The following is a 57,671-nucleotide window of genomic DNA, read 5'->3' as shown; positions in this document are numbered from 1 at the left end:
GCGGGAGCGGCCAATCGGCCATTGACTTGCAGAAGCTGACCCAGGTTGCGGTACTCGATCTGGCCTGTGCTGATAGCCCCGATGCGGATCTGATCATCGGTCAGTTCAACGATGTCTGTTGGGGCTTCTTCGTGGGCTTTTTCAGCCGCCGATTTTGCCTCCGCCGTTGTCTCACTTTCTTTTTGGGCGGTATCCCCGCACCCGGTAAGCAGCCACAACAGGCTGATACTATACAAAATTCGTTTCATGATTGGAACGCCGAAGCGGTTATCTTAGGGTAAGCCCAGCAGTTGTTCTAAGCGAATGACAGTTTGATTGTACGCCCCCAGTACGTCGACGTAACTGGCGCGCGTTTGATAAGCCTGCGTGATGGCCTGCGAATACTGGAGGTAGCCAATTTCACCCGCCCGAAAGGCCACACCGGCTTTGTCGGCCAGCAGCCGGGCGGTTGGCAATCCCGTTTGTTCATAGTACGTGAGCGAACTTTGCAGCTTCCGAATTTCCTGGATGGTGGCCCTTAGCTCACCCTGCAAATTGCGTTGGGTCAGAGCCAGTGTGGCTTCGCCGACCTGCTGCCCCAGCCGGGCGGCTTCCACGCGAGCCTGCTGCGGTTTTCGGAAGATTGGAATAGCTACGCCTGCCGTCAACCCTTGGAATCGCCGACCTCCTCCATAGTACACCTCCTGCTGACCAACCAGGTACGTACCGATGAGCGACTGATTGAAATAACCCACCGAGAAGGAGGGAAGCAGCCGGGCCTGCTCGACATCGGTTTGGCGGGCCGCTATGTCGATCTGCTGCCGCAACAAAGTCAGTTCGGGCGTTTGAGCCAGCGTAGCCGAGTCGGTCAGGGCGGGTAACGTCCGGCGCGTGAGCGTTGAGTCGGATAAACTGACAGGGCCGTCAGTGTTGAGCAACGTTTGTAGCCGACTCAGGGCAATTTGTCGGTCGGCTTCGGTTTGCGCCAGTGCATTACGAATCTCGCCCAACTGGTTGGTCGCCGTGGCAACTTCCACCGCCGTGCCTTCACCGGTACGTTGCCGCAGTTCCGTAGCCGACCGAAATGCTACCAGCAGGCTGTCCTGCGCCCGCAGCAACCGCCGTCGTTCGGCCAGGTACAATAAATCGAAGTAGGCCGCTTTCACCTGCGCTCGTAAGCCGTTCTGCGTGAGCCGCGCCTGTGCTTCCGCGCCCGTGACGTTCGCATCGGCGAGTCGGCCTAGTTGGCGCACCAGTTTTGGATTCGGCAGGGTTTGAGTAACGGTAAAGTTGTTGTCGAAGTTGATGCTGTTGTACTGCCCACCGGTCCAGCCGAAACTGGTAGCCCCGATGTCACGGGCCGCCCGGCGACCGGTTTGCTGCTGCGCCACGCCCAGCGTACTGATGCGACTCGTACCGTTGTTGGCGATAGCCTGTTGTAAAGCCGCGTCGAGCGTTAAAGGGCTTGTAGCCAATTGGGGTATCTGCGCTTTCGCCGTATTTATTCCCACCCCAATCAGCGTTCCGATCAACAGCAAACCAACTAGTTTACTCGCCATAGCGGGTGTCCTGCCAACGTTGCGTTTCCCAAAACCAGTTTGCTCCCACCAGTAAAGACACGGCAACACCAGCAAGGTTAGGAGCGTAGCTGACACCAATCCGCCGATAACGACGGTTGCTAAAGGACGTTGCACCTCCGCACCGGCGGTGGTTGCCAAAGCCATCGGCAAAAAGCCGAGTGAGGCCACCAGGGCGGTCATCATCACGGGGCGTAGCCGGGTGGCCGTGCCCTGCAAAATTCGGTCACGCAGGTCCAACTCCGACTCAGCCTTGAGGTGGTTAAACTCACCAATCAGTACGATGCCATTCAACACCGCCACCCCGAAGAGGGCGATAAAGCCTACCCCCGCCGAGATACTAAACGGCATATCGCGGAGCCAGAGCGCGATCACGCCCCCGATAGCCGATAGCGGAATGGCGGAGAAGATGAGCAGGCTTTGCCGCACCGAACCGAACGTAAAGAATAGCAGGAGGAAAATCAGCCCCAACGCCACCGGCACGGCGATACTGAGCCGGTCTTTAGCTTCCTGAAGATTCTGAAACTGCCCCCCGTAAGTGACGTAATACCCGACTGGCAGCTTAATCTGAGCATCCAGTTTGCGTTGCAGTTCGTTGACGACGCTCTCCACGTCGCGGCCCCTGACATTGAAGGCCACAATGATGCGCCGTTTGGCATCTTCGCGTTGAATCTGGTTGACGCTATTCTGAAACGAGACATCCGCAAGTTGCCCCAAAGGGACAGCTTGACCGTCTACCGTCGTCACCAACAGATTCTGTACGTCTTCGAGCCGTTGACGGCTCTGCTGCTGTAGGCGCACCACCAAATCATACCGCCGTTCGCCCTCATACACTAACCCCGCCGACGAACCGGCAAACGCGGCCTGTAGGTAGCGGTTGGCATCCTCAACCGACAAACCAAAACGCGACAGCGCATCGCGGTCGTAATTCACCACGATCTGAGGGAGTCCCGATACCTGCTCCACGTAGAGGTCTTCGGCACCCGGTACCGTACCTGCCACCCGGCCAATGCGGGCCGCGTAATCGGCTAAGACATTGAGGTCTTCGCCATAGAGCTTAATGGCAATGTCCTGCTTCACGCCGGATATCAACTCGCTGAAGCGCATCTGGATCGGTTGCAGAAAACCAAAACTCACGCCCGGAATCTGGTTCAACTTCTCCTGCATCTTCTCCGCCAGTTCCTCCCGGCTGCTCGCTGAGGTCCACTCGCTCCGGTCTTTGAGAATAACCATTACGTCGGCGGCCTCAATGGGCATCGGATCTGTAGGAATCTCGCTGGCCCCAATCTTACTCACGACTTCAATCACCTCCGGGAAGTTGTCTTTCAACACCTTACCGGCTTGCAGTGAAGCATCTGCCGACTGTGAGAGTGACGCGCCCGTCATCACGCGGGTTTCGACGGCAAAATCTCCCTCGTCCAACTGCGGGATGAACTCTCCGCCTAATCGACTGAAGATGAACAGCGCGACGGCAAACAGGCCAACGGATAAACCAACCACCAGCCCTCTATGGCTCAGTGTCCAACGGATGGCCGGGTCATACAATCGGTGGAAAAAGCCCATAATGCGGTCGGAGATGGTACGCGCTCCCTCCTTGACCGGTTTCTTACTCAGTAGCAGGGCCGAGGCCATTGGTACGTAGGTAAGCGAGAGGATGAACGCCCCCAGAATAGCAAACGCTACGGTCTGCGCCATTGGACGAAACATCTTGCCTTCCACACCCACCAAAGCCAGAATCGGCAGGTACACGATCAAAATGATAATCTCGCCAAAAGCTGCCGAGGAACGGATGCGGCTGGCCGATTCGTACACCTCCTCGTCCATCTGAGTTTGCGAAAGGTTATGCCGGAAGTTCTTCAGGGCGATGTGGTGCAGGGTTGCTTCCACGATGATGACGGCTCCATCGACGATCAACCCGAAGTCGATGGCCCCCAGGCTCATCAGGTTGCCCGACACGCCGAACAGATTCATCAGCGATACGGCAAAGAGCATGGCCAGTGGAATCACCGAGGCCACCACCAAGCCCGCCCGCCAGTTACCCAGCAGCAGTACCAACACAAAAATCACGATCAATGCCCCCTCGATGAGGTTCTTTTGCACCGTGCCAATGGCGCGGTTAACAAGTTTTGTGCGGTCGAGGAAAGCGTGAATTTCCACGCCTTCGGGCAACGACTTCTTGATTTGCTCGATGCGCTGCTTGACGTTTCCGATTACCTGAGATGAATTGGCCCCTTTGAGCATCATCACAATAGCCCCAACCACTTCGCCCTCTCCGTTGCGGGTCATCGCTCCATAGCGAACCGCCGACCCCAGCCCTACCTGGGCGACATCGCGCACCAATACCGGTATGCCGTTGGGATTCCGACGCACCATGATTTTACCGATGTCCGCCACGGTATTAATCAGCCCTTCCGAGCGAATAAAATAGGCATTGGGCCGACGGTCGATGTAGGCTCCGCCGGTATTCCGGTTGTTTTTTTGGAGTGCCGTGAACAGATCGTCCATCGTTACCCCGGAGGCCCGTAGCCGTTGAGGATCGACGGCTACTTCATACTGTTTGAGAAAACCGCCGAAGCTGCTCACATCGGCCACGCCCTTGGTGCCGAGTAGTTGCCGCCGAACGATCCAGTCCTGAATCGAGCGCAGCTCCATCGCCGGGTAGCGTTTTTCGTAACCGGGTTTAGCCCGCAAAACGTATTGATATATCTCGCCGAGACCCGTCGTAACCGGGGCTAGTTCGGGATTGCCCGCGTCAGCAGGAATCTGAGAGCGAGCTTGTTGAAGCCGCTCGAAAACCTGCTGACGGGCTAGATAGATGTCAACGTTATCCTGAAGGACGATGGTGACGACCGACAGGCCAAAACGGGATATGGAACGTACCTCGACTAAGTCAGGCAGGGTGGCCATCGTTTGCTCGATGGGAAAGCTAATAAGCCGTTCTACGTCGGGGGCCGACAGGGCCGGGCTTTGGGTGATGACCTGCACCTGATTGTTCGTGATGTCGGGCAGGGCATCGATGGGTAGCCGACTCAGCGAGTAGCCGCCCCAGATCACCAGGGCCAGCGTAAAGAGGCCGATGATGAGCTTGTTCTGAATGGAAAAATGGATGATGCGATCCAGCATGGTCGGGTCTGAACAAATGGACAATATGAAAATGCCGGACGCATACAGACAACAGTGCTATCGCCCGAAAGGACGTAGCACAAGCAGCCAACGCGTACGGCGAGGGTGTTCAGACCCGAAGTTGAGGGGGTTGCCAGATGGCAGAAAGCGGAGACGCCCACTGAACGGGGACGTACTGAAAAATGGCTGTTGCTATCGGTACAAGCTCAACCATTGGCATTACACTGTAACTAAAGTGCGGAGTAATATTGATCGTAGCCGCGCAACAGGCACAAGTGCAGAAGGGTGTGCAGGCATCATGGTGGTCATGCACTGGGGCTGGCACCGGAACTGATGCTGCGATCAAGACAGCCCTCCGCTCTTGCCGATTTGTCGGCAGGGCTTCATCCGCACAAGGCCACATAGAAAGGCCAAGTACGTAGAGGGCTATTATGATCGTCATCCACTTCACGAACACAAAGGTACGGCAAACCTTTATGCAACAGGTAGTCAAAAACAGGTTATGTGTACTGGTGAATAGACCAGCTTGTCATTGGTGAAACCGCCACCCAATCGAAAGCAGCGTATGAAACGGCTGAAGGGTTGATTTGGGCAGCCAGCGTTGCCGAACACTGAATAGGATTGGCGACCACTCCAACTCTAAGCCAACGTCGCCCCCCAACAGGAATCGGGACGTACCTGCACTTGATTGAAGGGTGTCAGAGAGGGTCTTCTGCGGGTTGCCGACTGTTTCGTAGAAAACGGTCGGCTGTACCACTCCTCGGACAAATCGGGTACGGGTTGCATTTCGCCACAGGTTAAACTCATAACCCCAACCAACGCCGAACTGACGCAGCGTTAGGTTACCGCCCGAATCAGCAAGAGCGTGTTGTTTGTGTACGTAGCTTACGGTCAGTTTCCAGGCGTTGTACTGTCGGTTGTACCGACCCGTACTGATTAGGGCGTTGATGCCCAGTTGGTTTTTGGTTAGGCGGAAATCATCCGTCAGGCCCGCTTGTACCTCAACAAACCGTTGCCCTTTTAAATGTACCTGAGCGAGCGCGGGCAATAGCGACGGAAAACTCACTAATAGAAAAAACAAAATACGGCGCATGATTTACAGGGGTTTGGCTAACAGTACTACGTCCGCTTCAATCTGATAGCGCAGGTGCCGCCCGCCGTTTTTCTCGTACAGCTCCACGTCGATGATTTTGTCTTCGGTAATCGTTGTTACCGGCAGTGCGTACACGACGGTACGTTCCGCTTTGGCGCGAAGCAGCGTAAATGATTCGGGATAGTGGGCGTGAGGTTTTAGCTCGACCTCCTGCGCAGCCATACGCTTGAGTACGTCCTTGTCGCGGACGTAAAACTTAACGAAATCGACCTCATAGTCAATCTGACTGTCGTTGCGAATGGTGAACTGCATATACATCACCTTGTCAGCTACATAGATGCCCGTCAGTAGGTTGCTGATTCGCATGGTCGAGGCACCAATGTTGCGAATGAATGCCTTGCGATCCGCGATACGCTGACACTGGTAGAGTAAGTCGCTCACCGGTGGAGTTCCGTTGGTCGCTGTTGCCGAAGCGGTCAGAGTAATGGTAGTGGCCCGGTTGATGCCCAGCGTCCGGCTGGTATATTCGTCCGCCGACAGGTTGTTGGCCATGTTGATGTTCAGCACCTCCGGTTCGTCCTGGTAACGAACCAGAAACGAATAAAAACCACCATCTTCCGTCATCACCGTCATGTTTGTTTCGCGGCCTGAATCAGCCCGGCAAAAAGCGGTTGCCTTCGGATTGGCTTTGATGCGTAGTACGTTCCTTACCGTTTCGGGGATCTGAGCTAATACGTAATCCGTACCAGCATCAAACTCTTGAATTCGGGCCGGAAAGATGATGTGCGTTGTCTTTCGATCCGAAATGCCCAACGGATACGACCCTCTGACCGCAGCCCGATCAATGGGGAGTAGGTACGGTTTAGTACGGATGGACCCCACCAGTGCCGGATTCGCAACGTTGACGGTTGGATTGGCTGGATTAAGCGTTTTCTCATCGCGTTGTTTTGACGATGTCTGAACCACCATTGGCGTAGTCACTGCCGAAGGGATGCTGGGAACGGACGAGGAAATTCCCTTCACGGCCAACGGCTGAATAGCTGCATACAGGGACGTTTTAGCACGTACCGGTTTACCCAAAGATGAGAATGCCCGCGTCGCCTTCGTGGCTTTCACGGACTGGGCGTGGGCCGTCCACGCGCTAAAGGCAAGAAAATAGAGTAGGATAAGGCGTGTCATGTAAGTTGAAAGAAAACTTGTTATTCAGTTGCCATTGAATTGGCCCCTTCGGAGCGGAGGAAAACCCGATAATTGGGCTTGACGGTCACTTTAACCGCATTTAGCTTGGTCTGTAACAGCGAGCGAATTCCCTGGAAGGCCGTATTCGTGACCTGCATAGCCACCTGACTACCCACCTGCTGCCCGAATGAACCCTGTGGCACGAAATAATACGGTGACGATACTGCCTGACCCGCCGAACGGGCCGCGCCCTGCGCGAGTTGGTTCTTTTGAGACAGGTTAGGCACCGACAACCCGGCTCGACCGTCTAAATCGAAGACATTGAAGCTAATCGGATAAATCTCCGACCCTATTCGTAGACTCGTAACGGTGATGTTGAGCCGGTCCTGCCCAATGGAACACGTACCCGTTAAGAGCGTGTGAGCGGGCAGCGTTACCCACTTGCCAGCCACCCGCAGGGGCGTTTCGTTGAGGAGCCGGATCTTGACAGAACTGCCCTGCTGTACCGTTATGGCCTCACCGTCACCGTGGATGACTGCCGGAATGGATTGACCAGAGCCAGCTTTAGGAACGGGATCTATACGGGTTTGGCTACTCAGTCCGTAAAAGCCAACGTTACTTAAATTTATTGCCTTTCGCGCTGGTAAGTCAGCTTCGTCGCTTAGGGAGTTGGCAACAGAAGCATCACGTTCGCCTGTTTTTGCCCCATTTTCGGCTTCAATTTCCCGTTTGAAGTAGGCCCGGTAGGAGGGGGGCAACTCGCCGTTATGCAGTTGCTTCAACTGCTGGTACTCACTCATGTTGAGCGACGTAGCGGGTGAGGCTCCCTGACCTCCTGCTGACGTACCTGCAAACCGCTGATTAGCCGTTTCCATTTGCTTCAGCAGCGCATCGGCGGTCTGCCGGTCGAGGTCACGTTCGCGCCGGGCAACCCGTTCTTCGGCCACTTGTTCTTTTCCTTTAGGCGAACGGTGCATGGTTCGGTAAATAGCCTCCCGCTCGGCTTGCTGATGACCAAATTGCTGCTTCAACTGCCGTTGCCGCAGTGTTTTGCGCTCGGCAGCCGTTTGATACGGTGCCGTTGTTGGACCAGTTTGCCGACTCATTATCTGCAAGTCCGACTCACTCAGCGACTCATTTGATCCGCGCAAGGCCGAAGGGTCTTTCCCCGTGAGCAGTTGGGTGCCTGCTGCGGCCTGCCGGTCCATCGCCCCCGATGTAGTGGGACTAAGCGAGGCTCCGTCAAAGCCATACTTGTCGTACTTTTCGCGGTGGTCAAGGCTGTGCGGGCGGGCTTCGGGCGGAGCCAGCGACGAGGCTCCGGCATCGTTGGGGATACTCGATTCCGTAGGCGAATCGGATTGGATGAACCCACCCATAAAACCGAAAATGGCAACCCCCAGGAGAAACACAAAGCCACCCAACAGCAGGAAAATCTGTTTACGGCCTAGCTTGCCTTTTTGCAGAGTTTCGTTGCCCGGCGCAGGTGTTTGGTCCGACGTTGTATCAAATAAAGGGTGTTGTTCTGACTGATTAAGCTCCATGATTAGGTCAGTAAGGCAATGAAATAGAGTAGAAAAAACAGGCCAATCAGTCCTAAAAGGATATTTCGTAACTGAAAGCTGATCCGGTGCTGCGCCTGATTGAGCCAGTTAGCCAATTGTTGTTCACGAGCCGTTAGCCAACTGCCGAGGAACGTACCCAGCCGGAACGCTGGGTGCTGTTCGTTTGTCAGCTTATCGGTATCGGTAACCGTCGAGATACGGGAGCGAAAGCGAAGCATCTTATTTGCTGTATTCCTGCGTAACGCGGGATGAGAGAATATGAAAATCCCGCATCAACAGTCCATTGGGCGAGTTGTCCGAACGATTCACGTCGACCAGGGTGGTTTCCGTGACTAGGTTGCGGTGGACGATGGCCGTTGCCCGTTCCTGTACTAGCCGGGCGTAGGTGACTGCTTGGTAGGGGTAGTGCCGCAGGTCGGCCACGACTGAGTCGATCTGCACCCGTTGCGTGACGTTACCCTGCACCATGTCGCGGTAGAAATTTTGCTCCGACAGGTTGTTGTACAGCCTCTTGGCCGATTCGTCGCAGAGAAACATCGCCCGCCGAATGTTTTCGTCGATGGATTTTGGGTCGGGCGACACGGTGAAGAATAACTCGTGAAAACGACCGACGTGATGCCGCAGTTCTGCCGGGCGGTTGTCCGTTACATTGCCGCACGTTACCTGAATGGCTTCGCCCCGGTTTACGAGGTAAATACGCTTGCTGAACTCATTGCTGTATTTGAAAGCCAATACCACCGCCGTAAGCGAGATAATCAGGCTGAAGCCAAACGCTGCCACCAGCAGCCAGCGGCCCCGCTGAAAGTCTTTTTCCAGTTGCAAAAGCTGTTTCATCGGGTACGTTGGTAAGGGTTACTCACTACTGATTTGACTAACAGCGGATTACTTCGCTGGTCATAGATAGAAATAGCCGCTCCTTTGTCATGAAAGACGAAGGTGTTTCGCGTAGCCTGCCGATACCGACCAAAGCTCCAGACAATGCAGGTCAGTACGGTCAACGCACAAAAGGTCATACCGCTGACGGTTAGCCACACAAGTTGTTTATGGCTGTTTAACAAGTGGTTATGATGATAATTAATCGAGTTCATGACGTGAAAAGCAATAGATCAGAGTCGTAAAGGCAATAGATTAGAGTTGATTTTTCTTATTGGGAAAAGTCTTTCGGTACGCCCCGCGCGTAGCTCCTTCGGCAGCAGCGACGGCCCCCGCTCCGCTACCAATGACAGCCCCGACAATCCCCCCGGCTACCCCCTTTACGCCCCGGCTTAGGACGTTGCCACCCGACGAGGCCCCGGCCCGTGCACCCCGTGCCGCCCCGCCTGCCACATGAGCAGCCATCGTGAAGGGTGCTTTCGCCACCCCACCGGCTACATTGCCGCCTAATCGGGCTACGTTGGTGATACCTCCGCCAACCCGTGCCGCCACCGAATGCCCAGCGGCTTTGAGTGGTTTGGTAACTGGTGATGCTAACGTACCTGCCCCCGACCGGGCCATGCGCGTGGCTCCCTGTACCATTGCCCCCACACCCCCAACTGTTACGAGCATATTGGTCATCGATGGCACCTGGCAATAGCCAATCAGGCACATGACCAGAATACCGATAAAGGCCAATCCCATGTATTCGGGTGTATGGGCTTCGGCCCCGCCTGCGTTGCCCAGCACAATCGTCTTGGGGTCGTAGTAGCTGAGGTATTTGAGCGTGACCTTGAAGGCGATGGACGAGTACACAGCCGCGACCGCAGGCAGTAGCGTGTAGTTGATGTACTTGCCAAACCACTCGGCAATGTTGCCCGTCATGCCGGGGAACACGGCCAACGCAATGGCAATCGGCGCACCCATCCGCAGTACCAGGCGGTACGTAAACGAGAGCAGAAACAGGATGCACTCGGCCAGTTGCATTAGAGCCAACAGAACGTCCTGCGTGTAGGAGAGCAGTTCGTATTTGAACTTCTCGGAGTATTCGGCAAAGCTTAGTTTGAGGCTGGAGCCGAACGCATCAGGGTCAAAGTTGGGGTCAACCTGCCGGAACAATTCGGGGTGCTCACCAATCTCCTGCCACTTGGCATCGACTGTTTGTTGGAGCAGCTTGGTCTGTTCGGCAATCTTCTCGTACAACGTACCGTTCTGCCGCTCGACCGCCGTGCGGATGCTTTCCCCCAGCTTGTCGATGCCGTTGCAAATGCGGGGTGACAGGCCGATCAACACCATCAGCATGAATGGACGCAGGTACGGGAAAAAGTTAATCGTGCCGTTCTGCATCACGTCGGGAATCAGCCGGGAGAAGATGTACACCAATGCCCCGATGCCGGCAACGGCCCGAACCTTCGACTCGATCAGGGCGGTGATGTCCATCGTGGAGGCCGTCATGTCGGCGTAGAGGCCCAGCAAGGTTTTGTAAGCGTCGAAAAGCATAAGATGTAAGCGGATTGGTACGTATTACGGTTCTGTATCAGACGTTTAGCCTCCACTACTGCTCATCTTCTCCTGGCATTCACGCTGAATAGCTGACCGCTTTTCGGTGGCAATCTGTCGGCCCCGGATGCGGACCAAGATGCCAAACTCTTCGTCCGAAATAATATGGCCGTCGTAGGGGTCCACGTACCCGTTGGGCTTGCCCTTTTTCTCCGGGTCGAAGTAAGGCGGGTAGATGAACTTCATCTCGGCGTATGCCTGTTGCTCCCCCTGCAAATCGGCAATCTGTAGCCGGTCCTGACATTCCTGCATCAGGGCGGTTTTCCGGTCGATTTCGGCCTGCTTTTCCCGTTGTTGCCGGGCAATGGTTTCTTCGTCGAGGGCCGACTTCGTGCGGTCGGTGTAATCATCGTCGTAGCCTTTTTCGCCCAGCATGAATTGCACCTCCTGGTAGCTACCGGTTTTGTTCAGCGTTGGCTCGGCAATGGCGTATAGGCGACTGGTCATCATCCAGTCTTTTTGCGAACGTACCCGGCGCAACGACATAGCCCGCACTTTGTAGTAATAGTTGTTGACCAGCCCCTGAAACTTCTTCGCACTCTCGTAGGCCCGGAAAATCCACTCGATCCGGCCCTGATCGTTTATCTCGAAGAGGTTCTGCGACGTACCCTGCCGCATATCTTTCAGGATGTCGTTGGCGTGAGTGCCCATCGCGCTCAGATCGTCGGCGATGAGCGAATATTCCGCTGGGTAAATGTGGCCGTCTTTGCTGATGACCGTCGAGATACTTTGCAGCGTGCGCGTGGTCTGCTGCACGGTCTGAATCAACTGCTGCCCCCGGTGATAGCTCTGCACAGCTCCCTTCACTTTTTTGAGCTTTTCGACGGCATCGACCATCGTTTTGAATGACGGTTTTTGAATCAACTGCATCAGGTTCGATACCGCCGTGTGGATCGGGTCGGAGACCACAAATTGGGCTTGCAGGGTGGAGGTAACCAGCAACAGGCACAGCAGTAGCCAGACCACCCGGAGTAAACGTATGGTTTTCATAAACGAAATGGATTGTGTGATTGGCGTTACGTTTGGCTACTGCCGTTCAGTGCTTTTGGTGGCTGACCGTTTGGGTGAAGCAGCGGTACGCCCGCTGAGTTGACCGGCAAGTAACCCCCGGCCCGTTCGCCCCGCGCCCAGCCCTTCACTGCCGACTCTAATTCATTGCCGTAGTGCGCTTCTGCCAAGTTGTTGATGGCTTCTACTTCCTGCCGTTCGGTTGTGAACGTACCGTAGGCCGTGCGGCTCACCTCCACGCCATACACCTTGCAATAGTCGCCCAGCAACAATGCGAGGTCATTGTAGGGTGGCCGGTTAGGGTCTTTACCTTTATTGATGCTCAGGATGATGTTGGCCTGCTTTTCCGACAGCGACAGGGTTTGCATGACTTCGGCGAACCGCTTTTCGTAGTTGTGCTGATCGAGCAGAAACTTGATCGGCGAGTTATTGATGATCGCGTCTTTCACAATCGCGTTGCCCACCAGATCGTCCACCTCCTGCGTTACTACGCCCAATGATCCCCAGTGTTTTCGCACCGTTTTGGAACACCATTTCAGAAACTGAGCAAAGTTCTCTTTCGCCAGTGCCTTCCAGGCTTCCTCGATGATGAGCATCTTCAACACGCCCTTTACGCTGAACAGCTTCCGCACGTACGTATTCATAATCATGATCGTCGTGATTGGAAACAGCACCGGGTGGTCCTTGATGTTATCCAATTCGTAGATCACGAACGGCAACTCCATCAAATCGATGTTCCGGCGCGAATTGAGCAGATACCCGTACTGATTGTCAGCATGAAAGGGGCGTAGCACGTACAGGAAGTTATTCAGGTTGAATTCCTTCTCCGATCCCATGTTCCGCTCGAAAATAGCGGGGTACGTATCGCGGGTGAACTCATAGAAGCTGTCGAAACAGGGGAATAACTCGTCTCCGGCCTGACGCGCTCGACGCGTGGCCCCGTAGTACTCGTGCACGATGTTGGCCACCGTCACCTCCTCTGCTTTAGACGTTGGCTCCCCGTCTTTTTTCCAAAGGGCCATCAGCAGGTTTGCCAGAGCATCTTTGGTCTCTTCGTCAGGGTCGAGGTCGGCACTGTAGAACGGGTTGAATTCAATCGGGTTATCCGGCTCGTAAGTAATGTAGCGGCCTCCCATCAGCGAGCACAATCGTTTGTAGGACCCCCCCACGTCGACTAAGCTCACGTGTATACCGTGGCTGAGCAGGTAATAAACCATGTTGTTCATCGTGAACGACTTACCCGACCCCGACGGTCCCACAACCATGAAATTCCGGTTGGCGATAATGCCCCGCTGCATCGGCTCGAAGAAGGGGTCTACCATGCAGGGCCGACCAAAGCGGTCGGTTAGCAGCAGGCCATTTTTACAGAAAAAATCGTCGCGATAATTAGTCTCCGTGTTCCAAAGGGCGGTGGCTTCTTCCAGAAAACAGGTGGCCAGATTGTCGGCCCCAATCTCGGCGATGTTCCCCGGTATGCACGACCAAAACAGCGTTTCGGCATTGTGGCTGGCCAGTTTTGGTTTGAAACCTAGTTTGGAAATAGCCGCTGCTGCTTGCGACCGGTACGTATCGGCCACGTCGGGGTCACGGTGAAAAACCAGTACGTTGTAATGCGCCCGCACCACCCGCCGGTTTCGATCTTTGACTTCTTCCATGAACGCGTCCTTCGAGCGGATGCTGACTTCGTTTTCCTTCGACCAGGCCGCGAACGAGTGATGCCGTTTCACTTCCCGCACCAACTGATTCGTCAGTGCATCGCCGTCGTCGATCAACAACACCTGATTATAAATGTGGTTGAAGGGTAGCAACATCCCCAAGGCGGACCCTGTCGAAATGGGGAAGTGACTGCTGTCGGTGGAGAACTGCTCCAGCCGGGCCGAGTTATAGACCTCGTTCGGAAAATCACCCAGTTCCGAAATGGCATAGGTATAGGTCTGCTGACCGGCCACTTTCAGACCATCGGTTAACTCCACGTCATGCAGCGTCGGATCATCGAGCGAAAGCGAGAAGTACCGTTGATACAGCCCCGTTTGTTCGCCATTGTCGAGTAACTCGTCTGGCCCTAATCGCTGAAGTTTGATCTTCCCCGAATCTTGGTAAATGGCCGCAAATTGATTGACCACATCAACAAACTCCGCCCAGGTACGTGAGTCTAATAACTCTTTGGGCACCAGATGCCGTTTCAGCAGTGACGACTGACTGCTTGTCCGTTTAAGCGGGGGCAATGCCGGGCGCGTTACGTACAGATAGCACCGGTGCCGCAGGTAGGGGCGGTCAGCAAAATGCCGCTCGTTTTCCCACGCTACATAATTTGAGGTTCTCAGAAATTCACTACCGAACGGGGGTGTATATACGTCTTCGATAAAGAGGTCTTGTTTATGCACCATATAGCCCGTCGGCAACACCTTAGTCGCCCGGATCAGGATGTCATGCAACGTATCGTACTCCCCGTCGGACACCGCAAAAATCTCAGGGGCCTGCACCTCGAACGCAGCCGTGATATCGGCGTTTTTAGAGACAACACAATGCGTGGTCTCATCAATGCAGAGAATTGGAAACAGATCAGCCAGCGTTTTAGACTTTTTCATCGAACTTTTCGGGTTGTAATTGTCCGAACGGGTAACAGCCGATTAAACGACTGGTACTGACACACGAACGAGGGTTTTAGCTGACGTACCTGTTGTTTAACGGACCCCCAGCGTCCGTAACGGTCGTTGCGGGTGTAGCACCAGGCCAACGTACCACCAGCACCAATGATTAGTAGCAGGATAGCCAGTAGGATGGGCGCGCCCAGTACGTACCCCAGCAACGTAGCGAAGACCGACGCAATCAGCCCACCGGCTGCGTAGTAGAAGTATTGGCCCCGGAGGCCCCGAAATTCGATTTCGTTGTCGGCTCCCCGGTGGATGGGAAAGGATTTCATAGCATAGCGGAAATGATTGTACTCATCAAAAACAGGAAGGCCAGCGAGCCAAACCACTTGAACAGAAAGTCGTAGAGATCGTCGTCACCCCGGCGGAACTTCTGAAACACCCGAATCAATCCGATAATAGCCATTACGATACCCAGCAGCAGAGCCGCCCGGCTACTCTCGACCGCCATCGACTGCGTGTAGGTTTGGGCGAGGTAATCGCTGCCCCCGAACGAAGAGGAAAAGGCCCCGCTCAGAATGAAGCGATCAACCAGAAACACCATGCCCCCGCAGAACGCAATGCCCGTGAGCCATAGCATAACTGGCCCTTCTACCTCTTCACCCCGGTTCCACTGCTGATAGATGCGGAAACCAGCCACGATAGCCCCGAACGCACACAGCCACAACCCAATTGATTTGACCTGCCCGTAAGCCTGAAATTCGTCGTAGAGCAGAATCATCGGGTCAGTCGGGTGTGTTGACGCAGAGAGTCAGATGCTGTGCGGTAGTAGTTCCGAATTGAATCGACGCGGGCATCCATGCCGGGTCGATACGGCGTAGCGGCCACATCGCCGGGCGACGAGTCAGCGATTTCGGATTCATCTTCACTGCCCCGGTAGATGAGCCTGTCTGATCCAAACCGGGCCGCTGTTACGGCAGGCATTCGGTAGCTCACCCAGCCTTGCAGGAACGAGGCAATGATCGCCAAACCGATGACGGCTGAGGCTAATCGCCAGGTTTCCACGGCAAATTCACCCGTTCCGGCCTGTACGCGGGCATAGATACGTAGCCCGCCGATTAAAGCACTGAGGCCGCACACTGCCCAGACAAACTTTAAAAATGTCGGCAACCGACTCAAGATCGGATTCGTAAACTGACCATCAATGCCGACTGAAGCAGCGGGGTTGCCACTCAGGTCAACGTTCTGCGCGGTTGCTGTTAGCGCGACTAACAGGCAGCCCATAATGAGCAAAGTTTTCACCGGGAACATCAGTGGGAGTTGGTTAAGGTGTCTGGAAAAAGACGGCTTCCAGAATGGCTGCGAAAGCCAGCAGGAAGAGCACCGAACCGCCCCAGTTAACCGCCGATTTCTGCACGTCCTGATCGCCCGCCTGCATTTTAGAGTAGATGCGGAACGCCCCGAAGATGCCGACGATAGCGGCTATGACGTACATCACTGTCGTCATGGGCCGGAAGTAATCCTGTAAATCCTTAGTTGTTTGGGTCAGTACCTGTACCCCAGCTCCTATACCTTTGGTTTGGTCGACATTTTGGGCAACTGCCATACCGTTTGTCAGCGCAAGCAGCAACAGCCCCCGCCCGACGGTGTACATTCGTTTCATGAAAAAGTTGGAATAAAGCGTTACGTCTCCGGCCAGATGACAATGCAAAGATGCCGTAAATGTTTAAAATATTAAATATTAATAGGTAAAAAATTGTTGAAATATTCTGGTTAAGCTAGATATATGCTGATAACCAATGAGTTGGTTTATCAATTCATTGACTACATTTTAGAACGTTAAGGTGAACATATAGGCGTTGCTTTTCTGAGTGATTAGGTACCCATATATTTGCTATACGTTTTATCCTCTTTGTTCGCTATGTTTACTATGGTTCAGAAAATCGTACTCGTCTTTCTTATCGGTGTCATTAGTTTTTATTGTCTAATTGGTTGTTCGGGTAGCCAACAGGAAGTGCCTTTATCCCTTGAGCAACAGAACGAGCAATCGAGCAAATCGTCAGTTCGGCTGAGTGGTACGTACACGTGCATCAAGCTTGCCTTAGCGAATGGCTACACAGAGGAGCGCGGACAGCTAAAAGGACAGGTTTATAAAGTAGAAACGGTGGTGAAGGAAGATTCTGTCCGCTTCGTGCTGTCGGGACAGGGTACGGCGGGTACGTATACCGCTCTCGATTTGGGTACCTACGCCGTTAATTATACCGCGACTGGCACGACGAACGGCGGGTATTTTACCATTAAAAAAGACATCCTTACTGATTACAATGCCGTCACGGTAGTCAACAGGACAATTGCCGGAACCAGTGGTGCGCGCCAGGTGACCTATACCTTTCCCATTACGTTATATCAGTTTGTGAATGGCACTCCGCGTAGTGGTCAGATAACAGTGGTTAAAGCCTCAGACATTTTTTCGACCACGCAACAGATTGTCGGCATCTTCACATTTGAACGTACCGTCTCGCTGACAAACTGAATTATTCGTAGTCGGTGTGTACGGGTAAAGCATGAAAACATCATTGATAATCAGTTGGTTAGTTGAATAGTTTTATAGTTAATTAGTTTATAAATAGTTGACTATTTTTTTAGATAGATAAATTTTGCTACTTGCCTAGGCAAAACCTGTAAGCTGACCGCCGACCATGAAGATTATCACTGTGGCTCACCAGAAAGGGGGTGTCGGTAAAACGACACTCGCGCTGAACCTGGCTTTCTATCTAAAAGACATCAAACGCGTAGGTATCGTTGATACCGACTTGCAGGGCAGTGTGCAGGGCCTTGATACGTTGCTGGACGGTATAACGCTGGTGAGCTACGAAGCCTTGCAGGAGGGAACGTACCCGGAACTGGATATTATCATCATTGATACGCCCCCGTACCTAACCAACCGACTAAACGACTTATTTTCTATCTCGGACTTCGTGCTTGTACCCACTAAAGTAAGCTACCTGGACGCAATGGCCCTGAAAGCGACGATGGCTATGCTTCAGCAGAGTCAGCAGGAACGGGCCGATCTGAAAGCGGGAATTGTATTGAATATGGTGAAACCACGCACGTCGATGAATCGGGAAATCAAAGATATCCTCGATGCGTATCCCATACCGACGCTGACTACACGAATTCACGAACGAGTCAGCTATATCCGATCTGTGGTTGCAGGCGGCATTGTGCAGTTAGAGGATACCAAAGCACACGAAGAGATGGCCGATCTGGCCGAAGAAATCATCGACCAACTGTAAACGAACACCAACATGGCAGAGACCCTTGCAGAACGAAAAGCCAGACTGGCCGATAAATTAAAGAATGAGCCGTCACAGACACCCATTCAGGAAGTGAATCCGGTGGCTGAGGTGGACAAGCCTGCAACCAAATCGGCAATCAACAAAGACGATGAATTAGTCCAGTTGAATGTTAAAGTACCCAGGAACATGTCTAAGGCCATAAAGCAGATCGCCCTTGACGATGAAGTCGACATACGCGAGGTTGTGTGGGAGGCTATCTCACAGTATCTGAAGAAACGGAAGCCATTGTAGCGGATTAATGTCGGAACAGGATCGGGCCGAAGTCCCTCGATCATTGCCTATCGGAGCTTTTAAGCGAAAGGCTGACTTACAGTAACGATCCACCTGTATTTACCACACCATGACTTTTCGGGCTACGTTCATTGGCGTTGATAAGCACGCCAGTTCATTCATAAGTGACCTTGCTGGAGCAACAAGAGATGCTACAGCCATGTATTCGCTCTTTGTCGACTCCATGCCTGCTCTTGAGGCCAAACTGTTGATAAACGAGGAGGCCACCACAGCTAATATTCGTCAGGCACTAAACGAAACATTGGTGGCAGCGGAAATGGACGATGTTGCATTGTTCTATTTCGCTGGACATGGTACGGAAGCTCATCAGTTAGTACCACATGATGCCGATGTTGCAGCCATCGACACGTCAACCATTCCAATGGATGAGTTAGCAACCAATCTAGCTGACTCAAAAGCCCGAGTTGTTATTGTTATTCTGGACTGTTGTTTCAGCGGAGGGGCGACCGCCCGCGTGCTTGCCGATCTGCCAGTTCCTCGGAGCAATTTGACGACAGTCGCTGACCTGCAAGGTAAAGGGCGCGTTATCATAGCTGCATCAAAAGATGATCAGCCGGCTTATGAATGGAAAGGACATGGTTTATTCACTCATGCTCTTCTACAAACGTTTATTAACTCTGCCGAGGGAATTAGTATCGGACAGTTGATGGATGATTCGGCTAAACGGGTACGCGCTATAACAGCTCAATACGGGTGGGAACAGACTCCCATCTATTTTAACCTCATCGAAGGAGGGTTAAACTTCCCTCCCTTAGTGCCAGGCCCAACTTTTCTACGGGCGTTTCCCGAGACAAACAACGTAAAGGTAAGTGCGACGATCAGTCAACTAGCTAACTTTGGCTTGTCTCTGCCCTTGCTTGAGCAATGGACCAATCGGTTTCCGAACGGGTTGAATGAGCTACAGTTAGAAGCGGTCAATGAACTACGCATCTTGGATGGTAAATCAGCCGTAATTGTAGCTCCTACCAGTTCCGGCAAGACGTTTGTTGGCGAAATGGCAGCCGCGAAAGCCATTACTCAAGGGCGTAAAGCCGTGTTCCTTTTACCCTACCGAGCCATCGTCGGTGAGAAATTTGATGACTTTTCCGACTTCTATGGCACCCTACTAAACCAACGAGTCATTCGGTGTACAGGCGATTACACCGATGATACCACTTCGTTCATCAAGGGCAAATATGACATAGCCCTGCTTACGTATGAAATGTTCCTCAATCTCTCCGTCGGCGTCCCAGCGTTGCTTAGTAAGATAGGATTGATTGTGTTAGACGAGGCACAATTTATCACTGATACGAACCGGGGTATCACGGTCGAGTTGATTTTAACGAATCTGCTGACGGCAAGGGAGCAAGGCGTTGATTGCCAAATCGTAACGCTATCCGCAGTAATTGGTAGCATTAATTATTTCAATGAATGGCTCGATTGTCAACTTCTATTTACTAAGAAAAGACCCATCCCATTAATTGAGGGCGTACTTGACCGGTCGGGGGTGTTTCAGTATATAGACCCAACCGGTCAGGAACGGGCCGAGCAATTGCTCCCTGCATACCGAATCGTTCGGCGGAAGGATAAACCGGGGAGTCAGGATGTAATTGTGCCATTAGTCATCGATTTGGTAGCTCGTCAGGAACAGATACTGATCTTTAGAAATCAAAAAGGCTCGACGGTAGGCTGTTCTATTTATCTGGCTAACGCCCTGGGTTTGCCGCCTGCTAACGATGCGTTGTCCAAACTGGTTGACTCGGACCCGTCATCGGCCTCTTCCGACTTAAGAAAGGCTTTGGTGGGGGGCACCGCTTTTCACAACTCGGACCTCAACCGTCAGGAACGTACCGTTGTTGAACAGACATTTAGAGCGATTAACAGTCCGGTTCGAGTGTTAGTCGCAACGACGACGGTAGCTGCTGGTATTAACACGCCGGCATCGACGGTCATAATTGTTGAGAACTTCTTTTACGGAGAGACGCGGCAATCTTTTACCGTCGCTGAATATAAGAACATGGCTGGTCGGGCTGGTCGGTTGGGATTGTCCGAGCAGGGTCGCAGCATTATGTTGGCCGAAACTCCTGACGAACGGCAACGCCTATTTAATCGCTATGTCAGAGGACAACCCGAACCAATTCGTTCGTCGTTCGAACCTGAGCAGACCGACACTTGGATACTGCGTCTGCTGTCACAAGTGAAAGAAATTCCTAAGGATCAAATTATTCGGCTTTTGTCGAGGACATACGGTGGTTATCTGGCTGGTCGGCAACGATTGAATTGGCAGGACGAGATACAAACTCGCCTGTCGATTGTGCTATATCAAATGGAAGCCTACGGGTTCATTGAGGAAGAGCTGGGTATGCTTCGATTGAGCTTGTTAGGCAAAGCTTGCGGTCGATCTAACCTTGCCTTTTCAACTGCTTTAAAGTTGGTAATGCTTCTAAAACGTATTTCGGGGGGCCTCACAGCCGAGACGTTGATGGCACATCTACAAGTGCTGGAAGAGGTTGGGGGCTATACGCCTATCGCGAAGAAAGCAACAAAGGAAGGAACTTGGGCTGTCGAAGTTGATAGGCGTTACGGTCGTCCAGTAGTACAAGCCCTTCAGTGGGGTGCCAAAGATGCCCCCGATTATAATGGACGTTGTAAACGAGCGGCCATCTTGTGGGTTTGGATAAACGGGCACCCTATAGCGCAAATAGAAAGCCATTACTCGGTTACACCATATGCCGGCAACATTGGAGCTGGAGACGTTCGGGGTATTGCGGACCGGACACGGCTCTACCTTCGGGCAGCTTACGAGATCGCCAGTATTATGCTGATTCCGATGCCTGATGAGATGGCGCAGGATGTTGACATCTTGCTTAAACAACTGGAAACGGGACTACCCAAAGCTGCTCTTGGTTTATTGTCACTGCCTATCCGTCTTAACCGGGGTGATTACTTACGGCTTTATGAAGCAAATTTGCTTTCAACTGAGGCTGTATTGAAGGCTTCGAGAGAGGCTTTAATACAGTATCTCCGTCCTGACCAAGTGGATCGACTTATCGAACTCACTTCAGAAGAGGTATAAAAATTAAAGCAGATGCTACAAAGGCAGTTAACAACTCTTTCCAACTATCGGGCTTCACAACAATCAGCGATAAACAGCCAGTGCAAATTGATAACACCGCTCTGGCCTGACTGATTTTATCGCCAGCAATAAACTGCTCGTATACCGAGGCTGGTAGTTGCCAAACAACGGTAACCAAACCGAGAAACAACAAGGCAAACAGGCAAAGTTGAAAATATGGAACGTCTTTTTTATTATGAATTTCCTGTTCTGCTTTGGCTTCTTCTTCCGAAACGATGTTACTCAACAATGAAATAATCTCCCCTTTCCCTTCTTGCCAGTATTTATTGTGATTTACATTGAACGTATTCATCACAAACCCTTTATTTTCCGAAGTGAATCCTATTTTGTGAATCTATCTAAAGCATTCATTATCAATGCCGTAGACAGCTTTTATAAAGCTGCGTGTTTCAAGCATTAACTCTTGAACCTCGTATAACAAGCTTACACGTTTTCGCTCATATTGCCCTTCGGCCAACTGTCAATCCACCACTTTACTGTGTGAGAAATCCTCGTCATCAATAATTCGATTGGGCAAGTTTATGGCCCTTTGTAGCAGCTTTTTACTTTTCAATACATTAAATTTCATTGACATAATTTTATTCTTCCTCAATGTCACCTGACCGCTTCTTCGTTGCGGTAAAAAATTCAGAGATTAAACTGTTTTTGAATAACAAACCGATCAGAAGGCTGATTATTGGAGCCAATTTGTCAAATACTCCAAATTGAGTGGAGCCGAGTAAAGCGGCAATCAGAAAAATGAGCATTAGCCCTTTATAAATTTTATCTCTGAAATCGAGCCGCTCAACCGTTTCTAGTTCTTTGTGCTGATACTCCGCCTGTTTCTCAGCAAGGAAACGCTCAGTATTAGCTTAATTTTTGAGGTACGTGTCTAACAGTTCGGACCCCATTTTAAGCAGCTTTTCCTGGCTATCGTTCTGCTGAACGGTAACCTGCTGATTAGCATCATGAAGTTTTTGCATCAATGCCGCATTCTGTCTTTTAAGCTCCTCATTGGTGGCATGGTTCGGTGGATTCTCGTTCATAAGTTTTGAATGATACAGTTGCAAAACTATCAAATTTACCGTCTTCGCACTATTGCCGACAACAGATACCGCACCCCTTCCGAGGGCTTATCGAACTGTAGCGTTCAACCAGATTCTGGTTGCCTGACCGTAACACACATCAATCGAATAAGATATCTACACCACTCAGACAGCAGAAAATTTCGGTTTTCAACAATTCGTACAAAGTATAATTTGTACAACGTTGAAAAATTTTGAAAATGCATTCAAGGCCGCTGTTGCATATTGCCGGGGCGTGATATGACGATTGAGCCAACAACACGATTTAGGCGGCTAACACCACGTTTGAAAACATCATGTTCGGTATCCCGACGTGAGTCATCCCACACGAATGCTAACAGATGTTGATAGCGGTTTACGTACTCGCTATTAGATGCAAAGTACAAACTATTATCAGCCGCAATCTCCTCTATCATATCCGCAAACCTAACTGTACTTCTTAAGAACTTTACTTCAATAATTAGTGATAAGGAAGGAATGCCCAGATCGGCACGAGCATTCTTTTGTCCAATAGGTTCTAAATAAAACTCATCCTCTAAATCTCTAAAAACTGGTGATAGTAATAAATAAAGGAGATTCTGAACGTGATATTCGTTTTGGATGTCCCAATTTTGAATTGTACAAGTAGAGGTCCTCGGTTTTTCTTCCCATGTCCAGCGTCTGAAAGCAGCAGGAATACGCTCGAGAAAATGTATTAAATCGGCGACAGACGGTTTATTTAGTGAAATAGTTGGAGAGGAATCTAAAATATAATATAGAGCTCTGTATCGTAACGCTGCCAAACAAGGATCTTGCTCCGTTTCTTCAATAACATCTTTGAGTAAGTTATTATAGACAGTTTGATCATCTATTTCCTCAAAAATCTGCCCCATCCCAATTTGATTTAAGGCAATACCAACCACTGAGTTATCTCCAATTGGAACTATTGAACATACATGGTTTGGTGAAAGCATCTGAATAGTTGCACATGCTATACAACGTTTCCAGCTAACTAAGTCTTTGCAAGTATCTTGAATAAAACTGATAAGCCATTCCGTCATACTAGCCAGAACACTACCACCAATTACTTTCGCACCAGTAGCTAAACCAATTAAAGCTATAACGTCCGTAGCGAACGGAGCGCGAGAACCACCCATTACTATCGAGGTACGTCCTAACATTCTTGTGAGGCCACCTGCTAAATCATTGTACCGATCTGACAAGATATCGGGGTACATTTGAGCCATAAACCCAAGCTGTGCCACATGATGGTAATCCAAGGACGACCAATCAGCAGGTAATTGAGCGTTTACTGTGTTTCTTAACGTTGGACATACCCAAGCGATAAAAGTGGCCTCTAGACAACTATTATCTACTTTAGTTATTTCAGTAAGCAACGTTCGACGTATGTCGTTTAGGAAAGGGTTATTATTCGGGCTCATAAAAACCAGCGAGTTGTACCGATTCGATTCAATATAGCATCAGGGTTCCACTGCGGAACACTCGAAAGCTGTCCAAGCATTTGAGCTACTAATTGAGAATAGAAAACAGTTACTGGCATTGGAGCTGGTTGAAAACTTCGCCACGAATGAGCCGCAAAATTTACCACTTGTTTGGCCAAATAAGTTAGGTCTTTAAAAGTAGAATCTTTGTGTAAAATAAGTTGAACAGGAGTTGGTAAACCATCAGTTGGTTGCTTGAGTTCAGCCCCTCCAGTAAGCATAACAAGCATGATTCTTCTTGTGAGTTGAACATACTGACCGCGTTCCGGCGACAATCTACCTTTTTTATAGTAGCCAATTCCATCTTTTTTTGATTTATCAAAAAGTAAGAATGGGTGGTCTTGAGCTACATGTACGAAGGCAAATTCAACGTTATAATCACCTAATTCACTCATCACCTGCTTAACAGCTTCAGCCTCCGCATTCTTAAATACTTTAAAAGCATGGAATATTAGCCGGACGGTATCTCGTGGTTGCCAGTTTAAGTCATGTTTAACGTTCTGCATAGTTGTGCGTAAACTATCAAGAAGCGTTTCAAAGTAATCTTCTTCAGGTACAGCAGATGAGACGTTTGAGACAAAATAATTGCCGTCGCCGGTGAAAACAGTTGTTACACCAATCATCCTCTCTCCACCACCGTATCGACCCTCCTTTATTGTAGCAGAACCAATGCCGAAAACAACCTCGTGAGCAATAGGGCGATCAGCTTTCAAAAGCCAAGGAACGCCGTTCAGTTTGGCATAAGTAGCTAAACTCATATTGTTTAAGGTCCAAACTACTCGCTTGTCTGGCAATCCAAGGGCTTCAAGCGTAAATTCTTGTACAGGAACCTGCTGACCAATCAATCGAGCTTTTGTAGTCAGATATGGATTGTTGTGATCGGTCCGATCACGGAATGACCGATCAATCTGAATCAATGCTAAGTTCCAAGCACCTTGTCCTGTACCATGTATTCTCAAAGCGTCACTGGTAGTCCGATTGTAAGCTTCAACAGAGTCATCTGTTGTCGTGAAAAATTCAATGTGGCAACCCAATAAATGGTATTTAGCTTTTAAGCCAGTATATTCAAACGATCTGCCTGCTGCGTATTCGACAGGAGGGATACCGTCAAGAAATTTTTTAACTATTTGCTCCACCTGCCCCTTTTTGGAAGCTTGGCAGATAACGCAAATGCGGGGACGAGAAGGTGAAAATCCTTCGCGGGAATAGGGCCCATATTTTTGTAAACCATTATCATTATACAAGCTGACTTTTTGACCGCCGTAGGCAAATACAAACGTAGGTTTATCTGCCATGCCTATAGTTGTCAAATCGTCATTATTAATGTCATTTGTTAAAAACTGATCGATTGTGAAAGGAATTCCTTCGATCAATTCTAAAGAAAATGCTTGAAAAGACTCAAGTGCACTTGCAAGACGTTTGAGTTTTTCTGGGCCTGTATGAAAAGCAGAAACACGCTTATCAAGCCTTTCAAGAATTCCTAATGCGTGTTCTCCGTAAATATGTTTAATACAGTGAGCTAATACATCCTCTCTCGGCTCAAGATATAGTTTTGATGCTAGTGAAGGTGAATCTTCTCCTGGACGAAGATCATCTAGTTGTAACAGATCACCGTCTTCGATTCCTGTTACTTTTCCGACGGTTGTAAAACGAGGCTTCAATTCGGGATTGCGTCCCAAATTAGCTCGACCTACATAATAACCAGTTAGCGGAACGCCAAATTGGAGTAGCTTATCACAACTATATGAAATACGAGGGGCTGTACCAACATTGATGCTTAAAGCAACGTATGGGTTTTCACCAGTAGGATTTTGAATACGAAAGTCTATTTCCCAACGAGCAAACATGCTCAATCCCTTTCTAAGAGAGGTTCCTTCTGGTAAACAGTCTTCAATTAAATTTCGACCACTCACCAAATAGGTAATAGGCTTTTTTCCCGTTATCCAGCAAGAACGCTCAAGCAATCGACGATATAAAGCCTCATTCGCTAACGAAGCCACAACATTTAAATTTTCGGAAAGTATTAGACTGCCTTTGCGACCCCCTGCGGTCTTAGCATCTTTGCGAATAGGAATAGCCTGTATTCGGTCCTCGCTACGTTGAATAAGGTGTGTTGTGCGATACTCATTATGCAACTGATTAAATCTGTCCTCTGAATACCGAAATTCTTCAATATCAATACTCGCATCGTTAAAACTGATGGGAGCAACGTTTAAGGTAATTGCCATTAAAAACTAATTTGTTAATGATACGCCAATATACCTAAAAGGTTTACAACGCCCGCATCACGCCTAAAAACTCGTCCAGTGTGTACGTACCCTCAAACTCCTTTTTCTCGAAGACCATAAAGTAGCGGTACGTTTCGCCGGCTTTCTGCCGCCAGTAGTCTCCCAGCTTGCGCTTGGCTTCGCTGTCGGAGTTGTCGCGGTCGTCGCCTTTGGTTTCCAGCAGGACGATTTTGCCACGCTTTGTGACGACGATGAAGTCGGGGTAGTGGTTGAGGTAGCCATTGAGCCAGTAGCCACGGCCCCGCTCGCCGTTGCGCGTCCAGAAGGCGACGTTTTCTAAATTTGCCACTTCCAGAATGACCCGCTCCTCGAAACCATTCATGCGCTCCTCCTTGCTGTAGAGCGACTTGGTGATATCCTTGGCCGTTTCTTTCGGGGCTTTGGTGGCAGGCAATGAGTAAGCCGGTTTTACAAACACCTCGTCGGTGTCGAGTAGCTTGCGGAATCGTTCGGCGGCAAAGTCAGTGGTCAGCGTCGTGATATGGCGTTTGATCCGTTCGGCGTAGGTGTGTTCGTGAGTAATCAGATCACGGAACTGCTCTTCGCCCATCTCGTCGAGGATACGCTTAACGTACTTACGCACGTCGGCATCGGAGATGGGCCGGAAGTCGCCGAGTAAGCGCATCAGGCGGCCCGTCATGCTGTTGAGTTGCGTGTCGCGGCTTTGCTGCGCCAGGATGTTATTCAGCAGGGCTTCTTTGGTCTTCCCGTCGATCCGGGCAATGGCGGGGGTGTATTGGCCTTTTTCAGTTTGCTCCAGATCGACCTTGTAAAGGTCAGCCTGCACGTTGTCGAAGTTGATGTCGGTGCTTTGTTTGCCTAGCGGAAACCCGCCCAACAGGTGCGTCCGGTCTAACCGCTCTTCGCCGTCGGTGCTGAATAAGCCCGTTGGCACCCGCATATAAAATTGAGGCAGCCGAATGGCTTTGGCCTGTTCGCTAAAATGATCGCGCATGGCGTACCGGCCTACCGACTGCTGTGCGTCGTCGGGTTCCTGCCCGTTGATTTTCATATCTGCAAGCTGTTGTTCAAAGGCTTTGGCTTCTTCCTCAGCCTGCCGTTGAATGTCCTGTATGACGGGTGAATCGACTACGCCAGGCGGTACGTCCGACCTACCACCGGCACCGCTCCCGGCTGGCGAGTGAACCGGATTAGCGGAGACTGAACCCTTCGTTGCCTCACTGGCTGCGGTTTGGGGTGGGTACGTTATCTGGTCGGGGTCGATGTCCTCGGTGGCCGTTGGTGCAGGCTGGTCCGTAGCTGGATTGGTTAGCTTGGGGTCGAACAGAGCCGCCAACGGATTAGGTCCGTCCGGCATAGGTGGCGTGGTTGGCTTTACCTCATCGGAGACGACCCGGTAATCTTTACTGCTGAAGCCGGCTTTGTTTAGGCCGTTGACGACGTGTTGCAGGGTTTCGCGAAACTTGGATGAGGCCGTCAGTACGTAGCTCAGGTTCAATAGGGGCGATTGGTGCTGCCGAACGTATGGCTGACGCAGTACCCGCCCCAAGATCTGCTCGACATCCACCGCCGATGAACGGTCGGCAAGCGAAGCTAGAATATAGGCGTAGGGACAGTCCCAGCCTTCCTTGAGCGCATTGACGGTGATGATGTAGCGCACGGGGCAGTCATCGGCCATCAGGTCAACCCCTTTCAATTCGTCAACCGACGCGGTTTTGATCTTTATCTGAGCCGAGGGGATGCCTGCTTTGACTAAAATATCCTTAATCCGCTGGAAGGTGTGGTTGTCTGCTGCTGTTTGCGATTGCGCCTGAAATAGCACGATGGGACGGATTAGCCGCCCACCCACTTGCTCTTGCTCGGCCCGTGCTTGAACCTCCAGTTTGCGCTGGAGTTCCAGAGCCGCGTTGATGACATCGATTTTGTCTTTCTGGTTATAGACAATCACCGGCAGCTTCACCATATTTTCGCCCTTAAGAGCGAGCGCATCCACGAAGCTGATGATGTTGCTGTTCCGGCGCGGGGTGGCCGTCAGGTCCAGAATAAAACTGGGATTCAGGTTGGCCAGCATCTCCACGCTCAACTCGCTTTCAGCGTTGTGGCTTTCATCGACCACCAACACCGGCTGCAACGACCGGATGACGTTGATCACCGCCGTTTCGTCCGTGCCTTCCAGTACGTGGTCGGGTTGCTCCCGGTTGGCTGCGGCAGTCCCGGCCACGAAACTGAGGTTGTTGCCGTTTTCCTGAAACAGCTTGCGGTCCTCTTTATTCCTGGCCCGAAGCGAATCGAAGCTCATCACGATGATACTCAGTTGCCCCTGCACGGCGGTCGCGTTGAACCCCGATCCGGCCAGCAAGGCGGCTTTGTCGAACACCTCGACGCGGTGGTTGAAATGGGCATTTAGTTTCTGCCGGTACGGGTGGTTCGAATCGCGCAGATTCTTGATGGTCTGGTCGAGAATAGAAATTGACGGCACCAGCCAGACAACGGCTTTAGGTACGTCGGGTGGGCCGTCGTTGGGCGAGATGAGTCCGAAAATGGGTTGGAGGGCGTTGCAGGCAATAAACGTTTTGCCACCCGCCGTGGGCACCTTCACGCACACGTGCGGAACGGGCAGGCCCTTCGCGTCGCGAACGTTGTTTTTGTAGGGTTCAATGGTATGGCCCGTCATCGGTCGGAAACCCCGGTCGGTCCAGTAGTCTTGGAACGAATGGCGGATGTCGGATACCCGGATCAGGTAGTCCAAAAACAGGCTGAGGTCGGCAATAACCTGCTGTTGATAGGGTTTGAGTTCCATGACGTGGGTGGTTACAGGCGGGCGATGTCGCGCGGAATCTTTTTGAAGATGATGTGGTGTTGCTGCAAAAAGGTATCCGGCAACGTGCAGACATCGGCGTAGATGATGTACTGCTCCGCCTGCTCCTGAACGTGGCCCAGCAGGGCAAAATCGAGTGTTGTCTGTTCGTCGGGTACGTAGCAGAAATAATAGGCCGTGCCGCCATACGTACCTAAGTGGTACGTACCGGTTTCGGACTGCGCTGAGGATATGAGTTGGGCGTTTGAGTACGTGGTCCGGGTTTCGGTAAACCAGATGTATTCCCGGATCTTGTCGATGCTCACCGCCGGGTTCAAATTGCCCTCGTCGTCGAACAGCCGCTCGCCTAATGTATAGTACGTAAAGTTACTATTATATGCCTGATTATCAGTTATTTGTAACTGCGAGGGGGGGGGTAAAGTTACTTTTCATCACCCGTTTTACGCGCTCTGCCGTAATCGTTTCGGCGTAGTTTTCCATCTCCACCAGGATAAATCTGCGCCTGCCCCCGTCCTGCCGATTCAGATTTTCGACCGCATGAGCCGTAGTGCCGGAACCCGCGAACGAGTCGAGGACAATGGAGTCTTTATCAGTAGCGATTTGCAATACTCTACTGATTAGTCTAAGTGGTTTTGGATAGTCAAAGACTCCGCTATTATTAAAAATTGACTTGATTTCTTTGGTTGCTTCTTGAGTGTGGCCAACCTCTTTATTATCCCACCACGACCATAAATTCTTTCCGTGTCTTTCAGATAGATACGTTTTCTTCCTCGGAACTCCTTTCCCGTCTTGCCCAAACCATATCCTACCTGCCTCTATTTCTTCTTTCATTCTTTCTTCCGTGAACCGCCAGCAAAGACCATCCGGTAGGTCAATCACTCTGCCAGATGGAGTCGTCAGAGAGTAAAACTGGCTCTTAGTCCCATGCCCCGCCTGAGCTGTGCAATCTGTTGAAACCCAAGCACCTCTAGGATCATTATCTGGGTTCTTAAATTTTTTCCTGTCTTCGTCACTCAATTCTAACAAATTAAATACGTCACGGTACGTAGTCGCATTTTTTTGATAGGCCATCAAATATTCGTGACCTGAGCTTATCTTCTTTCTGGCATCAGGTGATGTTCTTTTTTGCCAAACGATAGTGACCACAAAATTTCCTACGCCAAAGATTTCATCCATCATCAACTTCAGACTGGCCTGTTCATTATCGTCAATTGAGATAAAAATGACTCCATCTTCAGACAGCAATTTGTGCAATAGCTTCAGCCGGGGATACATCATGCACAGCCATTTGTCATGGCGGCTGAGGTCTTCGCCTTCTTTACCCACTACGCTGTTCAGCCACCGTTTGATTTTGGGATCGCTGACATTGTCGTTGTAGACCCAGCCCTCATTGCCTGTGTTGTAAGGGGGGTCGATATAGATGCACTTCACCTGCCCTTCGTAGCGCGGTAGCAGGGCTTTCAGAGCTTCGAGATTGTCGCCGTGAATAATCAGATTATCGGAAAGAGACGTACCGGCAGACTCTTCGGCCTGACGTGGTCCGGCGTGAAAGGTGTACTGCGCGTCGAGCGTCCGAAACGGTACGTCGAGGTGGTGATTGATGACTTTGTCTTTGCCAATCCAATTCAGCGTGGGCATACGAATACGTAAAACGGAAAATCAAAAATAGCAATTTTAGCTACAACCGTCAGCGTGATGGATATCATATTGGAATAATAAAAATAGTTTTTGCGTTATTTGTGCAAAAGTCATCCGTATTTTATCATGCTCGTTCAATTCTCGGTCAAGAATTATAAATCCTTCCGCGATGAAGCCAAGCTGTCGCTGGTGGCTTCGCGTTACGACAAAGACCCATCTACGGAAACGCATTGGGTGAACGTACCTGCCCTCGACCGGGATAGCGGACCGTTCCGACTGCTGAAAAGCGTAGCGATCTACGGGGCCAATGCCTCCGGCAAGAGCAAGCTGGTTGAGGCATTGAGCTTCATGCGGCACTTCATGCTCCGCTCGTCGGGCGGTACGCAGTTGAACGATAAGATTCCGACGGTCCCGTTTCGGCTCAACCCGGAGGTGGAGCAGGCCCCGTCAGAGTTTGAGCTGGTGTTTCTGCACGAGGGTGAGCTGTTCCGGTATGGCTTCGAGGTAACGACTGAGAAAGTAGTGTCGGAGTGGCTCTATCACCGCCCGAAGACCAAAGAGATCGAAGTGTTCTACCGCGACGAGCAAACGTTCGACGTGATCAATCCCCGGCAGTTCAAAACGGGCCTGCGGCTGGCCAAAGACGATATGATCCGGCCCAACGCGCTGATGCTGTCGGTAGCGGCTCAGTTCAATGATCCGCTTGCCCGGCGCGTGTTTGCCTGGCTGGCCAAGTTGAACGTCATTTCAGGCTTACAGGAAGAAGGGTACGAAGGTTTTACTGTCAGCCGCGTTATGCACACCGAGGGCAAATCGGCAGTCATGAATTTCCTGGCCGGGGCTGATCTGGGCATAGCCGACGTGCGCGTACAGCCCATCGAGCACGAAAGCGACCTGCCGGGCAACCTACCGTCGAGCCTGCGCGAACGACTGGCTGAAGCCCTGACGGAAAAAGACGGGGTTATTCTGGGCGGTACCAAAACCCTGCACCGACGCTACGACTCCGACGGCAACCCGCTGGGTACGGTCGAGTTCGACATGGACGATGAATCGTCGGGTACGCAGAAATATTTCGCCCTGTCCGGCCCCATTCTGGAGACGCTGCAACAAGGCGATACGTTGGTGGTGGACGAACTGGAATCGAAGCTACACCCCAACCTGGTTCGTAAAATTGTCGGCCTGTTTCATTCGCCGGAGACCAACCCGCACAACGCCCAGTTGATTTTCAACACTCACGACAGCAACCTGCTCAGTGCGGGTGGACCAACGCGTCCACTGCTTCGGCGCGATCAGATCTGGTTTGTCAGCAAAGACCGGTACGGGGCTTCGTCGCTTTATGCACTGTCGGATTTCAAAACCGACACCGTCCGCAAAGGTGACGACTACCGCGAGAAGTATCTGCAAGGCCGCTTCGGGGCGGTGCCGTATCTGAACGACTATGACGAAACCGTGAGCCAAACACTGCAACCTGTCGCCGATGAAGAGTAGGCAGAAAAGCATCCGCGAGGCTGAGGAACGCGACGAAAAACGGGCTGCTAAACGGGCAAAACGAGCCGCTGCCCTTGCTATTGATCGGGCGGACCCAACGGCTACGGAGTTCATTCGACTATTAGTCGTGACGGAAGGTGTCAACACGGAAGTGAGCTACTTCCGGCAATTCCAGATGCCCAACGTGCAGGTACGTACTGTGGGCACCGGGTATAACACGTTGTCACTGGTACGTCGGGCCGAACAGATTCGGGATGAAGAACGGCTGAAGGGCAGCGAGTACGATCAAGTCTGGTGCGTTTTCGACAGAGACGACTTTGATGCTGAAGATTTTAACGAAGCGGTGCGGCTAGCTCAACATCTGTTTGGTGACGGACGGGTGGCCTATTCCAATCAATCGTTTGAATACTGGCTGCTACTCCATTTCTTGGATCATCAGGGCGGAGCCATGCACCGCCAACAGTATGATGCTCGACTCAATGAGTGCCTGGCACCGTATGGTGTGCAGTATGAGGGCCGTAAAAGCAAACGTATCAACACCAACTTCTTCGATCTGATGCTGGCCATTGACCCGCAAACCCGTCGCCGACGCATTGATCAAGCCATTACCCGCGCCGAGCGGGTGTTTGACCAGTACGACCACCGTAGCCCGGCTATTGAGGAGTCATCTACCACAGTGTTTCGGGTGGTAAAGGAAATTATGGGCGACAGAGAGTAGCGCGTCAATTGCAATACTCATGGCTTATTTCACAAAAATGGGGCTACCTCTCCGCCTGATTAAAATTTAGGAACGTGGCGACATCCAAAATCGATTATGAATGGTGCGACCGATGCCTGACCGGATGCGAGAAGGCTAAAACCGAGTTGATTTATCAGTATAATTTTTGGATTAGATTGGTAGCCGTATCAGTGATAATGATTGTCGTCACAGTAGCCTTTCTGCTCTTGGCTTTGTGGGTAAAGACTCTATTTAGCTTGGTCATTGCCGTAGCTTTTGGCGTTGGTTCCTGGCGGCAATGGAAACAATACAAGCATGAAGAGCAGGTCTTTATCAAGAAAGGGCAGTGTGTCGAGACAGTACGGGAGGTAATGCATGTCCTGCTGCACTCAGGAAAAATTTCTCCGAGTGAATATGATGATCTTCGGAAACGGGTGGGCCAATTACCCGTCTTTCCGGCACTTGATCAGTAGCTAACCACTGTTGAGCCACGCCACGTACTAAGTTGGTTAGATCTGGTATTATAGTGGGTTTGGTCAGGTACGCGTTGGCCCCGGCCTGGAGGCACTGCTGTCTGTTGGATTCACTGGCCGACGTACTTAAGTGCTTATTCTATGAAACTGTACGCTATGCCATGCTCAACTATTCTCTGATTGATCGCTATCTGTTTTTGTTAGCAGGAATGCCGTTTTTAACCGTATTCTGGACAGCTCAGGCCCAACCTTTACGCGATTATAACGTCGTTTGGACGACACCCAGCCGCCATTCTGGGGAGTCGATGCCCTGTGGCGGAGGGGATGTGGGCCTCAACGTCTGGGTGGAAGGGGGCGATCTGTTGCTGTACGTGTCACGGAGCGGTACGTTCGATGAAAACAACGCCATGCCTAAACTAGGGCGGCTACGGCTGACACTCAGCCCAAATCCGTTCAGTAGTTCAACCACGTTTCGGCAGGAACTGCACCTCCGGGAGGGATACGTGAGCGTGACGGGCGGGCGGGGGACGCAACAGGTACGTATCAACGTTTGGGTAGACGTGTTCCGGCCCGTCGTGCGTGTTGATTTGAGCAGCCGTCATCCGGTAACCGCGCAGGTACGTTACGAGAACTGGCGTACCCAGGACCACCTGTTAATGACCAAAGAAGGGCCAACAACGTCTTACAAAACGCTGCCCAATCTGCCGGTGGTACAACGACGCGATGAGGTCGCGTTTACGGATAAGAGCGTTCGCTTTTACCACCGTAACCAGGATTCGACCGTGTTTGATTACACAGTGCGTCAGCAGGGCATGGCCTCGGTAAAAGACAGCCTGTGGAACCCCCTGCGTAATCTGACCTTCGGGGGTGAGCTGCGGGGTACAGGTATGCAACCCGCCGGAATGACACAGGGTACGTACCAGAACACCCCGTTCACCGCCTGGAGCCTGAAGAGCCGCAAGCCGGTCCGTACCGCTCAGGTTACGCTGGTGCTGCATCAGGCACAATCGGCCAGCGTTGGGGCCTGGCAGCAGGCTCTTAATGGGGCCATCAGCGAGGCCGACGAAGCTCTCAACACTGCTCAGGTACGCAGCCGACAGTGGTGGGGGCAGTTCTGGGAACGCAGCTACATCTACATCCAGCCCGACCAGCCCGATAGCAGCGCGGCCCCTTGGCAGGTGGGCCGTAACTACCAGTTGTTTCGCTACCTGCTCGGCTGTAACGCCTTCGGCACGTACCCGACCAAGTTCAACGGGGGCCTGTTTACCTACGACCCGGTGTTTGTGAATCCCGATCTGGCCTTTTCGCCCGATTTTCGGCTGTGGGGTGGCGGTACGTTCACGGCCCAGAACCAGCGGCTGGTGTACTGGCCCCTGCTAAAAAGTGGTGATGTGGACCTGATGAAGCCGCAGTTTGAGTTTTACCAGCAGGCACTACCCAATGCTGAACGACGGAGCCGCTTTTACTGGGGACACGGCGGGGCCTGTTTTACCGAGCAACTCGAAAATTTCGGGTTGCCCCAAGCGTTCGAATACTTAGCGAATCAGCACATTTTCAACACCACACGGTCGAGTACGTATGATAAAGGAGTTGAATACAACAACTGGGTGGCCTACACCTGGGACACGGTGCTGGAGTTTTGCCTGATGATTCTCGACGCAGAGCGATTCACCGGGCAGGATGTCAGTACGTACCTGCCTCTGATTGAAAGCAGCCTGACGTTTTTCGATGAACACTACCAGCAGGAACAGCTTCGACGTAGTCCCAAACCCCTCGATGAGCAGGGCCACCTGGTGCTTTATCCGGGCAGTGCCGCCGAGACCTACAAAACAGCCTACAACGCCGTTACGACGGTGGCGGGCCTTCGGGCGGTGCTGACCCGGCTACTAGAATTGCCCAACCGGTACTTGCCCGCCGACAAGCGAACACGCTTTCAGGCCATGCTTACCCGTATCCCGCCCATCCCGACGCGGGTGATGCAAGGCCGTGCAACCATTGCCCCCGCCGTGACGTGGGATCGAATTAACAACACGGAGATTCCGCAGTTATACCCCCTATTTCCTTACAACCTCTACGGGCTGGGCAAACCCGACTTTGATTTGGCTTTGAATACGTGGCGGTACGATACCGAAGCCGCCAAAGTCAAGGATTATATAGGCTGGAAGCAGGACAACATCTTCTGCGCCCGGCTCGGCCTGACCGACGAGGCCGCCCGGCTGACGACGCTCAAACTGCAAAATTCGGGGCGGCGTTTCCCTGCTTTCTGGGGGCCGGGCTTCGACTGGACACCCGATCATAACTGGGGTGGGTCGGGCATGATCGGCTTGCAGGAGATGCTGATGCAGACCGACGGCAGAACTATCCGACTGCTACCCGCCTGGCCCCGCAACTGGAACGTCACGTTCAAACTGCACGCCCCCTACCAAACAGTCGTTGAAGGCCGGGTCGTAGGGGGCAAGATTGAGCAGTTGCGCGTTAGTCCGGCAGAGCGGGCGAAAGATGTTGTCTTACCCAACAAATAAGGTATAAGCAATCCGGTGGATGAGCCGCAACACAACGCTCAATCTAAGAGTGTTGGTTATGGCTCACTTCTGGTCAAGAATATGGCATTGAATAAACTGCCAGCTAGGTACCAATATCAAAGGCTTGGATGAAATCCGTCTGGAGCAAGTCTCACGCTTGCTGATTAATATGACCTATACCATCACGGAGGTAGCCTATATATGCGGGTTTAACAGTATTTTGTATTTCAATCGTGTGTTCCGCAGCAAGCACGGCTGCACTCCCCGCGAGTTCCGCCAGAATTATCCGGGTATGCGGGTGTTTGCGCAAGAGTTGTACCAAATTACATATCTCGACAGTTAGTTTAGGTTTCGCTTAAACAGATCGTTTGGCCACCACCCGTTTCCTGAATGGTTTGAGCTGTGAGGCATCTACCTGAAGCCATTGACACAAAGCCATTAGCAGATCAGGAGTCGGTTGGTAGCCATTTTCAGCACTAAGGATTGTACTGGGTTTCGCTACTCCGTTGAGAACATGGCTGTTTACTTCATCCGCCACCGCACTGACACCTCGTTTGGCTCGCTTCGCGCGTATTAAGTCGGCTAAATGATACGTTGGTGGTTTCAGTGTCTCGTTGACTTTGCGAATGGTGTTTATCGAAAAACTGGTTTGTCGTTCGATCTCGCGCAGTGAATGACCAGCCTGTAAAAGCTGCACGACAATCTGCGATTTTGCCTTTTGCAAAAAGGCATCGGTACGTTCGGGTGCTTTGGGTCGCCCCAACGTCTTGCCAGCTTCCTGTGCCCGGCGCATACCTGCCCGTACTCGTTCGGATCGAGTCGTTGGTTCGGCTGGGGTAGCATCGTCTCGCATCAACGATTGCAAGGCGGTTACAATCGCCCTTACTTCATCCGGTGGTAAGTCAAAATATTCCGTTAGCGGCCCGCCTGCTGTGTTCAATGGGTGCTGGTAGGCTACATACTTTCGCTTAAAATAGGCTTCCAGATACCCGACCTGTTTAACAAGAGCTAGCGGCTCGATAATGACCGGTCCCAGCGGGCGCAGGTCGCGCTCAATTTCGGTTACTCGCTCTGGTAGCGGACGACTGGTTACGCCGGACTTGTACAACGTACCTGAAGGCAGGTCAATACGTAGGAAATAGAAGTTGAAGGTTACGAACCGCGTCAGCGTTCGTTCAAACGCATCATGCTCTGTCGTCAGATCGGCCAGTTCATTATACGTGCGGTGATAGCTGATCAGGGCGTCGTAGTGTTTACGCAGCTTCGACGGGATCAGGTATGCCGTACCAGATAGCTCTTCCTGCCAGAGCTGACCCGGAGAAACTGAATAGCCCCATTCCGAAACACGTCCCCATTTCCTGGGCTTTAGATCCAAATGCCAATAGCTACTAAACTGGCTGTGGCGCACCTTGTATAGGGGAGGTACCGGCCCTCGGTCGGAAGAAGGACTTTCCAAAAACGCCTGCACGGTGGTCAACACCTCCTGATTAACCTGCCGGTTTACCGGTCGGGTTCCGGTTTTGTAAGGTTGGGACACGTCATCGAGGATGTCGAGTAACTCAGCCATTAAGTCTTTAATGGTCTGCCAGTTGGTTTGGAGTTTCGTGAGTTGCTCGTTCAGCCGTTGTTGTTCGGCCAAAAGCTGCTGGGCATGACGCTGGGCAAACTCATCCAGCGGCCAACTCGTCTCATCGACGTTCGTTGCCCAGAAATCGAAGTGGGGAATCAGGGGCCGACAACTATTCGCCAGGTGCGCGTAGTGATGCACTTTGATGCGGCCTTTTTTGGCCGTCAAAGGCCCATGACAGTGAGGACACACCAACGCACAAGCCTCCCCGCGTGGCGACTCGCTGATGTGAATCAACTGCTCCTGCCGGTTGAGACCTACCTGCAACCAGGCTTGATACAGTCCGGCATCGGAGTTATGCATCTTTTTTTTGATACAAGATAAATCGAAATGATGGCCCTGTCAACCTTTTTTTGATACACTTATGGGGAGGTTTGGAATTCCGTGTAGGTTATTTCTACCAAATCCGAATAGTGGCAACAGATAGATTAGTCAGTAGCTACCACTTGGAATTGGCAACTACTCATTGGCCTCACTACCTAATAATATGGATAAGTGATTTGGAAGCGCAGTTAACTGGGGGGATTATGTACAACTGATCGACAATGTTGGACAAGATAGGTAGTAACTGATAACGGCAGACCATACAGATCGTGGTATATAAGCTTATGAAGCGCGATACATTATTGTTAGCTGCAACAGTTGCCGAGTGTTCAGACTGTTGAGTAAGTCGTCTGTCGCCCGGTCTACGGCAAGTGCGTCGACATAACGGGCATCCTGCCGTTCAAGGCAATCACGCAGGGATGCGGCCATAGTAGGCTGTATGGAAAGCATCCGTATGGCCCGGATTATGTTGGTGTGTGCATCCATAAGTAGCATCGGCACCAATGTTCGGTCACTGTTGAGCCAGCTATCTACCAAGTCAATGTTCAACGTGTGTACGTTCAGGGTCACTTCAAAGGCCAAGCCGATGCCGGTAAGGTGGACCAGAAAGCAGGGAATGTCCTCGCTTACATGCAATCCATAACTCAGTGGCCCTTTTTGCCAGTTCGGCCCATCAGCCTCCGGTTGTGTGCAGTAGTATACGATATGAAAAAACGAGTGGTCCATAACTGCCTTGATTTCCCCCTTTTTTGGATGATACCCCTTGTGCGGATAAGGCTGGCCAATTTCATACGTTATCATGCAGGATAACATATGCTTAATTAAATTTTAATTGATAATGTAAAGTTTAATTACAAAATTAAACTTTACTATTTGGCAAATGTCAGTTTAATTGTTTTCCTTGCCTTTATTTTTACAAGCAAAGATGATACTCACTATTGACAAATCGAAGGAGCTGACCCGCAAGGAGTACGTAGATTTCCTCCAAAAAACGAAAGGCGAGACGATCAGCGAGAGTCGAATCTCCCAACTCGTGTCAGCGGGCAAATTAAAGGTGCGTGATTACCCCGAACTGAACAACCTGCAACTCATTGTCCTGGACGACGATGAGCAAGCCCTTGCGCAAGCCCGGTTTAGTACGTCTCAGGCGATCCACACATATTCCTATAAGGAATTGGGCTTAATGGTGGGTAAATTGGTGCATGACCTGACCAATGAGAATGGTAATGCTCAAACGCTACTCAACGAAAAGCAAACGCAGTTGGATCAGTTAGTCAGCACGCTTCAGCACACCGAGGCAGACCGTGACGAGGCTAAGCAGACTGTCCAGAAGATGGCGAGCTACCAACAGCACTTAGAAGCTGAGAACGAATCGCTTCAAACCACACTCACCCAGCGATCAGAAACAATCACTACATTGGAGGCCGAACTCAAAAACCTCAACGAAAGCCTGACCGATACGCAGCGCAAATTGGATATTGAAACCTCGTTCCGTGGTGAATTCGATTCGTTCAAATCGCTGGTGATGGACTTGATCCAGAAGCAAGCGGAGGGGGGCGTTGCAACTCTTGAAGCAGCTAAGTCCACTGCTGGAAAACGTGTTAAGAGTGCCAAATCTAAACAGTAATACCCGACTGTAGTTTAAGGCCATGGGCCGAGCAACCTCATTATGCCCAAAACGACAGCACTTTCCGCCCGCACTTCGTCGGCAACGGCCATTGAGGCAACAGGTGGCGGACGAGTGACGGTAAGCCAACTCGTCAACCAATTTACAGCTTGGCTGGAGAAGCCGGGTAACTATCCGCGATTGGCGCGGCAATTCGTACTGTATTGCTTAGAGAACAAACTGCCGCTCGACGGCGGCAGCCTACGTATCTATGCAGGTGGCAAAGCAGGCAATCAGATTTCACCGGTTAAGAAGTTTATTCTGTTCTATCAAGCGCAGGGTTGCCCAGCGGTCGTACCTGATCCGCCTAAGCGTCGGCGAGTACCACCGGCAGCCAACGAGTTGATCCTAGGTTATCTGGCCGATGCCACACACCTCCGGGGTGATAAATCGAAAGAAAACTATACCCAAGCCCTCAATGCATTCTTTACCTATATTTTCGAGGGGCAAGAAGCAGGTCGGCACGCCACGTACTGCGCACAAACGATTGGGCAGTACGTCAATGACTTAAAGCAACGCGGTCTCTCGGCGTTTACCGTCAATTTTTATTTGTCGACCATCAAGCAGTTAACCGAATGGGTCATCAAACACCGGACTCGACTTGGATTAAGTGATGAGCAGGCAGACGGCCTGCGCGACGTGGCCCTAATTCGGGGACTGACCATCGAACGCGGTTTTTACAAGGACAGTCTCGATGAAGCCGAGCGTGATGCCTTGCTGGTTAGTATTGATAACCTGACTGACAAAGCCATCGTGGCCCTATTGGTGATAGAGGGCCTACGTACCGTCGAAGTAACTCGGCTGACGCTGGGTGATGTTGAGTTTAGCAAGGGACTACTACAGGTACGTGGGAAAGGTAAGAGCACCAAAAAAGCTATTAAGCTTTTTGATAGCTGCTCGGCTATCCTTCGGCAATATATCCAATCTGGGGAGAGCCTTCCCCTAACGGCTCCTGCCTCGGCTGCCCTCTTCCCCGATCTGGAAACAGCCCAGATTCGCTACCGGGTTGATAAATACTTTAAAGCCCTTGACTTGAAGCGGAAAGGCATGTCGGCGCACAGCCTGCGCCATACGGCGGGTCAACTGTTAATCGACAAAGGTGTAGAACCGGTTTGGGTGCAGCGGCATCTGCGTCATGAACTCTTTGAGACGACCCAATTCTACATTAAGAAAAAAACGGAGCGCGATTACTTTGAAAAAATGCTTGGATCAGTCTGACTTGGCCGTTTTTTTGATTTTGGGCCAGATTTATCCTTGAAGAGAATACCCGCAATGTACCGGGTGGGTGTCGTGGCCACCGTGACCGCCCCATGCGTAACCATGCTGTCTAATCGCAAAAACTCGTTGAGGTACTGCTCATTTTGTACGATCGTTTTCTTCTGGCTGTCAGTGAATTGATAGTTGTACAAAAACTCGGCGGCTTTCTTCTGTTTTTCGGCAAGGGAAAGTTCGCTGGCTTTCTGCAAGTCGTTATTGACCAGCGCATAGTACCGAGCTTTAGGGTTAGCGTTACCCTGACGGCGTATAATGAAGTTAATCCACTTAACCGACCTTCCCTCCTTCTGCTCAACGATCTGAACGTCCAGATACGTTTTCCGATTGATCTCCGCTACAGCGTTCGACAGGACCATCTGCTTAAAGTTGGAGTAACGGACGTACTTCTGAGCGTTCATGGTCTCGCGCAGCTCTGTCACGTCAACGCGCCATAAACCAGTATCAATAAAACGGGTGAGCCGTGGAAAGAGAACTTGTGAATATTCACTGCTTAACGATACGGCCGCACTCAACTCATACTGCGAGTAACCTTTGCTCAAGTCAATAAAAAACGGGAGCACAACCGAGTTGATATTGATATCAAAATACCCTTTGTTCGCTTCGTAGTGAATATAAGGAATGGGTACGATGAAGGTGTATTTACCCTTATCCTGATCAAAAATCTTGATTTTTCGCGAGGTGACTTTATCTAAGATTTTCAGGATGACATTGGTCTGCGCGTGCGAATTTTCACCGACAAACACGTCTGAGTAGTGAATGCGGAACTGCCGATCCTCGACCCGGTATGACTTAACATCAAACGTCTGCTCACCCTTGAGTGCCTTCAAAATATTCCAATAAAGGCGTCGCTCGTACAGAGAAAACTCAGACCGACCTAATAGCAGCGTGAGCGGTTCACGAATCACCAGTTCATCGTTCATGCACTTAAAGTACCTAGTTTCGTCAGTTAAAAGCAAAGCCACCAAGACAATGTTTGCTCAATTTACGTCGATAGAGCATCATTTATGACTTAAATTTCTTGCCTTTGAATTTATAATTCACTGATTATCAATATATTATGGTTAATTCACAATATTTAAATTTTTAAAGGTTTTTGCCGTTTTTTTATTGCCTGACTTCATAATCCACCTTGAGATGGCGAACAACTATATGATTTACTCTGATCCATTGCCTAACTACTCTAATTCATTGCCCATCTTACTCTAAATTATTGCCTCTGTTACTCTAATGCCTTGCCTTTAAGCCTAAATGTTAACTCTTTTTTATTGCCTAACTACTCTGAACCATTGCCTAACTACTCTGATCTATTGCCGAAGGGGTACTTATCCACATTGCTGACCATTGATAATCAACCGTTTAGCAATCGTTTATCCACACCTACTATTATCAATCTCAGAACAATAAAAAATAAACAACTTTTGATTTTGAAGGCGGCATTGAGAGGTTACGCTAAAATTAGCCATCAAAAAATAGTAGAAAATCAACGGATAGATTGGTAAAAAGGATATTAAGTTTCCTTTAAAAGGAAACTTAGACGATTTTATTATATTTGCTAAAATTCATTCACAATGGAGAAGGCATCCCGCAAACGCAAAAGCTACGCCCCTGAAGAGTACGCTCTGAAACTGCGGGGCCTGACTCGTCTAATGAACGTCGTTGATAAGTTGCACCCTGATCGTAATGAATGGGACATTGAGGGTGAATGGAATGGAACTGGTATCATCCACTTTGTCGATGGTCGGCTTCAATCACTCTTTGCTGACTATGCAGACTTTGATTGCCGGACTATCAAGTTGGTGAATTTTGATAAGCCGGCTGTCCGATTGACGTTTTTCAAAAAGCATCGGTATTGGGTATTGAAAAACGCTGATCTACCAAGAGAGGACAAGATCGTACGGATTACGAACTACATCAATGAACTCATCGTCAAACGAGAGATCCTGTTGAACAAAGTCGATCAGTTGTCAGGGGCCGCACTGTCGGACGGAAAAGGACAGGTTGGATTTATGCAGCAAGAAATTCAAACTTGGCAACAGGTACTTGAGCACCTTGATGAATATGACTTAGCTGTATCGAACTACCAACGTGATTATCACTACGTAACTCTGAATTATAAGTACCGATCACCCAATGGGGAGCAAGAATATGAAAACGGGCAGGAGCATCTACTAAATTCGCAACGGGATAAGCAGGGAGTCATTACGCAACCCCGGTACAACATCATTTTCATCGACATCCGGGAGATTCATCGGGAACACCCGCATCAGCATAAGGAGATCGAAAACTTCCTGAATAATTTTTCGATTGTTAGTCAGGCAGGTAAGCAGCAACTATATGCCCGACCAAGGCCGGAGGACTCTCTTGAGGCGTTTGAAAAAGGTATTGTCTCACCGGCGACGACACCAATTCCTACCAATACGCCGACGTTGTTTGACTAACAAAAGTCAGTGAGCCTAACACACTGATAGTCAGAAATATCTAAAAACAGATAAAAAATTAAATATTATTCGCACTATTTGACACTCGATAGACGTTAAACTATCGAATCTACCTAATTAATAGACAATCAGTAACCCGTAATATTGAGTTATGCTTTCGTCAGTTTATGAACTGGTGGTGGCAGCAAGTATCTATGCTTCCACCGTTTTAAGTACGCATCCATTTAGTACCCAGTCGGGTCAACTCTTATCAGGACACCCACTACCTGATTCAACCATTACCGTTCCGATTTACGCTGAAAACAAGGACGGACGGCCAACCGTAATTGTTGAAAAGACGGTAACAATTCCTAACGGATACACGTATGTTGGGCACCGTCTTGACCTACAGGAAGCATTTCCGATAGAAGGCGCAGAAAGTTCAGCAAGCTGGATTGAAGGACCAAACCGCATTTGGAGCATTTACACCCAAGCAACGCCTGATAAGGGTCAGAATGTGAAGCAGGTATTGGTTCGCGCTACCGCTTCTCCTGGTCGGAAAAATATGGAGATTGGAGCCAAGGCTACTTTACTCGTCGATCTCCTTAAGGTGAAGAGGGCTAATTAAGCAATAATCCCATTTTCTGTAACCGTCTATGTCTTCGCTTCAGAACGACAGTGGGATTGCTATGCCTTTTCAACGTCCTGTTACTTGGGGTCGTATTGTCTGCCATATAGTGTATTGGGGAATTATGTTCGCCGTTACGTACAGTCAGTTTGTACGCGCCTTTCAGGATAAGCCCAATTCCACGTTGCTCCACATTGTCAACACGCATCAGTTTCTGACGACAGTGCTGTCGTTTGCTGCACTTGGCTACTGGGCGATGCCTTATGTCCTCTACGAATCAGTACCGACCTGGAAGCGAGGAGTGCGTTTAATCGGGGTGCTATTACTGTACTACGGGTGTTTGTGCATCAATACATACGTATTGTTAAGCTATGCGCAAACACACTTTACCGCATTACCTATGTACCTCGAACGGCGGGTTGAGCTATTTATAACCGCACCCTGGTACGCGTATCTGGTTAATCCGGTTATTCTCTTTTTCATATATGGGCAGTTTATCTCTTATGTAATCTCTCCGCTGTTGATCAAGGCAGTGCGGGATGGATACGCTCGAAATCAGGCCCGGTTGGCCATCGAACAGGAACGTCGTCGCCTGGAAGTCGATAATCTGGCTTTAGAGAAAGAGAATGTGATGAAAGACTTGCTGTTTCTACGACAACAAATCAACCCGCATTTTCTGCTCAATGCCTTTAACAACATCTACGCGCTCATCTACCGAAAAGACAACCGAGCCGCCGATACATTGGCAAACCTCTCGACGTTGATGCGTTACACGTTGTACCGAACGGGACAAGATTTTGTACCTCTGACTGACGAGTTGGAGTTCATTTACGGGTACATCGACATGGAACGTATCCGACATAATAAGCCCGGCGTGATTACGTGTCAATTACCGGCGATAGAGCCTGAGATGGCCAACTGGAAGATCCCTCCCCTCCTACTGGTAACGTTTATCGAAAATGCATTTAAACATGGCCTGAACGCTGTGTACAGTGATGGATGGGTTCGGATCGCGCTGACAACAGAACTCAACGAGTCGGGTTGGCTAACCCTGACCGTTGTCAACAACCGAACGGATATCCCAAAGCAAACAACACCAGATGGAGGAATTGGTCTGCAAAATGTCAAACGCCGGCTGGCGTTACTGTTTCCTCAACATGCTTATGAACTCGTCTTGGCTGAACAACCCGATCAGTTTACGGTCCGGTTAGCCATCCCACTCAAGTGGAATGAAGACACCACAATGTACCATGACAAAGCCCATACGATGTCTGCTTGTTGACGACGAACCGCTGGCACAGGAACTCATCCTCGACCACATGGCCCAACTTCCCATGTTGGATGTAGTGGGGGTTGCCGGCAACGCGCTCCAAGCTATTGAGTTGTACAAAAACTTAAAACCCGATTTGCTGCTACTGGATATTAACCTGCCGCGCATGAACGGCTACGAGTTGCTGAAAAGCTTACCTGGTAAAGCCCCCTGGGTAGTGGTAACCTCTGGTTATCAGGAATTTGCCTTTGAAGGATTCGAAAACAATGTGGTGGATTTTCTTCTGAAACCCATCACATTCAGTCGGTTCGTGCGAGCAATCACGAAAGTACAGGAGCGAATGCAGGCTGCGGATGAACTTCCGGCTGCACCCTCTTTAGCCTACCCAACAGTTAGCCCAACAGGGCAATTATCGGTGAAAGACGGCAACAAACTCATTAATGTTTCGTGTCAGGACATTATCCTGATCGAAGCCATGAGCGACTACGTAAAAATTCAACTGCCTGAGCAGGTGGTGGTAAGCCACCAGCGAGTATCGGCATTGGAAAAACTATTACCCACTCCCTTATTCATCCGGGTGAATCGGTCCTTCATTGTCAACACGGCCAAAATTCGCCAAACCAACGGTCAGCAGATTGAAATGCAAAACGGACACACCGTTCGGGTCGGCTCGACGTACCGGGGTATTGTCGGCAGTATGATTCGGAGTGGTCTTTAACGAAGCGAGTACCTGTTTTTTTAATAAATCTGTTTCATCAATTAATCATTAATGCAATGACTGCTAACAAAGCAAACCGCCTGAAGAGTAAATCAATTGGCTCACGGATGCCGCAAACGAACCCCCGGCCAATTAAGTACCCAACGACGATTGATCTAACCATCATCTTCACCCTCTAATTGCGAAGGCCGTCAACTCTTAAGCTGACGGCCTTTTGCTTTGCGCTTTATCTGAATGAACGCTTTGCCACAGCCTTACCGGTTCGCACTGCTGCGATCTCCCTTATTTTCAATTGATCAACTGATCACCCAGTGGGAACACCTGGCTGATTTCGGCGACAATACTCTCCGTTGGTGGTTGGAACAGCCACTGGCAGAAAAAGCCCTGTACGTAGCATCGCCAGCTTTGTATCAGGTATGGCAGGATTGGCGGAATAATCCAGGATGTATCCCCTCTGAAGCGGCCCGGTTGGCTTTGTGGCGGTACATTGTTCGCATGAGCAGCCGATGTACGCCATTTGGATTGTTCGCTGGAGTGAGTTCCATTTCCCTTTCTGACCAGACTTCAGGTGTCCTTGTATCAGGCAATAGTACGCTACGTACCCGGCCCGATATGGCCTGGCTGACTAGGCTGATAGCGTCATTGGAGCAGCATCGGGCAATACAGAGCGAGCTTCGATATTGTCTCAATAATAGCCTATATCAACTGGGGGGGCAGTACCGATACTCTGCCTATCGACTAATCGACGGGCAACGCTCCTTCTATATCAATTCTGTTGAGCGTGACGAACTGCTTGAGGCCCTGCTGAACCACGTAAAGCAGATACCCAACGGCGTAACGGCTCGGGCATTGATTGAGATGGTTCAGCAATGCACAGGTGATACTGAAAAGGAGGCCGCTACGTACGTCGATGCGTTGATCAACGAACATGTACTCATCAGTGAGCTGGAGCCGGGTGTAACAGGGCCACCTGCGTTCGAGCAAGTACTGAAACGGCTGCGGTCAATTCCTGCCGCCAGCTCCGTTGTCCAGTCATTAACCACGTTACAGAATACGTTGTGTCAGCCTGACTTGTCGGTAGCCGAACTGGTAAACCTTGACAAACAGATGCGGGCCATGTTGGGCGAAGACGATCTGCCCGGCGACGTGCTGCAAACGGATATGATACGTCTATCGGCAACCGTTACCGTCGGTGAACCAGTGGTTGGGAAAATTAGCCAGCAGCTCACCCGGCTGATGCCGCTTCGAACACACTACGTACCGGAAACATTAGGTACGTTTGCCCGGCGTTTCTTTGACCGGTACGGTAATGAACCCAAACCGTTGCTGGTGGCCTTGGACCACGAATCGGGGATCGGATACGGTCCGAATGGATTGGCGGGTGCATCGGGGCATTCAGCCTTACTTCAGCAACTCACTATCTCGGCAAGCAACCGAAAAATGCCCGTCTCCGATCAGCTTGATGCCTTCCGACTGGCAAAACTGACAGACTTTCTCCGAACCGGGCAACTAGCGCAGACGATCACGGATGCCGAACTAACCCAATTAGCAAAAGAGCAAACGCCTGCGTCGATAACGGCACGAAGCTGGGCCGTACTGGGTGATTTGCTCGGAGCGGATACTGAAGCTATCGACAACGGTCAGTTTCAAATTGTCTTGAAAAGCGTGACCGGCCCGACTGCCGCTTCACTGATGACTCGTTTTACCGCGCTGGATGATGTGCTAACACGTCAAGTGCAGGAACTGACCGACTGGGAGGCCCAACAATACCCGGATTGTTTACTGGCGGAAATCGTGCATTTACCGACGGGCCGGGTTGGGAATGTGGTGTGTCGGCCAAGTCTACGGGCGTATGAAATCCCATATCTAACGCCTGGCGGGGTCGGTGACGACCATATATTATTGTTGTCGGATTTGTGGATTCGGGTGCCTGACGGTAAAACTGTTGAGCTGTGGTCTAAGAAACACGATAAACGCGTGTTGCCCCGTAACTCAACGGCTCACAACTATCACGGTTCCGACGACATCTACCGTTTCCTAAGCGATCTGAGCCATCAGGATGAGTCACTGCATCTGCGTTGGTCGTGGGGAACACTGGCTGATCAACCGGCCCTACCCCGGCTAACGTACCAGAACATTGTTGTGTCCCGTGCTCAATGGCAACTCAACTGGCAAACAAACTGGGTTTCTGCCAACGCGATGGTCGATCAAGTACAACAATCGTTGACGCTGCCCCGGTACGTTGCTCTGGCAGAAGCCGACAACGAATTGTTGCTCGACTTGACCGTAGCACCGTGCCGACAAATTCTGTTTACGGAATTACAAAAACGCAAAACGGTACGTCTTGTAGAATGGCTGGCCACGCCAGAAGCCTGCTGGCTGACGGGCGAAGGAGGGCGGTTCACGGGCGAGCTGGTCATCCCGTTCAGGCAAACCGCTGCTCCCCTCCCCTATCGACCATCGCCGTTTACTGAGTCTATCCGAACTGTCCAGCGCACGTTTCTACCAGGCAGTGAGTGGTTGTATGTAAAAGTGTACGTGGGAGAGCAAACGGCTGACGAACTATTGACGAGTGTCATAGCTCCGTTCACGGACGAAGCCATTGGGCAGGGGCATATTCAACAATGGTTTTTCGTTCGTTACTACGACCCGGAACCACACCTCCGACTTCGGTTTTTTGGCCAGCCTGAAACGAATGCCCAAGTATTGGCCACCTTAATGGCAAGTCTGCAAGGATGGATCGATCAGGACCGGGTTCAATCGGTGCAGATTGATACGTATGAACGGGAAGTAGAGCGGTACGGAACAACAACCATCGAACAGTGCGAACAGCTATTTGGCCTTGATAGCCAATGGATTATTGACTGGATCATCCGGCGAGATGAGCTGGAGGAGGACGAGCATTGGTGGGTAGCCTGTCAGCAGGCCGATCAGATGCTGGGTGGGTTTGGCTTTACACTCATGCAGAAAGAAAGGTTACTGAATACCCTTCAGGAACGGTTCCTTGCCGAACACGGCCACAACCCTGCAATGAGAAAGCACCTGAACGAACAGTATCGGGTGTGGCATGCCCGCTGTTTGTGTCGCGAAGAAGCATACAGAACACGATTGCTGGCCATGCCTTCGGAAATGAATCACCTCATTGGCCAACTACGAGCGGTACGTACCGCAGAATCGACCGCGCAACCACCTGAAGTAGATTTCATCGCTTCATTACTGCACATGCATTTCAATCGGTTTTTCAGCAGCGATCAGCGGTTGAGTGAAGGCGTGGTGTACCACTTTTTAGCCAGGCGGTACGCTTCTGAACAAGCCAGGCAAAGCAGTCAGATGTTACGTTTGCCAACGTAGTTCACCGAACATAAATGCCCCTTTATGGATTGGCCGAATACGGATTTAGGTTGATCGAAAAGAGGTTGGAGCCATCCGGTTCAACCTCTTTTTTTGATATGTGGCCGGACCCAGAAGTCCTTTAAATCGCCACATATCCGCCGTATGTGTACGCTCTTTTCAATTTCATCAAAAGAAATCTGGTTTGTAGGGCCTTCCATCCAACAACGTCAAATCGAGATATCTCCCACCACTTTAACCGAGAAGCGGGCAGGGTGTCTTATCAAAATAGCAGCCGATTGGCCAGCGTTTCGACAAGCCGCTACGTTACGTTCTACATTATGTCGAAGTCGCTTGATTGTTCTCTTCGACAGTAGTCAGCTTTCGCACGAAGAGTTGATCGAGATTCGGATCATGCGGGAAAAGCATAGCTGGTTTGCTCCGATTGTCTATTTCGATCAGCCAGATCTGGGCAAGGTCATTCACGCCTTCAATGCAGACTTGGCTGGTTACTGCGCAAGTGCGGACACCATTGTCGATCTGATGACTATGGTGCAGGCGGTTAATGGGGGGAAACTGTCCTACACAAAGGGATTCTGCGACCTGCTACGGAAATACGGTTTCCCAGTAGTCGAAAACAGTCAGATAAAAAATTAAACAAAAAGTCAATAAAATTTACAGTGTTGTTAGGAGATATTCCATTTTTTGCTGAAATTACAGCGTCAATACATCCGAATTCATCATATGTCTTGACGCTATTATCTCAGCAAAAAATGGAAGAGAAACCCAAATTACTGTACGAAGACATCGTTGGCCTCATTGATTTCCGAGGCATAAAACAGGCAAAAATTGCCGAGGTGATGAAGATGTCGTACAACAACTGGTACAAAACCAGGCAAAACAATCTTCGCAACATCACCATCAACGAAGTTGACGAACTGGCTATGTTTCTTGAGCTTCCCCCCGAACAGGTATTCAGTCTATGTTACGCGGTTTACAAGCGCGCTTGGATTGAACAGCAGCAAGCCGCTAAAGATGTTGAACCCAAACCGCAGCCTATGACTGAGTAATACAAATTGCAATTGGTTGTTTCACCCGCCCGTAAGCGGGTTTTTTTATGTATAAATCAAGGGGAATCGAAAAGCAAACTACGTAGTAATCAAGAGGATTTGAAAGCGTAAAACACTGACTATCAATATTTTAAAATATAATATTAGGCTGTAAATTTATATTGAGTTCAGCGCGAGGCAATAGATAATACGCTGACTCAACGGCCTTTTATGCATTGCTTTATCAGCCCCGCCCGCATCCGGTTAGCCATCGACAGCCGAATTAACCGCGACCTTGTCGCCACTGCCCGGCAGCACGGATTTGTGTTTAGTAACCCCGCCGATGATTTCCCGATATGGGAGAGCATCGCTGAAGCTGATTTAGAAAACCCGGCTCAAATGTGTTCGCCCGACGTTGCCCATTGGCTCGTGGGCAAGGCTATTGAAGCTACCCTGTTTCAACTGTATTTATCCCGGCGAATGGCTTGTATGCAACGTACCTATGACCAGAACTAACAGTGTATAACCCAATATAAAGTACCGCAATGGCAAAGACGATGAACCCTTATCTGCAAACCCTCTACGACCAGATTGGTCGAATGGCCTTCTTTATGATGGGAGCCAAAAACATCACGTTTGACAACGCATCGAACGTACTGCAATGGCGCATAGCCAATTCTAAGTTCAACTCTGTTCAGGTACGTTACGACATCGGCGAAGATCTATATCAATTAACATTTTCGACTGAAACAAAGCAGACTATCACAGAAGTCGTCATGGAGCAGGTCGAAGCCAGTGACCTACACGCCACTATTGAGCGCATGACGGGTTTACGGCTCTCATTGGCTCGCGTGTATGCCTGAGCTGTAAACAGGATAGTTAATTGGCTAATTCTGAGGTGTCGGCGGGCCGCTGGTAGCACTGACCGCAAATTGTAGTATCTGGTTCAGTTGCTCGCCACTTAGGTTGGCCGATTTAACATCCACTTCAAGCCCTTTGATAGGGTGTTGCTTCAGCGTGATGCTGATCCAGGCTTCCGCGTCGATCATGAGTTGGACGGTTTGTTGCAGGTGCTTATCCGGGTCCGCTTGGCCTTCGATAAAAAACACAGATTGGGGCGATTCCATAACGATTCTGATCGACAGTTAGCAAAAATACCTTTAATAGACCTGCGAAATCCACCGCCTTGGGCGGTGGTGATGACCTAATGGCTACGCCATTTGGGTAACTTCACCCCATGAGCAAGTACAAGAAGCAATCTCATGTGGTGTGGAAATGCGACTACCACATCGTCTGGACACCCAAGTACCGGTTCCGGGTGTTGACGGGATTAGTGAAAGACTTGGTTGAACACGACATCCGCTTACTGAGTGAGTGGAAAAGTTGTGAAGTAATCGAGTTGAGCGTCCAAGCTGACCATATCCATCTGGTTATCAGTATTCCACCTAAAGTATCGGTTTCTGATCTGATGGGGACGCTGAAGGGTAAGCTGGCGATTAAGTTGTTCAAGAGTTACCCGCAACTGAAGCAAAAGCCGTATTGGGGCAACCATTTCTGGGCGCGGGGCTATTTTGTGAATACAGTGGGCATCAATGAAGATCAAATTCGGCGATACGTCAAGTATCAGGAAGGCGAAGACCGGAAAGAGGAAAAGCAGTCCACGAATTTTGATTTGTTTGACCCACCCTCGTAAGTACGCTGCGGGCTATGCCCGCTTCTTTTCACCAAATCCACCTGCTTTGCAGGTGGTTGTTTAATATGAATACCCCTTTGCAAAGGGGTATTCGTGCGCTGAAAATAATCAAGGGGTATTGGAAAAAATCAGTGAACAGTAGTGGGCTATAAAGGCATATATACCTGTTTTTCAATTAGTTATGATCTATTGAATTGGCTATTTTTATATCAGCAAACGGCCTGAAAGACAGGCTGGATTTTCAAACTCTTTACTTGCTGATCGCCATGAAAAAGGCCAATGTCAACAACCAACTGCTTACCACTACGTCATGGGATACCATCTGTTTCCCGGTTAAGTCCGTTCCCGCCCGCGACGTGCTGCCCGAACCCTACCGGATGGTTCCGACCGACCGGCAACACTTAATAGTCGGCACAATGCCAAACGAGGAACGGCAGGTTTTTGCCGCTCAGTCGCCCCGGTACTCGCTCGTTCCGAATACCATTATCCGCGATGCTGTAACGGAGGTGGCCGGAATAGAGCAGCTGGTTCATATCCGCTATAGCCGAAACGGCGAATACGCTATCAACGTACTACTGCCCGACGAAACGACCGTTGGCCCCAACGACATCATTCAGCGGCAATTAACGTTTACCAATTCGTACACGGGTAAGTCGCAGTTCACCATCCAGGGTACAGAGATGAAGCGGGTACGACAGCAAAAAGTACGCGTTGCTTACTACCGGCAAATCTGCTCTAACGGCATGATGGGTTGGGCGGATGAATTTATTAGCCTTGACCAGTACCTCGATTGGCTCGTAACGGGTCAAACACCGGAGAAAGCCAAGGTGAAGGGGCTGGAATGGGTGTACGAGAGCGCGGAAACGCTCCGGGCCTATCAGCACATCTTTACGCACCGAGGTATTAACCTTAATCAGTTTAAGGCGTTCCTGGTTAATTTCCTGCGTGATTTTATGCAGTACGCGCAGCAGGCTCCCAGCTCCACGCACGAGGTTTTTAAACTGATGCAGGACACCGCCGTAACCGACCGGCAGGAGGCCGCTAAACTGGTTCGTAAGGTGGGTATCTCACAAAAGTTGGTTGATGCCGCAATGGAACGTATGGCTATTGAAGAAAGCGTTTTGAGTACGGGGCCAAACGCTTGGCTATTGTACAATGGGGTTAACCACGCCCTATTCAATGGTAACACCGGGCTGAACTTACCCGCCCGCTACGCCCTCGACGAGAAGGCATTCCACGCTATCGCAGCAAACTACGTTTTGTAACAAGTAAGCTGACTGCCCTTAAAGGCAGTCAGAAAAGAACAAAGGGGTATTTTTATAAGCTTTACACATAGTGCGAAGAATCAACTTATTATTTGAAACGACCATACAACATAAGAGAGTTTATGAACCAACGTCGGGACTTTCTTACGAAGAGCTCACTTTTTTAAAATAACTATAATGCCTGAAAAGATACCAAACTACGCACGTAGACGACTCCTACTTATGATCGTGCTGATTGCTTTAGGAACTGCGACTGGGTTTATATGGGGACAACAGTACGGGTACCGTCAAGGTACGAACGACATGATAAGGCATATAGAACAGCGATTAAACTCCCCTCCTGCTGCTCATCCCGTTCAGGTTACTGTAGCACTCTTTTGCAACTAAACTATAAGTTAAATAGGTAAGCTTACCGAGCAGACTACGTTGCCTTTCGCTCCTTAAACACAATCCCAAACTCAGCCACCTCATAATCGACCAGGAGTTGAATATCTTCCTTTACCCGCCGGTAGTTATCCTGAAGCAACTGGGTTTTGTAGTGCTGCCGTTCGGTGGACGTTAACGTACCTGGATCACCACCGTATACGTCACGAATGATGCCGTCGAGGTCGAGCATGGGAGGCAATTTGTGAGGCTTTTTTAGCTGCTCACTGTCTACACTGATCAGGCACTTGAAGGTTTTCAGGTCCAGCTCTTCACCGAAGTTATCAACGAATTGCCCGACGAACTCCCCCTGCTTGAGCCGGGAGATTTTAGCCGCCGGGATCATCTCGGTTAGTTGCTGCGATACGTTGATTGTGGTGTCGTTTTTCGAGTAGGTAATCGACTCTTTGGCCTGGTTCGTTTTGCCGAATCGGCGCGACAGCTTCTCGGCGGTCTCATAGACCACCGTACCTGAAAACACGTTGGCTCCCAGGTTCATAATCACCTTCGCTTCTTTCTCCCCGTAGTCCCGCGTGAGCTGCTCGAAATCTTGGATACCCAACCAAGTGGCGACCTTATTCGAGCGGGCCGTTGCGATCAGCATGTCGAGACCTTTGAGGAACATCGTTGGTAGCTCGTCCCAGAACAGGGCCGATTTAAGTCGGCCTTTCCGATTGACCGATTTCATCAGCCGGGCCGTGTAAAGCGAGAAGGCCGTTCCGTAAATGGCCGTTCGGTCAGGGTTGTTGCCGGTGCACAGGATTTTCGGGTCGTCGGGGTTGTTGATGTCGAGCGAAAAATCGTGGCCCGTCATGACCCAGTACAACGTGGGTGAGGAGAGCCGGGCCATTGGGATACGTACCGACGAGATCTGCCCTTCCAACTGCTCCATTGCTCCACCATCGCGGGCATCGATAAAGGGTCGCACGTAGATTTCTACTTCAGGGTAGCGCTCCATCAAGGCGAACGTTTCGTCGTAGCGTCGGTTCGTGAATTCCAGCGTATGTGGGAAGGTGCAGCAGTTGGCCAGTCGCTGATAAGCCGCCAGCCGATCCGGGTCTTGCGCTGATTCGTGTTTGGCTCGTTCTGCTTCCAGCAAAGCTCGATACTTCAGGCTAACCGTCCGCAGGTACCAGAATACCGATGTTAGAAAATTGATCGCCGACTCCGGGAAGAACTCGCCTTGTTTTTGCGCCCAGGTTTTGTTCAAGTTGAGCATTACTGTTTGGGCGGCTTCGTAGGCATCCATCACATCGGTCATGCCGTCGGCGTGAATGGGGTTGCAGCGGTGCGAAAACTCGATGTCGTCGAAGTTCAAGACGTAGAACTTCGGAATCAGCGGTTGTCGGTTTCGTTTGCGCTCGGCCAGTTGGTCGGCGGGTGTCCAGGCGTAGGTGTTCTCGGCCAGCGTTTTGCGATAGGCGTTGTAGGCTTCTTCAGTCAGGTCAGGAAATTTGAAATCATAGACGTAGGCCGTATAGCCCTTGTAAAGACTTTGCCAGAGTGCCTGAATCAGCACGGCAAAGGTTTTGCCGGACCCCTGCAAACCCAGCACCATGTTTGAGCGGAATGGATTCACGATATTAATCAGCCCCTGCCGCCACTGGCCTTTGAAAAAGTACTGCGTCTGGAAATGAATCGAGAACTCATTCTGCACGAAGGTTTCATTCTGTGGAAACTCCTCGTTGGTATCGTTGAAAATATCGTTCGGCGACCGCGTAAAGAGGATGCGCGACAGGTACTGCCCTCCTTTAATTAATTGCATGGTACCGCCTACCGTCAGGCCGATATACAGTATGTCGACTGCCAGTGGGGCAACGAGTGCTTTGGCATACAACAGCGGTATCGAGCCTAGAAATAACAGTAGGCCCGCGCCCGTGTGCCGCAGTACCTGATGCCGCCCAATGCCCGGATCAATCTTGCCTTTCGAGCCGATGGCGTACAGGAAGAGCAACAACAGCACAAACGCTTTACTAGTGAACGGATTTCGGAACAGGCCCAGCCGATTATTGAGCGTAGATAGAAAACTATACAAATAGCTACGTAGCCAAATAACCGGCTCTGTAAGTTCATGACAGAACCACAGGCAATGGAGCAATAGCAGCCCTACGGCAGCGATAATGAATAACTCAACGGTCTGGGTGTGGCCCTCGCGTTCTTTGCTGGTCATTTCCGGCATAGTAATAAAATAGGTTAAGGATGAGACCCGGTCTGTCGGCGGGCCTGTTGCTGATAGGTACGTACCACATCCATTGCCAGCGTGAGGTAGGGTATCGGATCGACAGGTACGTTCTGTTTCGTAATGCTGTAATGGAGATGCACGCCCGTGGCCCGGCCCGACTGACCCGTGATACCCAGCGTTTCACCAATTCGCAATGTCTGGCCTACCCGCACCAACGTCAGCGAAAGGTGGCCATAGACGGTACGATACGAGTTCAGGTGGTCGATGCAGACGAAGTGGCCCAAGGTTTTGCTGTAGCCGACCGTACTCACTTGACCCATTGCGGCTGCCCGCACGTACTGATGCGGACCGGCAATGTCGATACCGTCATGGTGTCGGACGGTGCGAAGCGTCGGATGGTTTCGCCAGCCAAACCCTGATGAGATGTAGTTGCCCGACCAGTCGCCGAGGGGTGGCAGGCAGGGGATAGTTTGCGCCAATGCAGGCGATTGCCAGAACAGCGCGACGAACTGAGCTGTAATCTGGTCTGGCAATGCCGTGACAATCCACATTCGGCTGTATGGTTCTCTCGAAATTGGTACAGAGTCAAGTCCGTCTGTTTGTCCAACTATCGGGTACCATTGAGCTATTGAATCCTGACTCTGATTTCTTGCCTTTAGTAGAGGGCTAGCTTCTATATAATAGCTCAGTACCAGCCAATTTAGCCAAAATAGAGGGTGTACTATCATTCTGTGCGTTTGCTTTCACAAGACAAAAATAAGCCTTATATCAGCTAAATATTTAAAATATTACCTAATTTTAGATAAAATATTAAACAAAAGCAATGAATAAGAGCAACGGAGAACCGATTGAGCTCAGTGATGCACAGGCTAACCGACTTATACACCTATTCAGACCTTCATTTGAAAGTCCTGTGAACCAAACTACCGGAGTTGTACAGGCCAGCGCGATGATCTGGCACCCGATGTTGACAGACATTCACCAGCAGATAGTGCATTCGATCAGCCCGGTCTTGATTCAACAAACTGTATCAGCGGAGCCCCACTCTCCTACCCTATCGCTGACGTTGTTGCCCGCTCCAGCCGATCATTCAGCCCGTGGGATTGACCCTGTCCAGCACAATAGGCCAGTCGACGAACTGGCCGTAGTCCCCAAGCCAACGCTTTAATTCTGACGTATGCTTTATCTGACTTCCCTTGAAGAACAATGGGGCCGCGACCGCATTCACCAGGCGATTCAGCCCCTTTTCATTGGTGACGGCGAAGAACCCGGCGACCCACCCATAACCGTACTCAATGCCTCGGTCAACGATCCTGATCTCTGGCAGGCACTCACGCCCGACGAGCGGGAACGGCTGTTTTTGGCCTTCACTGAACTTCAGCATGATCTGACCGTCCTGGCCGGGGACCTCCACCGGATACACGAACCGACCCTCGGCGGCTTCGAGCTGAACGTACCTGAACAACCGAACTAACCCAGCGCAACGTATGAAACAGAAAGCCCAAAACCGCGCTACCCGTGAACAGTTGGCCATTCTGCGCCACCTCAACAAAGCGGGGGTACGTTACCTGGCGTTTGGCGACTACGCTATGAATGCCATCGACCCGGCCCGTGCCATTGGGAATGTGCAACTCTGGATCGAGCCGACTCGCGCCAATTTCGAACGACTCGATACAGCCATCCAGGCGATGTACGGCCCCCGCGTCCTGACCCGGACGAACCCTGACCTGACTGACAATCCGCAACCGAAAAAGATGCTTACCCTCGGTGATGGCCCACAACGGGTGGGCCTGTACCCGGCCATCAATGGCTTCCAGGCCAATGACTTTGGCGACTTGTTTACCCGCGCCCAGACCAACCGGGCCGCGCTCATCACCAACCGGGGCAAATTGGACGGGTCTGTCGCTTATCGTCAGTTAGCCGTGCCGGACCTCTACCAGAATGTTCGCGAGTCGACGGCTTATCATAAGGCGTGGAATATCCAGACGCTGGAGAAATACG

At 50.7% G+C, this 57,671-nt stretch carries 51 protein-coding genes and 1 pseudogene (1 of these 52 running past the window's edge); 24 read left to right on the top strand and 28 right to left on the bottom strand.

The features are described 5' to 3' along the window. The 15 genes from EQG79_RS28090 to EQG79_RS28020 form a co-directional block, all read right to left on the bottom strand. Positions 1 to 248 carry the 5' portion of an efflux RND transporter periplasmic adaptor subunit gene (locus EQG79_RS28090; protein ID WP_129606121.1) on the bottom strand. Its footprint begins 1,006 nt before the window's first position, so the window shows 248 of its 1,254 coding nt (coding positions 1-248); it begins with the start codon at positions 246 to 248; its stop codon lies off the left edge, out of view. Positions 249 to 272: 24 nt separating this feature from the next. Next, positions 273 to 4,679 carry a CusA/CzcA family heavy metal efflux RND transporter gene (locus EQG79_RS28085; protein ID WP_129606119.1) on the bottom strand — a complete coding sequence of 1,469 codons (4,407 nt, stop codon included), beginning with the start codon at positions 4,677 to 4,679 and terminating at the stop codon, positions 273 to 275. A 109-nt stretch (positions 4,680 to 4,788) separates the two neighbouring features. Beyond that, positions 4,789 to 5,121 carry a DUF6660 family protein gene (locus EQG79_RS31660; protein WP_394343327.1) on the bottom strand — a complete coding sequence of 111 codons (333 nt, stop codon included), beginning with the start codon at positions 5,119 to 5,121 and terminating at the stop codon, positions 4,789 to 4,791. 87 nt (positions 5,122 to 5,208) lie between these two features. After that, complete coding sequence (locus EQG79_RS28080) at positions 5,209 to 5,772, bottom strand: conjugal transfer protein TraO (protein WP_129606117.1); 564 nt, start codon at positions 5,770 to 5,772, stop codon at positions 5,209 to 5,211. A gap of 3 nt (positions 5,773 to 5,775) precedes the next feature. Further along, positions 5,776 to 6,951 (bottom strand): conjugative transposon protein TraN, encoded by a 1,176-nt coding sequence (gene traN, locus EQG79_RS28075; RefSeq protein ID WP_129606115.1) that lies wholly within the window; start codon positions 6,949 to 6,951, stop codon positions 5,776 to 5,778. 20 nt (positions 6,952 to 6,971) lie between these two features. Further along, entirely contained in the window at positions 6,972 to 8,495 is a 1,524-nt protein-coding gene (gene traM, locus EQG79_RS28070) for a conjugative transposon protein TraM (protein WP_129606113.1), read from the bottom strand. A gap of 2 nt (positions 8,496 to 8,497) precedes the next feature. Continuing rightward, positions 8,498 to 8,734, bottom strand: a complete 237-nt coding sequence (locus tag EQG79_RS28065) for a hypothetical protein (RefSeq protein ID WP_129606111.1) — start codon at positions 8,732 to 8,734, stop codon at positions 8,498 to 8,500. A 1-nt stretch (position 8,735) separates the two neighbouring features. Then, positions 8,736 to 9,350, bottom strand: a complete 615-nt coding sequence (gene traK, locus EQG79_RS28060; protein WP_129606109.1) for a conjugative transposon protein TraK — start codon at positions 9,348 to 9,350, stop codon at positions 8,736 to 8,738. A gap of 294 nt (positions 9,351 to 9,644) precedes the next feature. Beyond that, entirely contained in the window at positions 9,645 to 10,928 is a 1,284-nt protein-coding gene (locus tag EQG79_RS28050) for a conjugal transfer protein (protein WP_129606107.1), read from the bottom strand. Between the two features lie 45 nt (positions 10,929 to 10,973). Further along, the gene (locus tag EQG79_RS28045; RefSeq protein ID WP_129606105.1) at positions 10,974 to 11,978 is read right to left on the bottom strand and encodes a hypothetical protein; all 1,005 of its coding nucleotides are present in this window, start codon (positions 11,976 to 11,978) and stop codon (positions 10,974 to 10,976) included. 26 nt (positions 11,979 to 12,004) lie between these two features. After that, on the bottom strand, positions 12,005 to 14,584 hold the full coding sequence (locus EQG79_RS28040) for a TraG family conjugative transposon ATPase (RefSeq protein ID WP_129606103.1): 2,580 nt from the start codon (positions 14,582 to 14,584) through the stop codon (positions 12,005 to 12,007). Further along, positions 14,581 to 14,919 (bottom strand): DUF4133 domain-containing protein, encoded by a 339-nt coding sequence (locus EQG79_RS28035; RefSeq protein ID WP_129606101.1) that lies wholly within the window; start codon positions 14,917 to 14,919, stop codon positions 14,581 to 14,583. Before EQG79_RS28035 ends, EQG79_RS28040 begins: the two co-directional genes overlap by 4 nt. Beyond that, positions 14,916 to 15,368 carry a DUF4134 family protein gene (locus tag EQG79_RS28030; RefSeq protein WP_129606099.1) on the bottom strand — a complete coding sequence of 151 codons (453 nt, stop codon included), beginning with the start codon at positions 15,366 to 15,368 and terminating at the stop codon, positions 14,916 to 14,918. The genes EQG79_RS28035 and EQG79_RS28030 overlap by 4 nt, the downstream gene beginning before the upstream one ends. Next, positions 15,365 to 15,871, bottom strand: a complete 507-nt coding sequence (locus tag EQG79_RS28025; protein ID WP_240699480.1) for a DUF4134 family protein — start codon at positions 15,869 to 15,871, stop codon at positions 15,365 to 15,367. The genes EQG79_RS28030 and EQG79_RS28025 overlap by 4 nt, the downstream gene beginning before the upstream one ends. A 40-nt stretch (positions 15,872 to 15,911) precedes the next feature. Next, a complete protein-coding gene (locus EQG79_RS28020; protein ID WP_129606095.1) occupies positions 15,912 to 16,250 on the bottom strand; it encodes a DUF4134 domain-containing protein in 339 nt (112 codons plus the stop codon). 351 nt (positions 16,251 to 16,601) lie between these two features. On the opposite strand from EQG79_RS28020, the gene EQG79_RS28015 reads away from it, so the two are divergent. The 4 genes from EQG79_RS28015 (at position 16,602) to EQG79_RS28000 (ending at position 21,292) form a co-directional block, all read left to right on the top strand. Then, positions 16,602 to 17,120, top strand: a complete 519-nt coding sequence (locus EQG79_RS28015; RefSeq protein WP_240699479.1) for a hypothetical protein — start codon at positions 16,602 to 16,604, stop codon at positions 17,118 to 17,120. 166 nt (positions 17,121 to 17,286) lie between these two features. Next, entirely contained in the window at positions 17,287 to 17,883 is a 597-nt protein-coding gene (locus tag EQG79_RS28010) for a ParA family protein (protein ID WP_129606093.1), read from the top strand. 12 nt (positions 17,884 to 17,895) lie between these two features. Further along, the gene (locus EQG79_RS28005; protein ID WP_129606090.1) at positions 17,896 to 18,177 is read left to right on the top strand and encodes a hypothetical protein; all 282 of its coding nucleotides are present in this window, start codon (positions 17,896 to 17,898) and stop codon (positions 18,175 to 18,177) included. Positions 18,178 to 18,286: 109 nt separating this feature from the next. Further along, the gene (locus EQG79_RS28000; protein WP_129606088.1) at positions 18,287 to 21,292 is read left to right on the top strand and encodes a DEAD/DEAH box helicase; all 3,006 of its coding nucleotides are present in this window, start codon (positions 18,287 to 18,289) and stop codon (positions 21,290 to 21,292) included. Here EQG79_RS28000 and EQG79_RS27995 read toward each other — a convergent pair. The 7 genes from EQG79_RS27995 to EQG79_RS27975 all read right to left on the bottom strand — a co-directional run bounded on the left by EQG79_RS27995 (position 21,273) and on the right by EQG79_RS27975 (position 30,602). Next, positions 21,273 to 21,644, bottom strand: coding sequence for a hypothetical protein (locus EQG79_RS27995; protein ID WP_129606086.1), 372 nt, complete (start codon positions 21,642 to 21,644; stop codon positions 21,273 to 21,275). The two genes, EQG79_RS28000 and EQG79_RS27995, sit on opposite strands and share 20 nt — an antisense overlap. A 559-nt stretch (positions 21,645 to 22,203) precedes the next feature. Beyond that, positions 22,204 to 22,377 carry a hypothetical protein gene (locus EQG79_RS31135; protein ID WP_165358969.1) on the bottom strand — a complete coding sequence of 58 codons (174 nt, stop codon included), beginning with the start codon at positions 22,375 to 22,377 and terminating at the stop codon, positions 22,204 to 22,206. Between the two features lie 245 nt (positions 22,378 to 22,622). After that, positions 22,623 to 23,837, bottom strand: a complete 1,215-nt coding sequence (locus EQG79_RS27990) for a PD-(D/E)XK nuclease domain-containing protein (RefSeq protein WP_165358968.1) — start codon at positions 23,835 to 23,837, stop codon at positions 22,623 to 22,625. Continuing rightward, on the bottom strand, positions 23,834 to 26,125 hold the full coding sequence (locus EQG79_RS27985) for an argonaute/piwi family protein (protein ID WP_129606082.1): 2,292 nt from the start codon (positions 26,123 to 26,125) through the stop codon (positions 23,834 to 23,836). The genes EQG79_RS27990 and EQG79_RS27985 overlap by 4 nt, the downstream gene beginning before the upstream one ends. 43 nt (positions 26,126 to 26,168) lie before the next feature. After that, positions 26,169 to 28,946 (bottom strand): DEAD/DEAH box helicase, encoded by a 2,778-nt coding sequence (locus EQG79_RS27980; protein ID WP_129606080.1) that lies wholly within the window; start codon positions 28,944 to 28,946, stop codon positions 26,169 to 26,171. 11 nt (positions 28,947 to 28,957) lie between these two features. Next, complete coding sequence (locus tag EQG79_RS31380) at positions 28,958 to 29,269, bottom strand: hypothetical protein (protein WP_240699478.1); 312 nt, start codon at positions 29,267 to 29,269, stop codon at positions 28,958 to 28,960. A gap of 82 nt (positions 29,270 to 29,351) precedes the next feature. Next, positions 29,352 to 30,602, bottom strand: coding sequence for a site-specific DNA-methyltransferase (locus tag EQG79_RS27975; protein WP_240699477.1), 1,251 nt, complete (start codon positions 30,600 to 30,602; stop codon positions 29,352 to 29,354). 126 nt (positions 30,603 to 30,728) lie between these two features. Between EQG79_RS27975 and EQG79_RS27970 the strand changes: the two genes are divergently transcribed. The 5 genes from EQG79_RS27970 to EQG79_RS27950 all read left to right on the top strand — a co-directional run bounded on the left by EQG79_RS27970 (position 30,729) and on the right by EQG79_RS27950 (position 36,146). Continuing rightward, positions 30,729 to 32,090, top strand: coding sequence for an AAA family ATPase (locus EQG79_RS27970; RefSeq protein WP_129606078.1), 1,362 nt, complete (start codon positions 30,729 to 30,731; stop codon positions 32,088 to 32,090). Further along, positions 32,080 to 32,808: an RloB family protein gene (locus tag EQG79_RS27965; protein WP_129606076.1), complete on the top strand. Its 729-nt coding sequence runs from the start codon at positions 32,080 to 32,082 to the stop codon at positions 32,806 to 32,808. The genes EQG79_RS27970 and EQG79_RS27965 overlap by 11 nt, the downstream gene beginning before the upstream one ends. Positions 32,809 to 32,882: 74 nt before the next feature. Continuing rightward, positions 32,883 to 33,281 (top strand): hypothetical protein, encoded by a 399-nt coding sequence (locus tag EQG79_RS27960; RefSeq protein WP_129606074.1) that lies wholly within the window; start codon positions 32,883 to 32,885, stop codon positions 33,279 to 33,281. Between the two features lie 161 nt (positions 33,282 to 33,442). Continuing rightward, on the top strand, positions 33,443 to 35,803 hold the full coding sequence (locus tag EQG79_RS27955; RefSeq protein ID WP_129606071.1) for a DUF5703 domain-containing protein: 2,361 nt from the start codon (positions 33,443 to 33,445) through the stop codon (positions 35,801 to 35,803). Between the two features lie 124 nt (positions 35,804 to 35,927). After that, positions 35,928 to 36,146 (top strand): helix-turn-helix domain-containing protein, encoded by a 219-nt coding sequence (locus tag EQG79_RS27950; RefSeq protein ID WP_262708639.1) that lies wholly within the window; start codon positions 35,928 to 35,930, stop codon positions 36,144 to 36,146. 12 nt (positions 36,147 to 36,158) lie between these two features. Here EQG79_RS27950 and EQG79_RS31240 read toward each other — a convergent pair whose 3' ends face one another. Then, a complete protein-coding gene (locus tag EQG79_RS31240; protein ID WP_206445616.1) occupies positions 36,159 to 37,733 on the bottom strand; it encodes a competence protein CoiA family protein in 1,575 nt (524 codons plus the stop codon). Between the two features lie 303 nt (positions 37,734 to 38,036). Further along, positions 38,037 to 38,555 (bottom strand): hypothetical protein, encoded by a 519-nt coding sequence (locus EQG79_RS27940; protein ID WP_129606069.1) that lies wholly within the window; start codon positions 38,553 to 38,555, stop codon positions 38,037 to 38,039. 124 nt (positions 38,556 to 38,679) lie between these two features. On the opposite strand from EQG79_RS27940, the gene EQG79_RS27935 reads away from it, so the two are divergent. Together EQG79_RS27935 and EQG79_RS27930 are read left to right on the top strand one after the other, a co-directional pair. Beyond that, positions 38,680 to 39,381: a hypothetical protein gene (locus tag EQG79_RS27935; RefSeq protein ID WP_129606067.1), complete on the top strand. Its 702-nt coding sequence runs from the start codon at positions 38,680 to 38,682 to the stop codon at positions 39,379 to 39,381. A gap of 42 nt (positions 39,382 to 39,423) precedes the next feature. After that, positions 39,424 to 40,638, top strand: coding sequence for a tyrosine-type recombinase/integrase (locus tag EQG79_RS27930; RefSeq protein WP_129606065.1), 1,215 nt, complete (start codon positions 39,424 to 39,426; stop codon positions 40,636 to 40,638). Here the strand turns inward: EQG79_RS27930 and EQG79_RS27925 are convergent. Further along, positions 40,608 to 41,615 (bottom strand): replication initiation protein, encoded by a 1,008-nt coding sequence (locus tag EQG79_RS27925; protein WP_129606063.1) that lies wholly within the window; start codon positions 41,613 to 41,615, stop codon positions 40,608 to 40,610. The two genes, EQG79_RS27930 and EQG79_RS27925, sit on opposite strands and share 31 nt — an antisense overlap. Before the next feature lie 648 nt (positions 41,616 to 42,263). Between EQG79_RS27925 and EQG79_RS27920 the strand changes: the two genes are divergently transcribed. The 9 genes from EQG79_RS27920 (at position 42,264) to EQG79_RS27880 (ending at position 50,970) form a co-directional block, all read left to right on the top strand. After that, positions 42,264 to 43,133 carry a hypothetical protein gene (locus tag EQG79_RS27920; RefSeq protein ID WP_240699476.1) on the top strand — a complete coding sequence of 290 codons (870 nt, stop codon included), beginning with the start codon at positions 42,264 to 42,266 and terminating at the stop codon, positions 43,131 to 43,133. A gap of 151 nt (positions 43,134 to 43,284) precedes the next feature. Then, positions 43,285 to 43,740, top strand: a complete 456-nt coding sequence (locus EQG79_RS27915; RefSeq protein WP_129606061.1) for a hypothetical protein — start codon at positions 43,285 to 43,287, stop codon at positions 43,738 to 43,740. A gap of 28 nt (positions 43,741 to 43,768) precedes the next feature. Then, on the top strand, positions 43,769 to 45,022 hold the full coding sequence (locus tag EQG79_RS27910) for a sensor histidine kinase (RefSeq protein ID WP_240699475.1): 1,254 nt from the start codon (positions 43,769 to 43,771) through the stop codon (positions 45,020 to 45,022). Continuing rightward, positions 44,991 to 45,728 carry a LytR/AlgR family response regulator transcription factor gene (locus EQG79_RS27905; protein WP_129606059.1) on the top strand — a complete coding sequence of 246 codons (738 nt, stop codon included), beginning with the start codon at positions 44,991 to 44,993 and terminating at the stop codon, positions 45,726 to 45,728. Before EQG79_RS27910 ends, EQG79_RS27905 begins: the two co-directional genes overlap by 32 nt. 234 nt (positions 45,729 to 45,962) lie before the next feature. After that, positions 45,963 to 49,079 (top strand): lantibiotic dehydratase, encoded by a 3,117-nt coding sequence (locus EQG79_RS27900; RefSeq protein ID WP_129606057.1) that lies wholly within the window; start codon positions 45,963 to 45,965, stop codon positions 49,077 to 49,079. Positions 49,080 to 49,223: 144 nt separating this feature from the next. Further along, a complete protein-coding gene (locus EQG79_RS27895; RefSeq protein WP_129606055.1) occupies positions 49,224 to 49,715 on the top strand; it encodes a hypothetical protein in 492 nt (163 codons plus the stop codon). Between the two features lie 116 nt (positions 49,716 to 49,831). After that, positions 49,832 to 50,128 (top strand): helix-turn-helix domain-containing protein, encoded by a 297-nt coding sequence (locus EQG79_RS27890; protein ID WP_129606053.1) that lies wholly within the window; start codon positions 49,832 to 49,834, stop codon positions 50,126 to 50,128. Positions 50,129 to 50,338: 210 nt separating this feature from the next. Then, positions 50,339 to 50,623 (top strand): hypothetical protein, encoded by a 285-nt coding sequence (locus EQG79_RS27885; RefSeq protein ID WP_129606051.1) that lies wholly within the window; start codon positions 50,339 to 50,341, stop codon positions 50,621 to 50,623. Positions 50,624 to 50,652: 29 nt separating this feature from the next. Further along, positions 50,653 to 50,970, top strand: coding sequence for a hypothetical protein (locus EQG79_RS27880; RefSeq protein ID WP_129606049.1), 318 nt, complete (start codon positions 50,653 to 50,655; stop codon positions 50,968 to 50,970). Between the two features lie 24 nt (positions 50,971 to 50,994). Here EQG79_RS27880 and EQG79_RS27875 read toward each other — a convergent pair whose 3' ends face one another. Further along, positions 50,995 to 51,234 carry a hypothetical protein gene (locus EQG79_RS27875; protein WP_129606047.1) on the bottom strand — a complete coding sequence of 80 codons (240 nt, stop codon included), beginning with the start codon at positions 51,232 to 51,234 and terminating at the stop codon, positions 50,995 to 50,997. A 110-nt stretch (positions 51,235 to 51,344) separates the two neighbouring features. Here EQG79_RS27875 and tnpA point away from each other — a divergent pair, with 110 nt between their 5' ends. After that, positions 51,345 to 51,800, top strand: a complete 456-nt coding sequence (gene tnpA / locus EQG79_RS27870; RefSeq protein ID WP_129606045.1) for an IS200/IS605 family transposase — start codon at positions 51,345 to 51,347, stop codon at positions 51,798 to 51,800. Between the two features lie 266 nt (positions 51,801 to 52,066). Continuing rightward, on the top strand, positions 52,067 to 53,065 hold the full coding sequence (locus EQG79_RS27865) for a DUF932 domain-containing protein (RefSeq protein WP_129606043.1): 999 nt from the start codon (positions 52,067 to 52,069) through the stop codon (positions 53,063 to 53,065). A gap of 421 nt (positions 53,066 to 53,486) precedes the next feature. Here the strand turns inward: EQG79_RS27865 and EQG79_RS27860 are convergent, their stop codons facing one another. Both EQG79_RS27860 and EQG79_RS27855 read right to left on the bottom strand, forming a co-directional pair. Then, a complete protein-coding gene (locus EQG79_RS27860) occupies positions 53,487 to 55,667 on the bottom strand; it encodes a YWFCY domain-containing protein (RefSeq protein ID WP_129606041.1) in 2,181 nt (726 codons plus the stop codon). A 14-nt stretch (positions 55,668 to 55,681) separates the two neighbouring features. Beyond that, on the bottom strand, positions 55,682 to 56,221 hold the full coding sequence (locus EQG79_RS27855) for a M23 family metallopeptidase (protein ID WP_129606039.1): 540 nt from the start codon (positions 56,219 to 56,221) through the stop codon (positions 55,682 to 55,684). A gap of 626 nt (positions 56,222 to 56,847) precedes the next feature. On the opposite strand from EQG79_RS27855, the gene EQG79_RS27850 reads away from it, so the two are divergent. Together EQG79_RS27850 and EQG79_RS27845 are read left to right on the top strand one after the other, a co-directional pair. Further along, the gene (locus EQG79_RS27850; protein ID WP_129606037.1) at positions 56,848 to 57,144 is read left to right on the top strand and encodes a hypothetical protein; all 297 of its coding nucleotides are present in this window, start codon (positions 56,848 to 56,850) and stop codon (positions 57,142 to 57,144) included. A gap of 13 nt (positions 57,145 to 57,157) precedes the next feature. Further along, positions 57,158 to 57,671: pseudogene (locus tag EQG79_RS27845) on the top strand (toprim domain-containing protein); the annotation flags it as partial.

Origin of the sequence: Spirosoma sordidisoli, assembly GCF_004138325.1 — a bacterium.
In the GTDB taxonomy this organism is placed as follows: Bacteria; Bacteroidota; Bacteroidia; order Cytophagales; family Spirosomataceae; genus Spirosoma; species Spirosoma sordidisoli.
The sequence above is the reverse complement of the archived record's forward strand: the minus strand, read 5'-3'. Positions and strand labels throughout refer to the sequence as shown.

Excerpts from the sequence above, each read along its gene's own strand:
- EQG79_RS28000 (WP_129606088.1), top strand. The coding sequence starts at position 18,287 with ATGACTTTTCGGGCTACGTTCATTGGCGTTGATAAGCACGCCAGTTCA.
- EQG79_RS27920 (WP_240699476.1), top strand. The coding sequence starts at position 42,264 with ATGGAGAAGGCATCCCGCAAACGCAAAAGCTACGCCCCTGAAGAGTAC.
- EQG79_RS27955 (WP_129606071.1), top strand. The coding sequence starts at position 33,443 with ATGCTCAACTATTCTCTGATTGATCGCTATCTGTTTTTGTTAGCAGGA.
- EQG79_RS27915 (WP_129606061.1), top strand. The coding sequence starts at position 43,285 with ATGCTTTCGTCAGTTTATGAACTGGTGGTGGCAGCAAGTATCTATGCT.
- traK (WP_129606109.1), bottom strand. The coding sequence starts at position 9,350 with ATGAAACAGCTTTTGCAACTGGAAAAAGACTTTCAGCGGGGCCGCTGG.
- EQG79_RS27880 (WP_129606049.1), top strand. The coding sequence starts at position 50,653 with ATGGCAAAGACGATGAACCCTTATCTGCAAACCCTCTACGACCAGATT.
- EQG79_RS28080 (WP_129606117.1), bottom strand. The coding sequence starts at position 5,772 with ATGCGCCGTATTTTGTTTTTTCTATTAGTGAGTTTTCCGTCGCTATTG.
- EQG79_RS27875 (WP_129606047.1), bottom strand. The coding sequence starts at position 51,234 with ATGGAATCGCCCCAATCTGTGTTTTTTATCGAAGGCCAAGCGGACCCG.
- EQG79_RS27905 (WP_129606059.1), top strand. The coding sequence starts at position 44,991 with ATGACAAAGCCCATACGATGTCTGCTTGTTGACGACGAACCGCTGGCA.
- traM (WP_129606113.1), bottom strand. The coding sequence starts at position 8,495 with ATGGAGCTTAATCAGTCAGAACAACACCCTTTATTTGATACAACGTCG.
- EQG79_RS28020 (WP_129606095.1), bottom strand. The coding sequence starts at position 16,250 with ATGAAACGAATGTACACCGTCGGGCGGGGGCTGTTGCTGCTTGCGCTG.
- EQG79_RS27925 (WP_129606063.1), bottom strand. The coding sequence starts at position 41,615 with ATGAACGATGAACTGGTGATTCGTGAACCGCTCACGCTGCTATTAGGT.
- EQG79_RS28065 (WP_129606111.1), bottom strand. The coding sequence starts at position 8,734 with ATGCTTCGCTTTCGCTCCCGTATCTCGACGGTTACCGATACCGATAAG.
- EQG79_RS27975 (WP_240699477.1), bottom strand. The coding sequence starts at position 30,602 with ATGCCCACGCTGAATTGGATTGGCAAAGACAAAGTCATCAATCACCAC.
- EQG79_RS28030 (WP_129606099.1), bottom strand. The coding sequence starts at position 15,368 with ATGATTCTGCTCTACGACGAATTTCAGGCTTACGGGCAGGTCAAATCA.
- EQG79_RS28050 (WP_129606107.1), bottom strand. The coding sequence starts at position 10,928 with ATGCTTTTCGACGCTTACAAAACCTTGCTGGGCCTCTACGCCGACATG.
- EQG79_RS28045 (WP_129606105.1), bottom strand. The coding sequence starts at position 11,978 with ATGAAAACCATACGTTTACTCCGGGTGGTCTGGCTACTGCTGTGCCTG.
- EQG79_RS31240 (WP_206445616.1), bottom strand. The coding sequence starts at position 37,733 with ATGCATAACTCCGATGCCGGACTGTATCAAGCCTGGTTGCAGGTAGGT.
- EQG79_RS27910 (WP_240699475.1), top strand. The coding sequence starts at position 43,769 with ATGTCTTCGCTTCAGAACGACAGTGGGATTGCTATGCCTTTTCAACGT.
- EQG79_RS27855 (WP_129606039.1), bottom strand. The coding sequence starts at position 56,221 with ATGTGGATTGTCACGGCATTGCCAGACCAGATTACAGCTCAGTTCGTC.
- EQG79_RS27860 (WP_129606041.1), bottom strand. The coding sequence starts at position 55,667 with ATGCCGGAAATGACCAGCAAAGAACGCGAGGGCCACACCCAGACCGTT.
- EQG79_RS28010 (WP_129606093.1), top strand. The coding sequence starts at position 17,287 with ATGAAGATTATCACTGTGGCTCACCAGAAAGGGGGTGTCGGTAAAACG.
- tnpA (WP_129606045.1), top strand. The coding sequence starts at position 51,345 with ATGAGCAAGTACAAGAAGCAATCTCATGTGGTGTGGAAATGCGACTAC.
- EQG79_RS27895 (WP_129606055.1), top strand. The coding sequence starts at position 49,224 with ATGTGTACGCTCTTTTCAATTTCATCAAAAGAAATCTGGTTTGTAGGG.
- EQG79_RS27885 (WP_129606051.1), top strand. The coding sequence starts at position 50,339 with ATGCATTGCTTTATCAGCCCCGCCCGCATCCGGTTAGCCATCGACAGC.
- EQG79_RS27970 (WP_129606078.1), top strand. The coding sequence starts at position 30,729 with ATGCTCGTTCAATTCTCGGTCAAGAATTATAAATCCTTCCGCGATGAA.
- EQG79_RS27995 (WP_129606086.1), bottom strand. The coding sequence starts at position 21,644 with ATGAATACGTTCAATGTAAATCACAATAAATACTGGCAAGAAGGGAAA.
- EQG79_RS27965 (WP_129606076.1), top strand. The coding sequence starts at position 32,080 with ATGAAGAGTAGGCAGAAAAGCATCCGCGAGGCTGAGGAACGCGACGAA.
- EQG79_RS27900 (WP_129606057.1), top strand. The coding sequence starts at position 45,963 with ATGAACGCTTTGCCACAGCCTTACCGGTTCGCACTGCTGCGATCTCCC.
- EQG79_RS27865 (WP_129606043.1), top strand. The coding sequence starts at position 52,067 with ATGAAAAAGGCCAATGTCAACAACCAACTGCTTACCACTACGTCATGG.
- EQG79_RS31135 (WP_165358969.1), bottom strand. The coding sequence starts at position 22,377 with ATGAACGAGAATCCACCGAACCATGCCACCAATGAGGAGCTTAAAAGA.
- EQG79_RS27990 (WP_165358968.1), bottom strand. The coding sequence starts at position 23,837 with ATGAGCCCGAATAATAACCCTTTCCTAAACGACATACGTCGAACGTTG.
- EQG79_RS27935 (WP_129606067.1), top strand. The coding sequence starts at position 38,680 with ATGATACTCACTATTGACAAATCGAAGGAGCTGACCCGCAAGGAGTAC.
- EQG79_RS27980 (WP_129606080.1), bottom strand. The coding sequence starts at position 28,946 with ATGGAACTCAAACCCTATCAACAGCAGGTTATTGCCGACCTCAGCCTG.
- EQG79_RS28035 (WP_129606101.1), bottom strand. The coding sequence starts at position 14,919 with ATGAAATCCTTTCCCATCCACCGGGGAGCCGACAACGAAATCGAATTT.
- EQG79_RS28040 (WP_129606103.1), bottom strand. The coding sequence starts at position 14,584 with ATGAAAAAGTCTAAAACGCTGGCTGATCTGTTTCCAATTCTCTGCATT.
- EQG79_RS27940 (WP_129606069.1), bottom strand. The coding sequence starts at position 38,555 with ATGATAACGTATGAAATTGGCCAGCCTTATCCGCACAAGGGGTATCAT.
- traN (WP_129606115.1), bottom strand. The coding sequence starts at position 6,951 with ATGACACGCCTTATCCTACTCTATTTTCTTGCCTTTAGCGCGTGGACG.
- EQG79_RS27985 (WP_129606082.1), bottom strand. The coding sequence starts at position 26,125 with ATGGCAATTACCTTAAACGTTGCTCCCATCAGTTTTAACGATGCGAGT.
- EQG79_RS28025 (WP_240699480.1), bottom strand. The coding sequence starts at position 15,871 with ATGGGCTGCCTGTTAGTCGCGCTAACAGCAACCGCGCAGAACGTTGAC.
- EQG79_RS28085 (WP_129606119.1), bottom strand. The coding sequence starts at position 4,679 with ATGCTGGATCGCATCATCCATTTTTCCATTCAGAACAAGCTCATCATC.
- EQG79_RS27930 (WP_129606065.1), top strand. The coding sequence starts at position 39,424 with ATGCCCAAAACGACAGCACTTTCCGCCCGCACTTCGTCGGCAACGGCC.
- EQG79_RS27890 (WP_129606053.1), top strand. The coding sequence starts at position 49,832 with ATGGAAGAGAAACCCAAATTACTGTACGAAGACATCGTTGGCCTCATT.
- EQG79_RS27850 (WP_129606037.1), top strand. The coding sequence starts at position 56,848 with ATGCTTTATCTGACTTCCCTTGAAGAACAATGGGGCCGCGACCGCATT.
- EQG79_RS28005 (WP_129606090.1), top strand. The coding sequence starts at position 17,896 with ATGGCAGAGACCCTTGCAGAACGAAAAGCCAGACTGGCCGATAAATTA.
- EQG79_RS31660 (WP_394343327.1), bottom strand. The coding sequence starts at position 5,121 with ATGACGATCATAATAGCCCTCTACGTACTTGGCCTTTCTATGTGGCCT.